We start from the raw sequence: 57,671 nt of genomic DNA on the forward strand, positions 1-57,671 counted from the left end.
CGGAGCGGTAGTTCAGTTGGTTAGAATACCGGCCTGTCACGCCGGGGGTCGCGGGTTCGAGTCCCGTCCGCTCCGCCACTAACGCTGTGAAAATTTCTTATTTTACAGCGCTTATCTACCCCATCATTATATCCTTGATATTCTTCTGTTTTGTGATTTTCTCTCGCTGCGATTGATGTTGGTATTCCCGTGTCTATCAGGATACCATTTGCTTCATCGCTTATCAGAGGTACACGCAGACGTGGATGCAGTAATCAGATGCCAGGGGATCAGTAAATCCTACCAGGAAGAAAGTACAACGACGCCCGTATTACAGGACGTATCGTTTTCAGTAAATGCCGGTGAACAAATCGCTATACTGGGGAGTTCCGGTTCGGGTAAAAGTACCTTGCTGCATATCCTGGGTGGGCTGGACTCTGCCGACACCGGTGAAGTACACATCAATGGTCAGCCAATTTTATCGCTGTCAGCCAAAGCCCTCGCGTCCCTGCGCAACCAGGATATTGGTTTTATCTATCAGTTTCACCATCTGCTACCGGAATTCACGGCTTTAGAAAACGTGGCTATGCCTTTGCTGATCAATGGCACCTCGCCGTCGGAGGCCAATCGCCGGGCGGCCGAAAAGCTTGATCAGGTGGGCTTATCTCACCGCTTAACTCACAAGCCAGCGGCGCTGTCCGGTGGAGAACGTCAGCGGGTAGCGATTGCCCGTGCGCTGGTTAATAATCCCAGTATTGTGCTGGCAGATGAGCCTACCGGTAATTTGGATCACCGCACAGGTGAGCAGGTGTATGCGTTACTGAAATCACTCAGCGAACAGCAGGGCACATGCTTTGTGGTCGTCACCCATGACCGCTCACTGGCTGCCCAGATGGATCGCACCCTCACCATTCGGGATGGGCGTTTGGCAGAAACTCAGGTGAAGGAAACTGCATTATGATGCTGGCCTGGCAACTGGCTCAACGCTTCCGTCAGGCCAAACAGAAAAACCGCTTTATTTCGTTTATCTCGTTTTCCTCAACTGTTGGGATTGGTCTGGGTTGCTTTGTGTTGATCACCTTATTGAGCGTGATGAATGGTTTTGAGCGCGAGCTTACCCAACGTATTTTATCCGTGATCCCCCATGGGGAAATTTATGCCACTGAAACTACGGGCATTCGCCACTGGCAGGCACAGCAACACCGGTTGCTGCAGGACCCGCGGGTGAAGACCGTGGAGCCTTACACCAAAATTACCGGTATGCTGCAATTCAAGGGCGATCTCAAGGCCGTAGAACTTACCGGCTTACAAATTGAAGACGCTACCGCACCCGGCTGGCGTGCCCATGTACAGGATAACCACTGGCAAACGTTTGTATCACACCCCGATGCGGTGTTGCTTGGTAAGGGGATTGCTAAGCGGTTGCAAATTAACCCGGGGGACCGGGTGCAGGTGTTGATCCCCACGATGACCGACGACATGTCGTTCAAAGCACCCCGGTCTGTGACGCTCATTGTAGCGGGTACGCTCAATATTGGCGGTGAGATGGATAACTACCTGGGAATGATGCACCTTAACAAAGCGTCTGCGGCAATGAACGTGGACTCTGGCGCCCAGGGCCTGCGCTTTACTCTGGCCGACCCGTTCTCTGCATACCAGACCATGCGTGATATTGGCTATACCTTCCCTCAGGCCGCGTTTATGTCGGACTGGACACGTACCCAGGGGCATCTGTACAACGATATTCAGCTGGTGCGCGTAGTGGTTTATATCGCGCTGACCCTGGTGATAGCCGTGGCCTGCTTTAATATTGTATCTACGCTGGTGATGGCAGTAAGAGAAAAACGGGCTGCCATCGCTATCCTGAAAACTATGGGGGCTCCGGACGGGCTCATTCGTGCAGCATTTGTATTGCAGGGCATGATAAACGGGGTGACGGGAATTGTGATTGGTACCCTGGCAGCGCTGGTAGTTGCGCCAAACCTGTCGGCCATTGTCGCCGCAGTGGAGGGTGCGCTAGGGATAAGCGTGTTATCCGGTGATATTTACTTTATTGATTTTCTGCCTACCGAACTGCATGGCAGTGACGTGATTATCACCGTGGCGGTGGCCTTTGTGCTGTGTATTCTTGCTACCTTGTATCCGGCTCATAAAGCGGTACAGAGTAAACCGGCCAGCGCATTGAATGGCTGACCGGTAAACGCTATCAACTATTGCGGTCGAAGTGTTGCAGGTCGACGTCTTCTTCCTTCTCGCCGGCCGCAGGATCATTATAAACTGACTCGTCCAGCTCGTTCTCACTCTTGGCCACCACACACGAGACCATACAGTCACCGGTAATATTCACCGCTGTGCGTGTCATATCCAGTAACCGGTCAACACCAATAATCAAGGCAATACCTTCTACTGGCAGGTTCACCTGCTGCAATACCATGGCCAGCATAATTAAGCCCACACCGGGGACGCCCGCTGTACCCACCGATGCCAGGGTCGCAGTCAGTACCACCATCAGGTAATCGGCCATACTCAGGTCTACCGCATACACCTGCGCGATAAATACCGTCGCGACACCCTGCATAATAGCTGTACCATCCATATTAATGGTGGCGCCCAACGGCAGTGTAAACGAAGACACTGAATTACCCACGCCAAGCTTGTTGCGGGCGGTTTCCATGGTCACCGGCAGCGTGGCACTGCTGCTCGAGGTACTGAATGCAAACAGGGCAGCTTCCCGCATTTTCATAAATAAAATCATCGGGTTCAGACCGGTCAACAGTTTCAATAACACGGAGTAGGTGACCAGACCGTGGATCACCAGCACTGCCAGCACTAAGCCGAAATATTTCGCCAGACTGAAGATCGTATCCACGCCAATAGTGGCAAACAGCTTTGCCATCAACACGAACACGCCGTATGGCGCCAGGTTCATAATGATGGTAACCAGCTTCATGATGACGGTATTAATATCTTCAAAGAAGGCACTGATGCGTTTACCCGCTTCTCCCGTCATCGCCATCGCGATACCGAACAGAACCGCAAATACGATGATTTGCAGCATATTTCCTTCGGCCATCGAGTTAATCGGGTTGGTGGGGAACATGTTTACGAACACCTCAGACAGACTGGGCGGTGTGTTCGCTACGTATTCATTTTCAGTACTTAAGTTGAGGTTTTCGCCGGGTGAAACCAGCAAACCCAGACTAATCGCCAGTGACACTGCGATGCCGGTAGTGACAATATATAAGCCTACCGATTTGGCGCCTAAACGCCCGAGTTTACTGGGCTCGGTTAGGCTGCTGGTACCACAGATCAATGAAACGAAAACCAGTGGCACGACCAGCATTTTTAAGCTGGCAATGAATATCTGGCCGAGAGTGGAAAATATACCTTCTACCAGAATGCCATACGTTGAGAAGGAGAAACCAAATATCGAAAAGGTGAAATCTCCGCTATCATCAAACAGCAATTGAAGCAGTGCGCCGATAATGATTCCGGCGACCATGCCGATAAATATTCTGGTGGTAAGGCTATATTTGTGTGCATTTTGAGACATGTATGTTCCCTGAGCATATTTTATTATTCTGAATTGCCCGTGTAGTTTGCCAGATTCTTGCTTATTTTAAACGTGTAAACGACCCAATTGTCATTAAAAGAGGTCCAGGAAGACAACCATGCGAGCATTATTGAAGTCGCTGACGCTACTCAGCACACTATTTGTACTTATTGCCTGCGGAGGAGGTGGTTCGGTTTCCAGGGATGGTAATGATGGTGATGACGGCGACGGCGGTGGTACTCCCCCTGAACCGACTATCAGCATCAGCCTGTCATTGGCTGACAGTGATGGCAACGCTGACAGTGACCTGACCATCGACAACCCACTGACACTCACTGCTACCGTAACCAACTCTGACGGCGACGCAGTCGGTGATACCTTAGTGACGTTCTCACTGAGTAATGACAGCCTGGCCTCGTTTTCAAATGACACCGGTACCGCCCGTACCAACGCCAGCGGTGTGGCAACCATCGGCATGACCGTGGGCGCCCTGGCCGGTGACGGCGCGGTCACGGCTACTATTCCGTCTGGTGAAGAGGGCAGCACCACCTTCTCATCCAGTGGCAGTGGTGGCGGCAGTGTTCAGCCGGCAACACTACAACTCTTCGCCAGCGCTGTGCAGCTGGCTTCCAGTGGTTCTGATGACGTCGAACTGATTGCACTGGTGAAAAATGAACAAAGTGTGCTTATGGAAGGCGTGGAAGTAAGCTTTTCGGTAAGCAACCAGGCGGACGTTGAGCTGCAGCTGACCCAGCCTACCACCACCGCTGATGGTACGGCGAGGGCACGCTTAACGACGTTAAACAATGCCACAAACCGGGTTGTAACGGTTACCGCGCAAACCGGTACGTTTGTCGAGACGGTCGACATCGAAATTTTCGGTACGGATGTGACCATTAATGGCACTACCGAAGGTGGGACGGCTTCAGTGATCCTCAACGACTCTGTCGATTTGACCTTACGCGTACAGGACTCCGATGGCGTGGCTGTACCGAATCAGTCCATTCAGTTAGCGGTAGACAACGGTTTATTAGACGATATATCAACAGAAGCAGATGAAGCATCGGCCACACTTACTGTAACCACTTCTGCAAATGGCCAGGCGAGCGTGAAGTATACCGGGACTGTCTCAGGTACCGATACGCTTACTGCAGCAGCGTTGGGTGACGCGTACGGTGATGCCGATGGTGATGGTTTCAAGATTTTTGTACAGGAAGATGAATTCTTCTTTTCTTCCATACCGGCAGGTGATACCCCGCTGAACACACAGGAAACGCTGACCGTTAGTTGGCGTAAAGACGGTAGTCCATTTGCAGACGGTGATGTGACATTCAGTGCGTCTCGCGGCACCATAGTCGATGGGCAGGCGACGGGAACGACCAATGCCGATGGTGAGGCCAGTTTCACGATCAGTTCAACGAATGCCGGGAAGTCGTCAATTACGGCGACGGGCATTGACGATGAAGGCAATGAGGTCAGCGCTCGCGTAGACATTGAGTTTGTGGCGACTGTACCCCATGTGATGCAGGCGGATGCCACGCCGGATCTGATAGGTCCAGACGGCCAGACCAGCACCATCACTGCTATTGTGCGGGACGTCGACGGTAACCTGGTAAAAAATACTGTAGTAAACTTTAACGTGGACGACACCAGTACCGGCACTATTTCACCGTCGCAGTCGACCACCGACAGCAACGGCGTGGCTTCAACAGTATTTACTTCGGGCTCGGTTACCAGCGAAGATGCAGTTGTAGTGACTGCGGCTGTCAGTGGTATGAGTGAAGTCAGTGACACAGTGACGCTCACGGTGGGCAACCGTGCATTTGATGTTTCAATAGGTACCGGTAACGTGGTATTGAGCCCTGACAACGCCACCTACCTGAAAGAGTTTGCGGTATTTGTGACCGATTCGGTCGGTCAACCGGTTGAGGGGGTGTCACTGACAGCCTCTACCACGCCTACCAAATTTGCTAACAATGGCATGTACCGAAAAGGTTTCTGGATTTGGAACGGCACAGTCTGGGTAATCACCAATAATGACGTGGACCCCGTCCGCACCGGCCTGACTGCAGAGTGTACCAACGAGGATATTAATGCCGACGGTATCTTAAATGCGGGGGAAGATAATAACAACGATGGTTTCCTGACCCCTGGTATCGTAGGTGCACTGTCGTTTGCCGGCGGTAACGTCACCGATGAGAATGGTCAGGCTACTTTGGAATTGCGATATCCAAAAGCTTACGCGCCTTGGTATGATACTGAAATTACTGTATTTGCGCAGTCCACGGGTAGTGAAGCCAGCGCGTCGACGATATTTACATTGAGTGCGGCTGCGTCTGATCTGGATGATGAGGCTGAGCAGCCACCGCCGAGCCCGTTTGGCGTTAGTGATTCTTGTAACGATATTTTTTAATACGTTTAGCCCGGCTCGCCGGGCTTTTTTGCGCCCCTCTGTGGAGCTAAGTAAGCAATCAGGCGCGATAAAGACGTAGTCGACTGTGAAGGTGATAACGCTCTTTCAATGAACCAAAAAAAACCGGCAATGCCGGTTTTTTTGTTTCACTGAAGGGGGCAACGGTCAGTCGCGCTGGAACGGGTAGACTGATCCCAGTTTCAGGATTTGGGTCAGCTCATCCAATGCCGTACGCGATTCTGTTACCAACAGCGGGTCACGCAGATCGTTTTCAGTAAGCTCATCCCGGTAATTGTTGTCTATCCACTTATTCAGGCGGTCAAACTGTGCATCAGAAATCAGTGTATTCGGGTTCACTGCATCCAGTTCCTGCTCTGTTAGGGCGACACGCAGTCGCAGACAGGCCGGGCCGCCCCCGTTCCGCATGCTCTGCTTAACGTCAAAGTAATTAACTGACTTAATGGGTGTGCCCTTGTCTGCCAGAGCGTCCAGGTAGCTGCTAACCGCTTTATTTTCCTGACACTCAGTCGGAGCAATAATTGTCATGTCACCGGAAGGCAAGGTGATTATCTGGGTATTGAACAGATAGGTCTTCACCGCATCCAGCACGGATACTTCGGAGGTTTTCACTTCAATGAAGTGCAGCGGATGATCGCCGAACTTGTTGCGAATTTCAGCCAGTTTCGCCTCAGTTTCAGCAAATGCCTGCTCGTGATAGAACAACACATTCTGGTTGCCAACCGCAATGACGTCATTGTGGAACACACCCTGGTCAATGACATCGGGATTCTGTTGAATATATACCACCTGCTCATCACTCAGTCCGTGCAAGCGGGCAATGGCCTGGCTGGCTTCCAGTGTCTGACGGGCAGGGTATTTGCGGGGTGCGGGCTTACTGCTGTCAAAGGCATGTCGGCCATAAACAAACAACTCAAGGCCGGCATGCCCGTAATCGGTACACAGGCGGGTGTGGTTAGCCGCGCCTTCGTCACCAAAGTGCTCGTTATCAGGCAGATGCTTATGATGTGCGAAGTATTTGTCGTTATCAAAGGTAGCTTTCAGGATGCGCCCTGTCACCGCTGGTTCCAGCGACCTGTGAAACTTGTTGGTCAGGTTAGCCGGAGTAAAGTGAACACGCCCATCCGCGGTGTCTGCACTGGGTGAAACAGTGGCCGCATTGGCAGTCCACATACTGGAGGCCGAACAGCAGGCCAGCATCACCTGACGAGCCTGTTTAGCCGCAGCTTCCAGCACAGCGCCATCAGAACCGGTAAAGCCTAAGCGACGAAGCGTGGCGAGGTCAGGGCGCTCCTGAGGGGCCAGAACGCCTTGTTGCATACCCATGTCTGACAGTGCCTTCATTTTTGCCAGGCCCTGCTTAGCGGCTTGCTTAGGACTACTGACCGCATTGGCGTTGCTGAGTGAGGCAACATTGCCAAACGAAAGTCCTGCGTAATTGTGGGTAGGGCCCACGAGACCGTCAAAATTCACTTCGTATTGCTTCATACTTTCCCTCTGTGCTGTTACCGGTAGCATGTGCTACCTTTTCTTGCAGGTACTCAGGAATGAAAAAACAGACTCTATAAGTCCTTGTTTCCTGAGCTAGCCTGATTGAGAATAGCGTCGAATGAGCGGCATTATACGGGTTTTCCATTGCTTGCCAATCAAGGTGGTTAAATTATAGGCAGAATTCCCGGCGCTGGTGGAGGCAAGACAGAATAACTATTAAGAAGATCTTGTTTTCCATTCACTTTGTAGATATATGTTAAAAAAGCACGGGCGCTCAAAGGCCACATCAAAGCGTTCGTATCTCACACAAAACGATGCAGTAAATCGTTTTAAATCAATAGGTTTAGTTCAATTATATGGCAAAATCACTGGTCATAGTCGAGTCGCCAGCCAAAGCGAAAACGATAAATAAATATCTCGGCAAAGATTTTATCGTAAAAAGTTCGGTAGGCCATGTCCGCGATCTCCCGACCAAAGCACTGGGTAAAGTCGAGCCCAAGAAAAGTGCAAAAGAATTGAAAACGCTGAGCGAAGAAGAGAAGTCAGCGTACCTGCGGCGTCATGAATACAACAAACTGGTAGACCGGATGGGCGTAGATCCGGAGCAAAACTGGAAAGCCCATTATCAGGTGCTGCAAGGCAAAGAAAAAGTTGTTAATGAATTGAAAAAGCTGGCCAAAGACGCTGACACTATTTATCTCGCAACGGATTTGGACCGCGAAGGGGAGGCAATAGCCTGGCACCTGCAGGAGCTCTTGGGCGGCAAAGAAAAAACCTATCAGCGGGTAGTGTTTAACGAAATTACCAAAAATGCGATTCAGGAAGCGTTTTCCCATCCCGGCGAAGTGAATACCCACCGGGTGAATGCGCAACAGGCGCGCCGGTTCCTTGACCGGGTAGTGGGCTTCATGGTGTCGCCGCTGTTATGGAAAAAGATTGCCCGAGGCTTGTCAGCCGGACGGGTTCAGTCGGTGGCAGTGCGTCTGGTGGTTGAGCGTGAGCGTGAAATCAAAGCGTTCGTACCGGAAGAGTTCTGGGACGTCCATGCCGATCTGACAACCGAACAGAAAAATGCCTTACGCATGATGGTAAATAAGCATCAGGGCAAAGCATTTAAACCCAAAAATAAAGCCGAAACCGACACTGCGCTGAGCGAGCTGAAAGGCGCCAGTTATCAGGTGGAAAGCCGGGAATCAAAGCCTACCCAGAGCCGACCTTCGGCACCTTTCATCACCTCTACACTGCAGCAGGCAGCGAGCACGCGGCTTGGCTTTGGTGTAAAGAAAACCATGATGATGGCGCAGCGTCTGTATGAAGCAGGGCATATTACCTATATGCGTACTGACTCAACCAACCTGAGTCAGGAAGCGCTTGATAGCTGCCGGGAATATATTGAAGATAATTTCGGCAACGCCTACCTGCCTGCATCGCCCCTTCGCTATGGCAGCAAAGAGGGCGCACAGGAAGCGCACGAAGCTATCAGACCGTCAAACGTGGCGATTAAGGCAGACTCCCTTAAGGAAATGGAACGCGACGCGCAGCGCTTATACGAGCTGATTTGGCGTCAGTTCGTGGCGTGTCAGATGACCCCGGCTAAATACGATGCCACTACCATTAAAGTGGCCGCTGGAAATTATGAACTGACTGCCAAGGGCCGGGTGCTGAAGTTTGATGGCTGGACTCGTGTGCAGCCTCAGCTGCGCAAGAAAGGCGACGAAGAGCTGACTCTGCCGGATGTTAAGCAGGGTGATGTGCTTAATTTGAAAGCGCTGGATCCCAAACAGCATTTCACCAAGCCGGTGGCCCGCTACAATGAAGCTTCACTGGTAAAAGAGCTGGAAAAGCGCGGCATTGGCCGCCCGTCTACTTACGCCAGTATTATTTCCACTATTCAGGATCGCGGCTATGTGCGACTGGATAATAAACGCTTCTATGCTGAAAAAATGGGTGAAATTGTAAACGACAGGTTGATGGAAAACTTCGACGACCTGATGAGCTACGATTTTACCGCCAACATGGAACAGCACCTCGATGACATTGCCGAAGGCAATAAAGACTGGAAACAGGTGCTGAACGACTTCTACAGTGATTTTTATAATAAATTACTGACTGCAGAAAAAGATACCGAAGAAGGTGGCATGCGCGCTAACGTTGCGGTGCCGGCTGGTATCACCTGTGAAAAGTGTGGTCGTGAGATGAACATCAGAACCGCTTCAACCGGCGTGTTCCTAGGCTGTTCAGGTTATAACCTGCCGCCGAAAGAGCGTTGCACCAACACCATGAATCTGACCCCTGGCGATGAAGTGGTGAAAGTGGATAACGACGAAGAACTGGAAACCGAAGTATTACGGGCCAAAAAGCGTTGTCAGATTTGTAGCACGGCGATGGACAGCTATCTGGTGGATGAAACCCGCAAGTTGCATGTCTGCGGCAACACGCCAACCTGTCCGGGCACTCTGGTGGAAACCGGTACCTTTAAAATTAAAGGCTACGACGGTCCTGTGATTGAATGCGACAAGTGCGGCAGTGACATGGAGCTGAAAAACGGGCGTTTTGGTAAGTACTTCGGGTGCTCCAATGACGAGTGTAAAAACACCCGTAAGTTGCTTCGTAACGGCGAACCCGCGCCACCAAAAGAAGACCCGGTAGATTTACCTGAGCTACCTTGTGAGAAAACCGACGCCCATTTTGTACTCCGGGATGGTGCCTCCGGTATTTTCCTTGCGGCCCACAACTTCCCTAAGTCGCGGGAGACTCGTGCGCCGAAAGTGGAAGAACTTGCGCGCTTCAGGGATAGAATTTCGCCGAAATTCTATTATCTTGCTGATGCGCCGCAGCAGGACCCAGACGGCAACCCGACCATAGTGCGGTTCAGTCGTAAGACCAAGCAACAGTACGTGATGTCAGAAAATGAAAATGGCAAAGCGAGTGGCTGGTCTGCCTGGTACCAGAATGGCAAATGGGTAGCGCAGAGTGCGAAAAAAACTGCACCGAAGAAATCAACGGCAAAGAAAAAAGGGTGATTGAGAGTGGCATCGCTACAGGATCAATTGCTTAAAGCCGGGCTGGCAGACAAATCGTCTGCCAAAAAGGCCCGTGCTGATAAGCGCAAGAAACAGAAACTGAAAAATAAAAATAAAGCCGAAGTGGTGGATGAGGCCACCCTGGCTGCGCAACAGGCTGCGGAAGAGAAAAAGGCCAGAGACCGGGCACTTAATGAAGCGAAGCAACAAGAGCTTGAAAAGCGTTCTGTGGCCGCGCAGGTTAAGCAACTGATTAGCATCAACCGTCAGTCAAAAGGGCGGGGGGACACGGTGCTTAACTTTACTCACGATAATGTCGTCAAGCGTATGTATGTCACCGACGCAGTACACAAGCTGGTAACGCAGGGCCGTCTGACGGTGGTCAGCTTTGAAGGCGGCTACGAATTGGTGCCGACGCCTGTGGCAGAAAAAATTGCTCAGCGCGACGCAGACTCAGTGATTTACCGGGCCGATACGGCCAGTGAAGATCAGGCTGCATCAGAAGAAGATGACTGGTATGCCGACTATCAGATCCCGGATGACCTGACCTGGTAACACATTTTGAATGTTAGCGCCGTGAGCCTCTTGCGGCGCCCATTGTCCGACAGAGATAAGCGAGTATGTCAGACCTACAGGATCCCAGAGTATTATTCGCCGCGGAACGTACGCTGCTGGCCTGGAACCGCACAAGTTTAGGCTTGATTGCGTTTGGCTTTGTAGTTGAACGTGCCGGACTACTGATGCAGGTCTTACAGCCAGAACAGGGCGCCTTAGTTACGCTGTCACCTGCTTTCATTCTGGGGCTGTTATTTATTCTCTTTGGTGGCGTGTGCGCCATGGTATCGGCATGGCAGTTTTCCCGTGTACTAAACACCCTTAATGATAACGAAATACCACCTGGCTACCGGCCACGGTGGGGCATGCTGGCCAACGTGATAGTTGCGATACTGGGCTTGTCGCTGGCTGCGGTATTGCTGCACCTCCATCAGTGACAGTGCTTCTCGGCAAATAATCTGAAGCCGCCCGTCGCTGAAGCGTCATTTCAACTGTGTGACTGCGTGGTTAAATAACGAAGAGCCTGGTGGGTATGGCGTTTTAAATCCCGGTTTATTTTCTTGTGTTGTGGACTCCAGCCGGCCAGAAACCGGTAAAAGTCAGCACAGGCCATTGAGTACGCTTGTTGCCATTCATCGTATAACGCCTGACGTTCTGCAGCCGGTATTTTGGGTGTCATTGCCGCGTCAAGATGGGTAAAGTACACCTCAAGACATGCGTCTGTATGTTCCAGTAAATCAGCTTCCGATAATGCGCTGCCCAGAAAATAGGCCACGTCCTGTGTGCCTACGCCACCGCCACAATACTGAAAATCAATCGCCGCGCAGTCGTCCATGCCGGGGGTAAAACAAAAGTTCGCTACTTTTGCATCGCCGTGTAACAGGGTTTGCCACTTACACTGGTGGAGAGCATCGGCGATCTCCCGAGCATACTGCTTGAGCGGCCCCTCAGCCATGGCATGCCATTCTGCCTCACGGGTGGCGAGATGCCAGTAAGTACCTCGCTTCCATAATTTTGCGGCGGAGGAACCCAGCCCGTGCGCATGGAATTCTGCTAGCCATTTCAGTACGGTGTGACATTGCGCGACGGAGAGTGTGCGTGGCACAGAGGTATAGCCACATGCAGCCAAATCCTCCATCACCAGCAGGAAGTGTTCGCCCCGGCGCTCATGGGCAACCAATGGAGGAGTGGCGCAGGCTGCGGGTAATGAGGGCTGTATGTCCGTGTAAAAGGCCGTTTCCACTGCAAACGAATGTAGCTTGCGCTGATGGCTATGGGCAGACTGCCAGCCTTTAGGATGCGCTGCCGTGGTGGCAGGCATAACCACTTTAGCCACCAACGGGCGACGGTTGACCGGCGAGTAAAACCGGACGCAGGTCCCGTAACCGCTCCACAGCGGCTGGATTTCGCTAATATGCTGAATATCCGGATCGTTTAAGGTTTCAGCAACCCAGGACAGCCAGTCGGGATTCATCTGCATTTTCCTCAAAAAAAAAGGCCGTATCAATTGATACGGCCCTGGTGTTTACGTGTTGGTATCAGCCAGCTTTAGTGGCTGGAGCCGAGGCTCGCGACGTGCTGTTAGACAGCGTAGCGAGGCGGCCAGATACTGCCAGCTCAGGACGTTTGTCGTCAGCAGAACCTACCACGGTAAGGTTGCCAAACGTTTCGTCGATTGCTTTAGGCAGTGCCATCGGATGAGAGACGCTGATCCGGCCCTGGCTACGCGCAGGTGTTATTGCGGCATCCGGAGTTTCAGTTTTCTCTTTCACCTGCATATCAGCCTGACCAGCTGGCTCGTCGGCTTGTGCCGCCGGTGCGGTCGCTTCAGGTTGTGCATCTGATTTTACCGGCGTAGCTACTGAATCTTTACCTGCAGGAGTCGCTTCCGCAGATTCAGTTTGCTTGGGTGTCTCGGCCTTGTCAGCCTGCACCTCTGGCTTAGCAGGTTGCTCTTCTGGCTTGGCAGGTTGCTCGCTGGCAGCTGTCGTTTGCTCGGAAGGCTGCTCTGCAGGCTTATCCTGAGTCGCCTTATCCGCTTCATTCAGATTGATTTCAACCTGCTCCGGAGCTGGTTCAGATTTGGCAGGTTGTGCCTCCTGAGCCGTTTCGGTTTGTGCGTTGTTGGCTTCAGGCATGTCGAATGGCAGTTGGTCCTGACGGCCTTCCTGCACTTCGGTCTGTTCAGCGTCTGGCTGTTTTGCGTGTTCGTAGTCTTCAGGCTTCACCTGCTCCTTACGACGACGCTGTCCAGCTGCACGCACATGGCGAGGCGAACGACGTGAACGGCCGCGGCTCTCACGCTTTTGCTCTTCGTTGTCATCAGCTACATTGGCATTGTTTTGTGCAGACACGGCTTCTGCGTCAGCGGCTTTCTGCGCGCTGTTGTTATCAGCTGGTGCAGATTTAGCATCTTGCTGATCACGTGACGCCTTGGATGCGGCCTGTTGAGGCTGTTCCGCATTTCCGTCAGCTTTCGGCGCTTCCTCGTTAGCGTGCTTCTGCGGTTTCGCTGCTTTGGACTGCTGTGATGATGGTTTGTCATCGGCCGGTTGCTGGTTAACCTGTGACGCTTCTGCATCTGCGCCTTTTTGTACTCTTACGCTGCGACGTCTGTCACGACGCTTGCGGCGTTCGGCCACTTCACGCTTCTTAGGTGCTTCCTGCTTGTCGGTAGCCTCCTGATTTTCAGGTTGCTCCGCTGGCTTGCTTTCCTGACGTGCAGGCTTCTGCTCATCACGATCCCGTGGTGTTTTGTTGCGAGGCTTACGGTTTCTGTTACCGCCACCACCGCGACGCTCGTCTTGCTCCTGACGTGCTTTTGGCTTGTCCTTGCTGTCCTCTTTCGCGGTCTCTTTCTTGGCCGCACCAGTGTCCTGGCGACGAGGCTTGCGTGATTTGCGACGGCGATCGTCACCGTTGCGGTTACGCTGCGAACGACTGCGTTGGTTGTCGTTTCCTTTTGACTGCTTGTTTTTCTCTTCTTCCTGCTTTTCTTCTTCACCCAGCAACGAGCCCAGCCATTTACCCAGGCGTGAAAACAGCGAGCTTTCTTCCGCTTTTTCTGGTTGTTTCGGTGCCACGGGGGCAGCCGGCGCCTGTGTTGGTGCCACCAAGCCTTTAAGGGCAGGTTCTTCACGCTTAACGACAGCTGCGGCGGGTTTATCCGCTTCAGTTTCTTCCGGTTGCATCAGCTCAACATCATAGCTGGCAGCGGACAGGACTTCTTCAGGGCGACGACGGTTGACCTGATAGTGTGGCGTTTCCAGATTCGCGTTTGGCAGCAATAACAGCTGAACATTATGACGCTGCTCGATGGACTGTACCGATTTCCGTTTTTCATTCAGCAGGTATGTAGCGACCGGTACTGGCAACTGTGCTTCAATCTGTCCGGTGTTGTCCTTGATGCTTTCTTCTTCAAGAATACGAAGAATAGACAACGCCAGTGATTCAGTGCCACGAATAGTGCCATGTCCTGAACAACGCGGACACACGTGGTGCGCTGACTCACCCAGCGACGGGCGAAGCCGTTGACGGGACATTTCAAGCAGGCCGAAGCGTGAGATGCGTCCCAGCTGAACCCGGGCACGGTCACTGCGTACCGCATCTTTCATACGGTTTTCAACTTCACGCTGATGGCGAACGGGGGTCATATCGATAAAATCGATAACTACCAAGCCGCCCAAATCCCGCAGGCGTAACTGACGAGCAATCTCGTCGGCCGCTTCCAGGTTGGTATTAAAGGCAGTTTCTTCAATATCACCGCCTTTGGTTGCACGGGCGGAGTTGATATCAATCGAAGTCAGCGCTTCGGTGGGGTCGATAACAATCGAGCCACCTGAGGGCAGTCTGACTTCCCGCTGAAACGCCGACTCAATCTGATTCTCAACCTGATAGTGACTGAACAAGGGCACATCGCCACGGTAGAGTTTTACCCGGCTGGCAAAGTCTGGGCGAACCAGTTCAATATGCTGTAGCGCCTGCTCATAAATACTGGTTTTATCAATCAGAATTTCACCAATGTCACGACGCAGGTAATCACGGATAGCACGCACAATGACGTTACTTTCCTGGTGGATCAGGAAGGGGGCAGGGCGCTCTTCCGCTACTTTGGATACGGCTTCCCAGTGAGTAAGCAGAACCCGTAAGTCCCACTCCAACTCTTCGTAAGATTTCCCGACACCGGCTGTACGGACAATAAGACCCATGCCGTCGGGCAAATCTAACTTACTGAGTGATTCTTTCAGTTCCGTACGCTCGTCGCCTTCAATGCGGCGCGAGATCCCGCCTGCACGTGGGTTATTTGGCATCAGTACCAGGTAACTCCCCGCTAATGACAGGAAGGTAGTAAGTGCAGCACCTTTCTGGCCACGTTCTTCTTTATCTATCTGAACGATGACTTCCTGGCCTTCTTTGATAACATCTTTGATGTTAGGGCGGCCTTCAAATTTGTAGCCTTTGGGGAAGTATGTGCGAGCAATTTCTTTGAGGGGGAGGAAGCCGTGGCGATCAGCGCCGTAGTCTACAAACGCCGCTTCAAGGCTGGGCTCTACGCGGGTTATTTTACCTTTATAAATATTGGCTTTTTTCTGTTCGTGCCCCGGGCTTTCTATATCCAGGTCGTATAGTCGTTGCCCGTCTACCAGGGCAACTCGCAACTCTTCTTGCTGAGTTGCATTTATTAACATTCTTTTCATTGTATCTAACTCTGTTTCCTACAGCCGTTTAGACACACAATTAAAGTGACATGTGCAAACCCTCACCGCGCAACCTCACGGCTGGACGGGGACTTTGTTGTAACGCCGTAATACCCTTTGCGCAGCCTGTTTGTGTCACAGGCACTTCTGTCGTAAGCGGGTGTCGGGAACGGCAAACCCTGTTTTTCAATGCTTTTTCGTGCCCCCTCGCAAATACGTTGCTGCAAGGGCGGCTGTCAATTCAATTCTGTTTTGCTAAACGGCGAACGTTTTGTTTTTGCTTACCGTGATGGCTGATCTAATAAAAGGCGATTTTTTTGTGCCTTTGTTTACTTTTCAATACCTCGCCATTCGGCGGGTCAGCATCACGTGCGTTTGTCTGACATAGTAGTTCAAACCGGTTCAGCCGCTTTTCATAAAACGGCTACAACTCTTGGATTATCGCATTACTTAGGTTAACGACGCAAGCTATTGCGGCAGTTGAAGCGCCGTTAATGACCTTTTGTTGAGGATTTATTCGGCGGTTGCCAGAATAAATGTGGCAACCGCTGATTTTTTTCAATTTCTGTGCTTTTCAGTAGGCCACTGGATAGCGCTACTGTTATACTCCGCGCCATGAAAGAACAAGCCCAGCAAAAAGTGCGCTTTGTGACCATTGATGGTGATATCGCCGGTCAGCGCATTGACAACTATTTACGCACCCAGCTGAAAGGTGTGCCCAAAAGCATGATCTACCGCATCTTACGTAAAGGTGAGGTGCGGGTTAATAAAGGCCGGGTCAAGCCCGACTACAAGCTTCAGGAAGATGACAGCGTACGTATTCCGCCGGTCAGGGTGTCGGAAGGGGCGCCTGCGCCGTCACCAAAACTCGACAAAATCGCGGTCTTGGAGTCGTGTATTTTGTTTGAAGATGACCGTTTGCTGGTTATCAACAAACCTTCGGGGATTGCAGTCCACGGTGGCAGTGGCCTTAACTTCGGCTTGATAGAAGGGCTGCGGGCCCTGCGCCCGGATGCCAAGTTTATGGAACTGGTACACCGTCTGGATCGCGATACCTCCGGGTGTATCCTGATTGCTAAAAAGCGCTCAGCGCTGCGTCATATGCATGAGCAATTACGCCATGGAAGGATGGATAAACGCTATCAGGCACTGGTAGAAGGGCAGTGGCCGGAGACGCGCTTTAAGGTAAAAGCGCCTTTGGAAAAGAACGTGTTGCAGTCTGGCGAACGGCTGGTCAATGTTAGTGAGGCTGGCAAGCCTTCCGAAACCCGTTACCGGATCCTGCGCCGGTTTGAGCACGCCACGCTGGTTGAGGCTTCACCCATCACCGGGCGGACTCACCAGATACGCGTACATTGTCAGCATGCTGGTCATGTGATCGCGGGGGACAGCAAGTACGGTCATGCCGACTTTGACCGGCAGCTGCAGCCTCTGGGACTTAACCGCCTGTTTTTGCATGCGGCGAGTATCAAGATTTTCCATCCTAAGACAGATGAAACCATGACGTTTACGGCGCCCCTTGATGCAAGCCTGAACCAGGTGCTGGAGGGATTATCATGAAAAATTACCAACTGGTTATTTTCGATTGGGATGGCACGGTGATGGACTCAGCGGCGAAAATTATACGTTGCATGCAAAATGCTGCCCGCCACTGTGAGGTGCCTGTACCTACCGATGACGAGGTGGCGCATATTATCGGGATCAGCCTGAAACCCGCCATCATGCAATTATTTAATACCCGTGACGAGGCTCTGGCTGACCGCATCGTGCAGGCCTATAAAACCGAATATTTGCAGCAGGATGTGGTGCCGTGTCCGTTATTTACCGGCGCTGAAAAGCTGTTTGACGCCCTGCGGGCCGCCAATAAAACGCTGGCTGTGGCAACAGGGAAAGCGCGTCGTGGTCTGAACCGGGCATGGAGTAACACCGGCACGGGGCATTACTTTGCCACCTCACGCTGTGCTGATGAGGCTAACTCCAAACCCTCACCGGATATGCTGGTGCAAATACTTGAAGAGTTGAACGTAAGCGCTGCTGACGCTGTAATGATTGGCGATACGGTGTATGACATGCAAATGGCGGAAGCTATCGGTATGGATCGTATTGGCGTGTCGTATGGTGTGCACGCGCAGGTCAATCTGGAAAAGCACAAACCGGAAGCTATTGTGCATTCATTGGCTGAACTTGGTGAGTTACTGCTGCCAGCCTCGGCGGGGCAGTAACCCCAGCCAAGAGGCGCCACGGTTTATTGCGCCGTGGCCATGGCCAGCAAGTCGGTATCAAACTGGCTGACAATATCCCGTAATAGCATGACAGGCAGTCCAATCAACGCATTGGGATCACGACTGTCGATGGCATCAAATAACAGCACGCCCCGTCCTTCGCATTTAAAGCTCCCGGCACAGTCGAACGGTTTTTCGGTTTCAACGTAACGGCGGATCTCGGTATCGGTTAGCGGCCGAAAATGTACACGGGTCACTTCGTGGTCGGTGATTTGCTGACGGGTGGTATGGCGACACACCGATACGGCAGAATAGAACACGACCTGTTTGCCGGCACAACGACGCAACTGGTCCACCGCGTTGTCCATGTTACCGGGCTTGCCCAGCAACTGATCGCCTTCTTCGTGTTCTATTACCGCCACCTGATCAGCCCCAATTACCAGATGATCGGGGTAAAGGGGGGCCACTTCCCGGGCTTTTTCCGCCGCGAGGCGCAATGCCAGTTCCAGCGCCGTTTCTTTGTCCAAAGGCGTTTCGTCTATATTCGGGGCGTGGGTGTCTGCATGAATTCCCAGATTAGCCAGTTGTGCCTGACGATAGCGAGATGAAGAAGCGAGAATGAGTGAATGCATAATTAGCGGCACATGTGTTGGACTGCAATGTTGTTCATGGTTAAACAGCTATGCCACAGAGTCAACCGCTACTGGCGGCTGGTGTGAACAGGCTTAAGATGACGGCTTTTTCGGCATACTATAAATTGTGGCTGCGGTGATTAAACCTTTGACAGGCAAAGGATGAGTCTATATTATGCGCGCCCTATGCAGAAAGTGAAATTACCTCATTCGCTCGACCCAGTCAAAAGCGCCATGAAGCGTTCCGATTACCGGGGTGTGATAGCGTCAAAAGACATGGCTCGATTCAGCGGTGCAGTTGTTGATTGCGATGAATGGGTGAACGCAGAAATACAGTTCGAAAAAGACGCGCAGGGTCTTACTGTCTTTCACGGTCATCTGGACACGCATGTTACACTTATCTGTCAACGGTGTAATGGTGAGCTCTCTCAACCGTTGCAAGTTGAATTTTGTTTCAGTCCTGTGCAGGGACAGAACGAGTTCGACAGCGACACATTACCCGAAGCTTACGATCCGGTAGAGGTCAACGACCAAGGAAATGTCAATCTTCTTGAATTACTTGAAGACGAACTGATTATTTCTCTGCCTATAGTGCCCCTTCATGCAGAGGAGGAGTGTGCGATAGCAAAGAAAGATATGCAGTTTGGCGAGATTGAACCGGAGCAAGAGCGACCAAACCCTTTCGCGGTTTTGAAAGAACTTAAGCGAGACCAGGAGTAAGTTATGGCAGTACAAAAAAATCGTAAAACGCGGTCTAAGCGCGGTATGCGTCGCTCTCACGATGCATTGACGGCTGAGACTTTGTCTGTCGATTCAACGTCAGGCGAGACACACCGTCGTCACCATGTGACTGCAGACGGTTACTATAAGGGCAACAAAGTTATCGAAGGCTAAGTGCTTCGGTGACATAAATTGTCCATGCTAACCATCGCGTTAGATATTATGGGGGGCGATCATGGTCCCCCAGTTATCCTCTCTGCTGCTCTTCAAGCAATTCAGAAACATCCCGATTGTCATTTCACACTGTGCGGCCACCGCGACGTCATTGAACCTGCTTTAGCAGATTTACGAGCCGACGCCCGTGAGCGGGTGACTGTGTCACACTGCGAGCAAGTTGTCGAAATGGGGGAAGCTCCCACCTCAGCACTTCGTACTAAAAAACAATCATCCATGCGCCGTATCCTGGAACTGGTGGAAACCGGCGAGGCTGATGCCTGCGTGAGTGCCGGGAATACCGGGGCCTTACTGACGCTGGCGTTTTATGTGCTGAAAACCTTACCCGGCGTTGACCGCCCGGCATTGGTTTCTGCTATGCCTACGGCCAGCCACCATAAAGTTTTCCTGCTTGATCTTGGGGCCAATGTAAACTGTACCGCCGAGATTTTGTTTCAGTATGGGGTAATGGGCTCTGTACTGGCTGAGCAAACAGCCGGTATCGAAAAACCCCGGGTGGCCCTGCTTAACGTAGGTGAAGAAGACATCAAGGGGAACGCTCAGGTTAAATATGCGAACCAGTTATTTCGTAATGCTACCGGTATCAACTACATTGGCTATGTAGAAGGTGACGATATATTCACCGATTATGCCGATGTGGTGGTGACAGATGGATTCACCGGAAACGTGGCGCTGAAGTCCAGCGAAGGTCTGGCCAAGCTGGTCATTAATGAAGTAAAGCGGCAATCCCGGCGTAACTTAATGACGCGAATGATGGCCCGCGTGGCCCTGCCGTTATTAAAAACTATCTATAATAGTGTGAACCCCGACCAGTATAATGGCGCCAGTCTGTTAGGATTGCGCGGCATTGTAGTTAAGAGTCACGGGAACGCCTCTGCAGATGCTTTCTATTACGCCATTCACCAGGCTATTCAGGAAGCCAGGATGCGCGTCCCGGAGAAAATAAAAAATAGAATAGAAACGGTATTGTTGGAGCAGATTTGAGCAAATATTCACGATTCATCGGAACCGGCAGTTATTACCCCAGCAATGTGCGTACAAACGCCGATCTGGAACTTATGGTCGATACCAGCGACGACTGGATTACCGACCGCACCGGGATCAAAGAGCGTCGCATTATTGGTGATGATGAAACCGCCGCGACCATGGGGGCAGAGGCCAGTAAGAAAGCCATCGAAATGGCAGGCATCGACCCCTCGACTATCGACATGATTGTCTGTGCCACGACCAGTGGGCGGTATGCATTGCCCAGCTCTGCCTGTGAAATACAACGTATTCTGAAGCTGGACGGTATTCCGGCGTTCGACGTCGCCGCTGCCTGTGCGGGTTATTGTTACGCGCTGAGTGTTGCCGACCAGTACATTAAATCGGGGATGGCTAAACGCATTCTCGTAGTGGGCACTGACTGCCTGAGCCGTCTTGTTGATCCGGAAGACCGGACTATGGTTATTCTGTTCGGTGACGGCGCAGGCGCCACAATCATCGAAGCAAGCGACGAGCCAGGTATTTTATCTACTCATATTCATGCTGCCGGCTCTTATGGCGACCTGCTGTACGTAGGTAACCCTAGCCGGGGTGACGAAACCTCGGTGCATGACAACTGGGGTGTCATGAAAGGAAACGAAGTTTTCAAAGTGGCAGTGACCAAGCTGTCAGAAGTGGTTGAACAAACACTGGCGGCAAATAATATGCAAAAGTCTGATTTGGACTGGCTGGTGCCACACCAGGCAAATTTCCGCATTATCAAAGCGACCGCGAAGAAGCTGGATATGTCACTGGACCAGGTGGTACTGACCCTGGAAAAATATGGCAATACTTCGGCAGCTACCGTTCCCACGGCGCTTGATACCGCTATACGCGATGGCCGCATACAGCGTGGTCAGCATTTATTATTAGAAGCATTCGGCGGCGGCTTCGCCTGGGCATCGGCCCTGGTGCGCTATTAATTTGTGCCGTAACGCCATCAGACAACAAGAAAAGGAACTAGTATGACTCGTACAGCCTGCGTGTTTCCCGGTCAGGGATCGCAGACCGTTGGTATGCTAAAAGAGCTTGCCGACGCATATCCTTCAGTAACCGAAACTTTCCAGGAAGCCTCTGATGTGTTGGGTTACGATTTATGGGCGCTGGTACAAAATGACAGCGACGGAAAACTGAATGAAACGCAGGTCACTCAGCCTGCATTATTGACCGCCAGTGTGGCGATTTGGCGCTTACTGCGCGAGCAGGGTGTTGAGGTTGATTATCTGGCCGGGCATAGTCTTGGCGAATACTCAGCGCTGGTTTGTGGCGGTACACTGGCATTTGCAGACGCTGTGAAACTGGTTGAGGCGCGCGGATCCTATATGCAGGAAGCCGTACCGGCAGGCGCCGGGGCCATGTTTGCGGTTATCGGTCTGGATGACGCAAAAATTGCAGACATCTGCCAGCAAACTGCCATCGCTACTGGCGATGTAGTGGCGCCTGTGAACTTCAACTCACCTGGCCAGGTGGTTATAGCCGGTGAGAAAAACGCAGCCCAGCAAGCCGCAGATGCGTGTAAAGAAGCCGGTGCGAAGCGTGCGTTACCTCTGCCTGTGAGTGTCCCCTCGCATTGCGAACTAATGCGTCCGGCAGCGGATAAGCTGGATGACGCGTTGCAGTCTGTTTCATTGTCAGCGCCAGCCATTAATGTGGTGAATAACGTTGATGTGAATATTGAAACAGATCCTCAGGCCATTAAAAGCGCGTTGGTGCGTCAGTTATACTGTCCGGTACAGTGGACGCGCACAGTGGAATATCTCGCGGCGGCTGGCGTAGAACGTGTTATTGAGGTAGGCCCGGGTAAAGTATTAACCGGTCTGGGCAAAAGAATTGATAAATCGCTGGAATATGTCGCGGTGAATACACCTGAATCACTCGCCGCAGTGACGGAATAGGGAGCAATAATGGAACAGTTAAAAGGTAAAGTTGCCCTGGTTACCGGCGCAAGCCGGGGAATTGGTAAAGCCATTGCTACACAACTGGCTGCGCAAGGTGCAACTGTTGTCGGAACCGCCACCAGTGACAAAGGCGCAGACGCTATCAGTGAGTATTTGTCTGCACATGGCGGCAAAGGTCTGGCCTTAAATGTTACCGACAAAGCCAGTGTAGATAGTGTCATCAAGCAAATTGCTGAAGACTTTGGTGGTATCGACATTTTAGTTAATAATGCCGGTATCACACGCGATAATCTGCTAATGCGCATGAAAGACGACGAATGGCAGGATATCATTGATACAAATTTGACGGCAATTTTCACACTGTCAAAAGCGGTTCTTCGGGGCATGATGAAGAAGCGTGCTGGTCGCATAGTAAATGTAGGCTCAGTGGTGGGCAGCGCCGGTAATGCCGGTCAGGCTAACTACGCAGCAGCGAAAGCAGGCGTTATTGGCTTCAGTAAGTCGATGGCACGGGAAGTGGCTTCCCGCGGCATAACAATTAATGTTGTGGCGCCTGGCTTTATCGATACAGACATGACCAAAGCACTGAACGATGACCAGCGAGCGGCCATTTTCAGTGACATCCCGGCTAATCGTTTAGGTCAGCCAGAAGAGATTGCTGCCACCGTTGCCTTTTTGGTCAGCGATGGCGCAGCGTACATCACCGGCGAAACGATTCACGTAAACGGCGGGATGTATATGAGTTAAATTCGCTTTTTATGCGAATTTAACCTACTTTAGGGTGGTATTTCACTGAAGTTGAATGTAAAAATACCACATAGCAGAATTTGGGTTGTCGCTGGTTCGACCAGAAAATTTGTTTTATCTGGCGCTTGCAAGCTTATACCTTGGCAAATAAACTAGCGGCACTTTTTATATCTAGTGACGTTAAGGGAAACCTAGAATTATGAGTAACATTGAAGAGCGCGTTAAGAAGATCATCGTTGAACAACTTGGCGTGAAAGAAGAAGAAGTAAAACCAGAAGCTTCATTCGTTGACGATTTAGGCGCTGACTCTCTGGATACAGTTGAGTTGGTAATGGCGTTGGAAGAAGAGTTCGATACCGAGATTCCTGACGAAGAAGCAGAGAAGATCACTACTGTTCAGTCAGCTGTCGACTACATCAACGCTAACAAAGACGCATAAGTCTGGCTTAGCAAAAACGGCTCTTCGGAGCCGTTTTCTGTATTAAACCTACCTTAAGTTCCATGCGAGGGCATTCTGTGACAAAACGTCGCGTAGTGGTTACTGGTCTGGGCATGTTATCACCATTAGGTCAGTCCGTTGATTCGACCTGGCAACGTCTGCTCGCAGGCGAAAGCGGTATCGGTGATATTACCCATTTTGATTGCAGTAACTATTCCACTCGTTTTGCCGGTCAGGTCAATGATTTCGACCCGCAAGATTACATAGAAAAGAAAGAAGCAAAGAAGATGGACCGGTTTATCCAGCTCGGCATTGCCGCGGGTAAACAGGCATTGGCTGATGCAAAACTGGAGATAACGGCAGACAACGCGCATCGCGTGGGTGTGGCGATTGGCTCTGGTATTGGTGGTCTCGAGCAAATCGAAATTAATCACCAGAAACTGCTCAACAGTGGCCCTAAACGTGTTTCTCCATTTTTTGTTCCGTCAACCATTACCAATATGATTTCTGGCTTTCTGTCGATCATGGAAGGGCTTAAAGGGCCTAACCTGAATATTGTGACAGCCTGTACTACGGGTGTGCACAACATCGGCGTCGCGGCCAGAACCATTGCCTATGGTGATGCTGACGCCATGTTAGCCGGTGGTGCTGAAGCCACTATTACCCCACTGGGAATTGCCGGCTTTGCGGCAGCCCGGGCGTTGTCTTCGCGTAATGACGATCCGCAGGCGGCAAGCCGTCCGTGGGACAAAGATCGCGATGGCTTTGTAATGGGTGAAGGCGCTGGCGTGGTCATGCTGGAAGATTACGAGTCTGCGAAAGCCCGCGGTGCCACCATTTATGGTGAACTGGTTGGTTTTGGCATGAGTGGCGATGCCTATCACATGACTTCGCCACCAGATACGGGTGAAGGTGCGGCAGCATCAATGCGCAATGCGATAATGGATGCGGGTATTGAGGCCAGTGAAATTGGCTATATCAATGCCCACGGCACCTCGACGCCGGCGGGTGATATTGCCGAAGTCGCGGCCATTAAGTCGGTCTTTGCTGAGCATGCATCTGCGGTAAAAGTCAGCTCAACTAAGTCGATGGTCGGGCATTTGCTCGGTGCTGCGGGCTCAGTAGAAGCAATCTTTACGGTACTTGCACTGCGTGACAAACTGGCGCCACCGACGATAAACCTGGACTCGCCAAGTGAAGGCTGTGACCTGGACTTTGTTCCGCACAAAGCGAAGGCATTTGAGGAATCACTGGCACTGTGTAACTCGTTTGGGTTCGGCGGAACCAACGGCTCGCTGATATTTAAGCGTCTGTAGGTACCGCACTGAAGGTAGTCAAAGCCATGCTTCATGAAGCATGGCTTTTTTGTGTCTGTTATTTACCTCTGCGCGCGTGACCGTACGCCTGCTGCGCTGAGGTGGACGTATCCGACTCAACACATCTGGTCAGCGCCTCACAGGCTGGTATACTGCCTGTCATTATGACTGTTGCGATAGCCGATTAAGGACGACACTATTACCGCCATATTTTCTGCAAATAACCGTGCTGCCAATTATGGCGATGGCGTATTCACTACCATGCAGGTTGAGAATGGCCGGATTGCGTTGTTTGCTTATCACTGTAAAAGGGTCATTGCAGACGCAGAGCGGCTGAAGATCCCGCTAGACCGAGATTTCCTGGCGCGTCAGATTGCCGAACAGGCAAACATGTTGCAGCAAGGTGTGCTTAAGCTGCTGGTATCTGCGGGTGAAGGTGGCAGAGGTTATAATCGACCACAGGATGTCAGACCCACACTACACTTCACGTCATCAGAACTGCCCGCGGTTTATGATCAGCAACGCCAGCAAGGCACGTCTGTAATCATCACTGAATTACAGCTTGGCCGGCAACCTGCGTTAGCGGGCATTAAACACCTTAATCGTCTGGAACAGGTGTTGGTTAAACAAGAAGTAAACGCCGCGGGTGCTGACGATGCCATTGTGTGTGACTGCCACGGCAACATTATTGAAGCCAGTGCGGCGAACCTCTTCTGGCTTCATAACGATAGCTGGTTTACTCCCGATCTGAGTGCATGCGGCGTGAGCGGAGTGATGCGCGCGTTTTTACTCGACTGGTTTCAGGCACAGGGTGTGTCAGTAGAGGTGGGAGATTATCAACCCGAGGTACTCGAAAATGCCCGCGCGATATTTACCTGCAATGCCTTAATGCCAATCTTACCAATACGAAGCCTGCGTGGTAATCACGCCACGCACCAATTCGATTTGGCTCCGGTGAAAGCCCTCTTTCATGCGATCCAGCCAGCATACAAGGAAGCCTATGCGTCTGTTAACTAGTGGTATTGTTATTATTGCTATTGCTATTGCTATTGCTATAGGTGCAGTAGGTGGCGGTCTCTACCTGGTTCGGCAACAGGTCGCGTCGCCGCTCCCCATTGAAGAGCCAGTGCTGTTCACAGTAAAACGCGGCCAAAGCGGTATGTCGGTTATTCGTGCGTTGCGTGCTGATCATAACCATGATGTTGCGCCTCTTGCGGTAAAAGTATGGCTGAAACTTATGGCACCAGAGGCCGGTCCAAAGGCCGGTACGTATCAGCTGCAACCCGGCATGTCCCTGGCCGAGGCGTATGCGCACTTAAGTAACGGGGAAGAATACCAGTTTGCGATAAGCCTGATTGAAGGGCATACATTACAGCAGTGGCTGGCCGTATTAGAAAACCATGAGTACGTTGATTTTGACGTGTCAGAGACTACCCGGGCAGCGTTGCTCGAAGCGTGGCCGCATGACGCGCTGGGCCAGGCTTCACGGCTGGAAGGCCTGTTATTGGCTGATACCTATTATTTCACCGCGACCACCCCGGCATCAGTTTTACTAAAACGGGCCCTGGATGCCATGGCGGCCTATCTGTCCAGCGCATGGGATGAGCGTGACCCGGCATTGCCCTTGTCCAGCGCGTACGAGGGACTGATCCTGGCCTCTATTATTGAAAAGGAAACCGGTGTGCCGGAAGAGCGTCCGCGTATAGCCGGTGTGTTTGTTAACCGGCTGGAACGAGGCATGCGACTGCAGACCGACCCCACGGTGATCTATGGGATTGGGGCTGAGTTTGATGGTAATATCACCCGCGCGCATCTGCGCCAGAAAACGCCTTATAACACCTACGTTATAAAAGGATTGCCGCCAACCCCCATTGCAATGTCGGGCAAAGCCGCCATTCAGGCTGCGTTGCATCCGATGACAACCGACGCGTTATATTTTGTTTCACGAGGGGACGGCACCCACCAGTTTTCCAGCACGCTGGAAGATCATAACAAAGCCGTATACCAGTATCAGATAAAGCAACAGGGTAAGAAGTAGCTCATGGCAGGAAAGTTCATTGTGGTCGAGGGGCTGGAAGGCGCGGGTAAAAGCTCGGTCATCTCGCTAATTGTAGAAACCCTGCAGGCACGCGGGTTATCGGTCACCCAAACTCGTGAGCCAGGCGGTACGCCAATGGCAGAAGCGATCCGGGAATGCGTAAAGCATGACTGGGACGAAGAAGTTGCCGAAGAAACCGAGCTCATGCTGATGTATGCGGCACGGGTGCAGTTACTGAAAAACCGGATCTTACCCGCGCTGGCCAGTGGCGAATGGGTAGTAGGGGACAGACATGATTTGTCTTCTCAGGCCTACCAGGGGGGCGGCCGCGGCCTGAATGCTGACACGCTGCGTGCCTTGGCCGATATTGCGCTGGATGGATTTACCCCGGATTTAACCTTGTACCTGGACGTTGAGCCGGCGACCGGTCTTGCCAGAGCAAGAGGACGGGGAGAGCTCGACAGAATAGAGCAGGCCGGACTGGTATTCTTCGAGCGTACCCGCGACCGGTATCTGGCGCTGGCTGCTGACGATCCCACTATCACCACCATCGATGCTATGCAGCCTATGGCGGCTGTCCATGCTCAGGTCAGACACTGCGTGGAGCAGTTTTTGCCATGATATTTCCCTGGTTTGAGCGCACGTTTGCCTCCCTCACGGGGCGTTTACTGGCACAACGGCTTCACCACGCGCTGCTGCTGGCAGGTCCGCCTGAAATCGGCAAGTTTCAGCTGGCCGACGCGCTGGCGCAGGTTATTCTGTGTCAGCAGCCGGCGTCAGTGGGGAGTTGTGGACATTGCCAGAGTTGTAAATTATTCGCCGCAGGCTCGCATCCGGATTTTCACATGCTGGAAAGTGATAAGCAGCTTGGCGTGGATAAAATTCGCGAGGGCATAGCCAGGTTAAGCGGTACCGCCCAGTTAAGCCGTAACAAGGTGCTGGTGATACCTGCTGCGCATACCATGACAGATTCCGCCGCCAATGCGCTGTTGAAAACCCTGGAAGAGCCCACAGATAATACGTTCCTGTTGCTTCTGACAGAAAAGCCTCAGCAGTTATTACCGACTATTCTGAGCCGTTGCGAAAAGTGCACGCTACCCGTGCCCGGCGAAGCAGAAAGTCTGAACTGGTTAAAGGCCGAAGGCGTAGAAGATGCATCCGGCGCTTTATTGCAGGCTTACGGAGGCTCACCACTGGCGGTTCGGCGGGCGCTGTCTGAAGAAGATACGGCACTCTCGTACCGGGGATTTCAGGACGGGATCCAGGCATTGCTGTCCGGCGCTGAAACCTCACTGGCTTTAGCCAGCCGCTGGCAGGACGCAGCACCACAGGTAGTAACCTGGTGTCAGCAACAGGCTCACAGGCGTTATATATCAACGCAGCAGGTGCAGGACTTCGAAATGTTTTCGTTGTGCCAGCACGCAGCCAAGCGGCTGCAACACCCAGGAATAAATAAGGTGGTGGTGCTTTGCCAGGTACTCGAGCTGCTTCAACGCCCGGCGCCAGACCCTCACCCGTAATCAATAAGGTAGTAATGTGTTTGTAGATTCTCATTGTCATTTAGATCGTCTTGAACAATCTCCCGACGAGCTCAGAAACACTCTGGCGTTTGCCAGACAACGCGGGGTACAACACTTCCTGTGTGTAGCAGTTTCGGTGGCTGACTATGACGCCATGGCAGAAGCGGTGGCTGACTTTGATGATGTATCGGTATCCTGTGGCGTGCACCCGTTACACCAGGAAGATGCGTGTGACTATGAAACCCTGTTAGATAAGGCCGCCCGTCCGGAAGTGGTGGCGGTAGGTGAGACCGGGCTGGACTATTTTTACAGCGCGGATACCCAACAGGTGCAACGACAATCCTTTGTGGATCATATCCGGGTTGCGAATGCGTTGAATAAGCCGTTAATCATTCATACCCGGGACGCCCGCGACGATACCCTGAATTTATTACGAGAGCATAAAGCTGAGCATACCGCCGGCGTCCTGCATTGCTTTACCGAGTCACTGGAAATGGCTGAAGCGGCCATGGAAATGGGGTTTTATATTTCCATTTCCGGTATTGTCACGTTCCGTTCGGCGGAAGAATTGCGCGAGGTGGTCAAAGCCGTTCCGCTTGAGCGATTGCTCATCGAAACGGACTCTCCCTGGCTGGCACCTGTGCCACACCGGGGTAAGCAAAATCAGCCAGGCTATGTGGTAGAAGTTGCTGAGTTTATTGCCGAGTTAAAAGGGATCACGGTTGAAGAGCTGGCCGCCGCGACTACTGAAAACTTTTATCGCTTGTTCTCACTGGCTGACAAAGCGGCGTAGGAGCACTTATGCCGTTATGGCGTCAACAGCTGACTAAGAGCCTGCACCAGACACGCAGCACGCCGGAAAGCCGTTATTTCCAGCTGGCTACCTGTGACAGCGAGGGCAGACCCCAGTGCCGTACGGTGGTATTTCGCGGCATTTCCGATCAGCATGAGTTACAGGTGATCTCCGATACCCGCTCAGGGAAGTGGGATGACCTTCAAGGAAACGGGTTTGCACAGGTATGCTGGTACTTTGCCAAAACCCGGGAACAGTACCGGTTGGATGTGACGGCTACGTGCTTAAAAGTGGCTGACAACCCGTCATTGCTTGCACAGTATTGGCAAAAATTGTCTGATGCGGGTAAGAAACAGTTTTTGTGGGGAACGCCCAACACCCCGCGGGATACAAATCAACCGCTGTTAGCAGAAAGCGATTTTGACGACGTACCCGAGCACTTCTGTTTATTAGCGCTCAAAGTGACTGCGGTGGATTATCTGAGCTTGCGGGGTAATCCTCAATATCGTGAACGGCATTACACCGATAGTGCAGGGGACTGGGTAGCAAAACCTGTCATCCCCTGACCGTTAGCGGTTAGTTTTTCAGCACTTCTGCCGGATCCTGACTGCCTTTAAACAGCTCCAGTATTCGGTTCTTGCTGTCATCAACATCCACAGCCAGCGCAATTACATTTGCCACGTCTTCCCGTGCAATTACCATATCGTCCCGGGAGTCAGGCCGATCGGCTGTGACTTTGCCGTTAGCATCTTCATCAAGCAGACTACCCGGACGCAATATGCAATACTGCAATCCAGAACGCTGCAGATGTTCGTCAGCCATATGTTTTGCCACCAGATAGGGCTTAATGTCACTGTCGACGGCATCGGGGTCATCGGCGCCAATACTGCTTACCATGACGAAATGCTTTACGCCTGCACCTACCGCAAATTCTGCGGCGTTGCGGGCGGCCCACAGGTCGATTAACAGGGTTTTGTCAGGACCGGTGCTGCCGCCTGAACCGGCTGCAAATACGACGGTGTCCATACCCTGAAACGCGCCGGAAAAATCCTCTTCGAGATCCTGCTCACAGATATCTAAATTCGGATGGTTCAGACCACCCAGTTTATTCGCATCGCGCACCAGTGCCCGGACCCGGTGGTCATTATCCAGTAGCTTCTGTACTGCCATTTTACCAATTTGACCACTGGCACCTATCACTAAAACAGATTTCATTATTACTCCTTCATCAACGTTGCATAGTTACCATTCATTCACTGTGGCGGATTGAAAAGATCATTCTGGCACGGCTTGATGCAGCTGAAACTACGCAGGTAAAAAAAAGCCGGGCAAACATGCCCGGCTTCATCATCGTAGTGAAGGGAGAACTACCAGCCGCACTGACGGCCCTGGTTTTGTTCATCCAGCCAGGTTTTTAACGGTGCAAAATAAGCCTGGATGGTGCTGGCGTCCATTTTGGGACTACCGGTCAGTGTTTCCAGCGCGTTTTGCCATGGTTCGCTCATGCCCATTTCGAGCATGTTGTTCAAGGCCGTACCTGCTTCTTCACTGCCATAAATCGAGCAGCGGTTAAGCGGGCCTTCATCACCGGCAATTTCACACAGTGCCTGGTGGAACTGGAACTGCAGAATATGAGCAAGGAAATAACGGGTATACGGCACGTTGGCAGGCACGTGGTATTTAGCACCCGGATCAAATGCATCGGCCGGCCGATCGACCGGTGCCATAACGCCCTGGTACTTGTTACGCAATTCCCACCACACGTCGTTGTAGTTCTCCGGTGTGACTTCACCCGCCAGCACTTTCCAGCGCCACTGATCCACCATCAGGCCGAAGGGGATAAATGCAATTTTATCCAGCGCAACCTGTAACAGCATACCAATATCATTAGAAGCGTCCGGAATGGTGTCTATCAACCCGATTTGTTTAAGGTATTTAGGGGTTATAGATAACGCAATGGTGTCGCCTATAGCTTCATGAAAACCGTCATTGGCGGAGCCACGATACAGCAGCGGCTGATCTTTGTATGCGCGCTGGTAATAGTTGTGGCCCAGCTCGTGGTGAATAACATTAAATTCTTCACCGGTTTTCTGAATGCACATCTTGATGCGCAGGTCGTCTTTGTCATCCAGGTTCCAGGCAGACGCGTGACACTGTACGTCGCGGCCTTCCGGTTTCTCGAACATGGATCGTTCCCAGAAGGTGTCAGGAAGCTCTTCAAACCCTAAGGATGAGAAGAAAGACTCGGCCTGTTTTACCATTTTTATCTCATCGTACCCCTGGCTTTTCAGAGCGCCAGTGACATCAGGCACTTTCATTTCCTGCTCTGGTTTTACCAGATCGTAGACGTTGCCCCAGGTTTGCGCCCACATATTGCCCAGCAGGTGCGCCGGGATGGGTTTGTCCTGCGGTACCTTGTCGGTACCATAGTGCTCGCCCAACTTAGCGCGAACATGGCAGTGCAGCGCTTCATAGAAGGGTTCTACCTGGCCCCATAATCTGTCCAGTTCCTGTGGAAACTCATCCGCTGGCATATCATACTTGCCGCGCCACAATTCACTGACGTTTGCAAAACCAAGCTCAGCAGCGCCTTCGTTAGCGAGGTTGACCTGTTCTTCGTACAGCGGCTTCATAGGCACAGAAACTTCACGCCAGCCTTCCCAGAATTCCAGCAGGGTGTCGTAGTCTCTGGAGGTGGCCATCTCGGCACTCATTTCAACCAAGCTGAAGCACGTTTTATCGTCACGGCAATATTCGCCCGAACCGTACATACCGCCAAGTTCTGAGCCAATTTTTGCTAATCGTTCGGCTTTCTCAGGATTTGAAGGTGGCGGCATAGTCAGGCCGTTGCGCAGCAAGTCCAGCTTGCGGCGGGTATCGGCATCCACTTCTACGTCGTTAAAACGAGCGGCTTCTTTTGCCAACGCAGCCACCTTGGTAGCAAATTGCTCGTTCATGTACGCGCTGACTGCCTGCGTATCCACATTGATATTGGTGGCATAGCTCCATTGTGCATGGGCTGCGGGCAGTTGAATTTTAGCGATTTCGTTCTGCGCCCGGGTTAAAAACGCTTTGGCGTCAGCAGCAGTAAGGTTTTGAGTGGAAGCGGTGCTTCCGGCGGTGCCGGTTTCAGCGGTAGCTGAAGTGTTGCAGCCTGTCAGGCTCAGACCAACGACCACCGCGGCCATTGTCATTTTAAGCTTAAACATAGCGGTTCCTTGGAGAGGGTAGTTATTGTTTTTACTGGCAGCCAGACAGCCAATGAGAGTACACAAGCATTAAAAATGACAGATGCATTCTGCTACACGGCCAAGCGTGCCAGGATAATTTCCAGCTTACTATACACCGATAGGGCAGGTTGTCACAAAGTCTGACGAATGAGCAGGTTAGCGGCGCCCCAATTGTTTGAGACAGCACTGTTTGAACTTTTTACCACTGCCGCATACGCAGGGCGTGTTTCTGCCAATAGTTGCGCGGCCAGTATCGTTATGCAGATTCCCTGACACATATACCCAACGGTCACCTTCCTTTGCAAAGTGTGAGGTTTCATGAAGTACGTAAGGCGTACCCTGCTCGGAATAGAACGCTTTAAATTGAACTTCGGCAGCAGTTGTACCGACAATTTGTAGCGCAAACCAGTTGCTGCCAGCAGCGCTTTCTCGCAAACTTTCTATGCTAAGGGTTTGTCGGGCCGCTGCGGCATAGGTTGCCAGTATGTAGGGGTAATTCTCTGTGCAGTAGGCGCTGTATCGTGAGCGCATTAATTGTTCAGGTGTGGCTGGAAGCGCCTGGTTTTCAAGATAGGGTTCACAACAGTTTGTATAGAGCATCCCTGAACAACAGTAACACAGCATTTTTTTTCACCCGATATTTGAACATATCCGGCGATCCTATCGCTTAATCTGACAATTTACCATGGACCGGTAAGTACATTAGAGCCATGCATGCCAGCCGGGTTGGGCGTAACTGTGACATTTACAATAGTGACAGAATACTGAGTGCATAACTGACGAATACGTTGGCTGTCTGCTTCCGGCAGTGACAGGTTTTCAACATATATGGTTCGACACTGCCCTCCCTGAATAAGCCGGGCAATCCATGCTGGCATGACTTCCTGGTCAGGCTTTTGGATACGAATGCCATGGGTGACCTCTTTTTTGAACGCAACGGAATTGGCCAGCAGATAGGACCAGCCTTTATCACCACTTCCTTCACCCGGGTAGCCTTCAAAAGGTAAAGGGAGCTGAATAACATTCTGTTCGTTACGAGTATGAGTTTGCATAGTCATGCGCATTCCTGTGTATGTTTATACAGTGTATGTATATACAGTAGTGCTGTATGGATTATCGCGCAAGGTTTTTTTTGAATTTTTTTCGTACAACCCACAGAAGTTTGTCTCTTCGCAGGTACAGCAGGCCAGCGGCAATCAGCCAGTAGAAAACCGGCTCTTCCCAGACAGTTTTTAAAGACCAGGTGTAATGCAGAAGGGCCAGTAATGCAGCTGCATAGACCCAGTTATGGAGCCTCTGCCAAGCGGGGCCCATACGCCGCTGAATTGGAGTGGTCGACGTAGCGGCAAGCAGACTGAGTATTAACAATGCGGCAAACCCTACAGTTATGTAAGGACGCTCTACGATTTCACTTGCTATCAACGTCCAGTCAAATTGCAGCTCAAATGCACAGAAACTAAAAAAGTGCACCATGGCATAAGTAAAGCTATACAGCCCCACCAACCGCCTGAAGCGCATCAGATCCGGAAACGGTAGCCATTTTGCCAGTGGTGAAATGCTCAGCGATATAAGTAACAGGTTAATCGCCCAGGTGCCGGTAGAGTGCAATAGAGCCTTAACCGGGTCAGCCCCGAGGTTATCAGTGGCTCCCCAGTAAAACAGGGCAACCAGATAACCCGTTGCCAGCAAATGTATACCCGCTTTGGTAAGGCGCCGGGGTGTAGCTGGCAAGCGCAGGGGGCGGGAGAGCAACCGATTCATTAATACCACTTCGTCAGGTTCATACCTTGGTAAAGTGGCGCGACTTCGCTATAGCCATTGAACATTTCCGTTTCAATACGGTTGCGTGTAAACAAGCCACCGGTAGTAATACGACGTTCGCTGGCCTGACTCCAGCGCGGATGGGCCACATCAGGGTTCACATTGGCATAAAACCCATACTCCTGAGGCGCCAGGCGATTCCACGTGGTGGGCGGACGTTTATCAGTCAGACGAATACGAACCAGTGACTTGATACTTTTGAAACCATATTTCCACGGAACGACCAGCCTGATTGGGGCGCCGTTTTGTGGCGGCAGGGTTTTGCCGTAAAGCCCCACTGCCATTAACGTGAGAGGGTGCATAGCTTCGTCTAGCCGTAACCCTTCCACGTACGGATAATCAATCCCGCCTCCCATGAAGCGGCTGGCCTGGCCTGGCATCTGTTTTGGGTCGTAGAGCGTTTCGAAAGCCACGTATTTGGCACTGGATAAGGGTTTGGCGGCTCTTAGCAATGCTGCAAGTTCAAACCCAACCCAGGGGATCACCATGGACCAGGCTTCCACGCATCTCAGCCGGTAAATGCGTTCCTCCAACGGAAAACGCTCAGTCAGGTCATCGGCATCCAGCTTAAGGGGATTTTCTACCAGGCCGTCCACCCTGAGTGTCCATGGGGACGTTTGTAACTGACCGGCATTTTCGGCCGGATCGGACTTGTCCGTACCAAACTCATAAAAATTATTGTAGCTGCTTACTTTAGCGAAAGGTGTGCGGGTTTCGCTGGTGCTGTACTTACCCGGCTCCTGAAATGATAGCGGACGTCTGGCCGCGGCTTTTTTGTCATCGTCTTCCCAGAACCAGTCGGCAGTCGCAGATTTGGCCAGCAAGGAAGAGGCGCCTACAAAGCCCATCGCTTTGACTATCTGGCGGCGCTCGCGGTAGATGCGCTCGTCGGTAACATCGTTGTCAGTGAGTTTTACAGAAGGTTTAAACACTTTTGGCATAGCAGCGCCCGCTGGGTAAAGTTAATATTGCTACGCCAGAAGACCCGACTCAGTGCAGAACCCTTTCAGAAGTTTCATGTTCGGGCGTTTGTTTATATGCAGGCCCGATACTATGATCCAGTCATCAGACAACTTGAGGCATATGTCAACTAAGAGTGAAGTTCCGCCCGTCACCACCGCGCAGGCGGTGGTCTGCTTCAGACAACCAGCATACGGTAGAGCTTCTTAAACCTGGCATCAGCTTTGTGCCAAGTAGCAGCCGTTAATACCAGATACATTAGGTATGACATAGCGTTAATATTTTTGATACTCATACGCTATGCTCTTAGATATGCGACGATGAATAGGTGCTAACTATCTTCTATGTTTTCTGGGCCGCTAATCTCTATATTGCCAGACTCCCGAGTTTATAAGCCAATTTTAAGATGTATCGGAGATAGCTTACAAAGCTATCTCCGTATTGGGAGATTAATCGTCATTCGTTTTATAGATATGCACATCTCGTTGCGGATAAGGAATGCTAATTCCTTCTTCATCAAAGGCTTTTTTTACCTTTTCCTGCATGTCCCAGTAGTAGGGCCACAAATCATCAGTGGCAACCCAGGGGCGAAACATCAGATTGACTGAGTTGTCGCCTAACCCACCCACACAGATCCGAGGTGCAGGGTCGGACAATGAGCGCTCATCCTCTTCAAACAGGCGCTGCAACACCTCTTTTGCTTTGTCGATATCGTCATCACAGCCTATACCAAACGTCATGTCGCAGCGGCGCTTATCGTATACACTGACGTTAATCAACGTGGCGTTAGACAGACTTCCGTTGGGGATGACAATACGCTTATTGTCGAAGGTGTTTACTACGGTATAAAGAATTTGTATCTCTTCCACGGCACCCAAGTGACCTTCTGCTTCAATGGTGTCACCTACTTTGAATGGTTTGAAAATCAGTATTAGCACACCGCCAGCAAAATTCGCCAGGCTGCCTTGTAACGCCAGACCGATGGCCAAACCCGCTGCACCAACTACGGCGATAAATGAGGTTGTTGCAATACCGATCATAGAGGCGACAGAAATAAACAACATCAATTTTAAAACGACACTAATAAGTCCGCATAGAAACTTATTTAAAGTGGGGTCCTTTCTTCCAAGCCGGTGGTCTAATAAACTCACAAAGCGATTCACCAACCATAGACCCACCACCAACGTAAGAATAGCCAATAACAATTTAGGGGTATAAGTCATCACCAGTGCTATGGCTTTTTCGGTCAATTCCGATAAATCGATATTAGTTCCGAAGAAATCTTCCATAAATACCTCTTTCATTAATTAATCTTACTGGTTACGTTGAAAAAAAATGTTGGATCGTATTGATTCTACCGGAGTGGAAGTGGACCGTTTACCCCACCAAATAACGTTTTTCACAGTTTGCAGCTGCATCTGCACGCGAGAAGTTGTCGTTGAATAAAATAACTCGCTCGAAGAAACGCGTCATTGCGGCGGAGGCCGCCACCTCCATCGTCTAACCGCAATATCAAAAATCACTCTTCTCGCGTGCACAATGGCAGTTTATGAGGTCCCGGCCTTCGCCGGGATGACGGTAGCTAATATTGACGCCGGGATGACGGTAGGTGTTACTGAGGCGGGGTTGGCGGGCTGTTTTTAGCTAGGAGAACGCGTCATTGCAGCGAAGGCCGCAACCTCCATCGTCTAACCGCAATATTAAAAATCACTCTTTTCGCGTGCAAAATGGCAGTTGATGAGGTCCCGGCCTTCGCCGGGATGACGAGAAGCATAATAACACGCAGTGGCCCAGTTTTAGTCCTCAGGGCCCTCTAGCGTGAAGACCAAATGCCTGCGCATATCTTTTAAGATGACCCCTTTTTTTAACATAGCGGCGCTTAAGCGCTTTTGCCACTTTAACAAGTCGGGCTTAGCGTTAGCTAAGGTTTGCTCATTTTCAAATTGGAAGCGCAGCAATAACGAGCCTGGAAACTGGTGGTACTCCACCTCAAACCAGCACAGCGTCATGCCAGGGATTTCTGCTTTGGCCTGCTCTTCAAGCATGTCGGCAACGCTGTAGACAATTGCCTGCTGCTTAATTTGTACAGCAGAGAGTTTCTTCATGGTGGGGTTCCAGTTTAAATACTAACTATAAAAGTGGTACTAGGGTAGTGGCTGCGCGTGCCACCATTACAGGTGCTGTTGTATGGCGATTTCTATGCATTCGCTGTCTTCATCCCCTTCCACTGTCAGCCAGAACTGACCATCCTGAATGGTGACTTGCATTTGCATCGAACGCTTCACTGCATTTGCGAGTGTTGTAGCGAGCGTCTCAGGTAAGGTGAACACCGATAAGTTTTTCCTGGTCTGTAGCTTGTGTTGCTCTTTTTTCCACCAGGCATCAAAGCTATTGTCTGCGTAGGCATAAATCATCATCTGCTGGCTTTGATTGCAGCCCTTTTTGATACGCTGTTCGGATGGCTGGCCTAGCTCAATCCACAGCTCTATTTCGTCACTGAAGCTTTTCTGCCACAGATCCGGTACGTCATCATCAGACAACCCTTTGGTGAACTGTAGCTGCTCATGGGCATTAGCGATAAAGGCGATAATCCGCAACATCATGCGCGCATCGTTTTCAGACGGGTGGCGGGCAATCGTTAAGTTGTGATCATTGTAATAATTGCGGTCCATATCGGTGATCGAAATATCCGCTTTAAATATGGTTGCTTTAAGAGCCATGGTAATCCTGTTTACTATGCCGAGACGAGATGTCCTGTGCCTGGCATGGGCGTTTTATAAGTAATGAAGGCCGTTGCCGATTATGTTCGCATAGTAGCAGTAATTAGCTCATCTCGTCTTCTGAGTTTAGGTTCGCAATGCCAGCTAACTCATCTGGATAGTTCAACTTTTTCCGTTTAGGTATAGAAGGAATTGTCAGGTGAATAACAGGTGGGCGTGGGGGTAGGGCCAGAATGGTTAGAGCAAACATCCGGGCCCAAATTTCACAATAATGCGTCGGTTTTTTTGTTTAATCACACTTCATCAGCGGCTGCGGATCACTGTAATCCCGCACTTTGAATTCAAGGGACGTGCGTTGTTCCATACTTTTATCAGTGCTGAACATGGCCACCACCGGGCAAGTTTGAGCTTCGTTACGCAAGGCTATACCGCCTTCATCGCTCTCGTCTTTTGCCAGCTTGATACCAGGTACTTCCGGCGACCGGTTGTCGCCCTGCATATAGGCCTGAGCGAGCTCAACGGCATCTTCCATACAAATAAGTTTGTTTTTAAAATCGGCAGGGTTGTCGAGCCGTAACTGAAGGTCGAGTAACTCAGACTGATCGCCATAAGGTCCGAACAGAAGGAAAGAGGAGGGCACCAGCTCGACTTGTTTGTACGACGCTTCCGGGTTTTCATTTAACCGGGAGAATAAGGTGGCCTGATCCGTTTGCCCGAGTTCAGATATTATGCGCCCAGAGCAAAAGTCGATGGCGGTACTGAAGCCTTCGTCCATTTTTTTGGTAAACAGTTGTTCACCTTTATCGACTAACTTTTTATCTGCCAGGGTGTCCGGCGACTGACCTACAAGGGTTGCAGCACCGGCCAACACAGTTCCCCACATGCCCTCTTTGTTTACATCCACATCGCCAGAAGCGTTAAAGTTGACCTGCGGTGGTTTCACCGGCTTGAACCAAAGCGCAAAGTTGTTAGCGTCAGGGGCATAATGAGATTTAATACGTCCGGTGAGGCCCACATCCACCTGAAAGCGGGCAAACTCACTGACACTGAAGTCTGCGCCCATGGTTTCTTTATCGCGGTTAAGCCAGCGCCAGCCTTTCACACCTAACTGTAGTGTCATGATGTCCTGATCGTCACCGTCGTAATTTACTTCACAGGAGTGGATCCACAGCGTGCCGCTATACACCTGTTTGCCCTGTGAATTTTCCCGCTGGATCCCTTTGAAACGGTTCTCTAAACGGTTACAAATTTTTGCGCCGGCAATATCCACCAGCGCCGCTGATAAGTTATTATCCTGGGCAGGGGTAGGCATACTGAACATACCCAGTGCGGCTATCCCTGTCATGATTAGAGTATTTTTCATTGAGTCACCCTTACTATTTGCCCACCAAAAGAATTTACGTAATAACACCAACTGTTTTTACGCCGAAGGTATATCGGTGTCTTAGCTTCGGTACGCAAAGAGTTGAGCGATAGATTGAAAATAAATAAAGAACTGGCGAAGAGTGCTCAGCAGTAATTCTCACGGTACCGGCCAACGGTGGTTACTAACTCTATTAAAAATACCGCCCACATCGAGTGATAGAAATTCGAAGAAATGCAGTAGCTATTAAATGGTTATATAAAAATCGTTAGAGATGGCGTTAACCAACCAAAATAGCTGTGTGAGGTTCAGTCCAGTAATTTCCTGACTGGTCCGTATTCAGCATTAAATGTAATGCTTACACCGGGACACCCTATGAAACGTGCACATAAGTCGCTTTTAAAGGTTTGTGTAATATTCGCAAGTATCGCGACACTGGCGATTGTATGTTGGAAATTTTTAATTACTGAAGAGCAATTAAGGGACGGGCTGAGCTATATCAACTCCTTCGGTCGCTGGTCAGTGGTGGTATATGCCATGCTCTACGTAACGCTGGTGAGCCTGTCTTTTCCCAGCTCATTGTTCAATATTACCGCTGGAGTTCTGTTTAGTTTTACCGAAGCGATAATTGTGGCGAGCGTGAGCGGTTTGGGGGCAGCAAGTATAACGTTTTTCATTTCGCGCTTTTTGTTACACGATTATGTATGTGACAAAGTGAAGCGGGTTAAAAATGGCAATGAAACCCTGAAGCTGGTGCAAACCGACAGTGCTAAAGTCATTTTGCTGCTCAGACTCAACCCCTTCATTCCTGCTGTAGTTAAAAACTACGGGCTTGGAGTGACTGACTTAAGATATATGAAGTACGCTGTGTTCACCCTTATCGGTCAGTTTCCGATAGCAGCGCTGTATGTTTACTTAGGATGGATGGGGGGACGGGCTATGCTGGATCAGGATAATGAGCTCAGCACCGTCCACTGGGTAGTTCTTGGACTGGGCCTGATCGTGAGTGCTTTCACTCTTGTTGCCTCCAGATACTTCTTCAATAAAAAACTGCAGGAGCAGGGGGAGTAATTTTGCCGGATAGTTAAGTCGCAACCGGACTCGTGCCGGCCACTGCGCATCGCTCGTGGCAATCCTCATAGCCTGACAGCAAAGGAGTGCCACGCCTCCCACTACATATGCAAGCTATCCTGAGATGTACCTTGTTTGGGGACAAACAACGTGCTGTAAAGGCGGGCAGCAAACTCGTCTGTCATCCCGGAAATATAGTCGGCAATAACCCGCATGCCATTACCACTGGCCTGAGCCGTTCGCCAGCGCGCCTGGGTGTTCTCTGGAAGCAGTCGCTCCGGATCAGAACTCAACGCCTCAAATAATTCCATTACCACCAGCTGGCCCTTATATTCAAGCATTTGCACATCGGGCCGACGAATAACCTTGTTATACACAAAGCGTTTAAATAACTCTAACGCTTCGGAAAATGCGGTAGGTAAGCGGGCATTATATGCCAACAAGGGGTGGCTAAATTGTTCAAGTGGTTCAATGTTAATAGCGGTGATAAAGGCATTGACCAGCGCCCCGATAGCATTTTTGCGTTCGTGGTGGTGCTCACTGAACAGGCGTTCCGGCAGATCCTGGCCAAGGGCTGCCAGCGCTGGCACCGGTAATGCCTGCAGAGGAGTGGCCACCTGCTCGCTGAAATCGTCACGGGTCACCATGCCCATAACAATACTGTCTTCGAGGTCGTGGATCCCGTAGGCAATATCATCTGCTAACTCCATGATGGAACAGTCAAACGACTTATAACGGGTTTTGCCCGCCTTGCCCAGGCCACTGTCGTAGCTCATGAATTGTTCCCGATCGTTCTCGGGTAGTGGCGCCAGCAGCCAGTCAAGCAGCGGCTCATCACAACGAAACAGCCCCTTTGGCGGGTGCCAGTCACTGGCTTTAACCTGTCGCAGTGAAGCGGGCCGCTTGGGATAGACCACACTTTCACTCAGTGCATCAATAAAGTTAGGGTACTTTACTAACCCGAGCACGCTGCGGCGGCTCAGGTTCATGCCATTCTCGGCAGTATACGGCTCCAGCTGGGTAATGATACGAAACGTCTGTCCGTTACCCTCAAAACCGCCATGTTGTTCCATCATATAATGCAGTGCTACTTCGCCACCATGGCCAAACGGTGGGTGGCCAATATCATGAGCCAGGCACAGAGTTTCAATGAGCGTGGCATCCATATGTAGCATGGCGGCAAGCTCAGGGTATTTGCCGGCCAGCTGGGCGGCGATGCCGGTGCCAATCTGTGCAGCTTCCAGCGAATGGGTTAGTCGGGTCCGGTAAAAGTCACTTAGCCCCACACCCAGCACCTGGGTTTTTGCCTGCAGCCGGCGGAACGCAGCAGAATGCAGTACCCTGGCTTTGTCGCGCTGATAAGGGGAGCGGTGATCACCATCCCGGCTTTGGGTGCGCGGTAAATGGCGTTCAAACCAGGCTGACTCCCAGTCACTTGCTATGGGTGTGTGTTTTGACACTGCTAACTCCTGTAATAACCGCTACTCGTGGTCGTCCTGGGTGATTTCATCAAGGCTGAGTGAAAAACTGGGCACGTACCGGGTAAGAAAATAATCTACCTCGTCCGAATGATAGGTTTTAAGCAAGGTATCCAGACGTTTTTTAGCCAGTTTGAATTCCTGATTGCCCGCAGACAATTCCTCCAGGGTTTTAAGGTAAGCACACAACACATCGGCAGCTTTAACAATAAACGCTTCCTCCTCACTGTGCCGGGCACCATCAATTAACGCCGCGTAATCATCCCGAAAAGCTTCCGGGGCCATTTCTATGAGCTTATTCTCAGCAATTTTCTCTATTTTTTTATATTCGTCTTTTATGGCCGGATTAAAATACTTCACCGGGGTAGGCAAATCACCGGTAAGCACCTCAGACACATCATGAAAAAGTGCGATGGTGGCAATCCGCTCAGCATTCAGAGTACCGCCAAAAAACTTGTTTTTAATCAAGGCCAGCGCATGTGCCACCATGGCAACCTGTAAACTGTGCTCCTGCACATTCTCGGTACGCACATTATGCATCAGCGGCCAGCGGTTGATGAGCTTCATGCGTGACAGGTGAGCGAAAAAATGACTTTTGTCAGACACCATCAGACTCCCTGACTGTATTGCGAGAAAAACCGGCCGATGCGGGTGAGTGCGGGCGATAACACATCACAGTGGGGCAAAAACACCAACCGGAAATACACGCCATCGTGCAGGTTAAACGCGCGGCCATGTACCAGCAGTATTTTTTCTTCCCGCAGTAAGTCCAGAATCATTTGCTCGTCATTCCTGATATTGAATTTTTTCTCGTCCACCCGGGCAAAACAGTACATGGCGCCATTCGGCTTCACGCACGAGATTCCATCAATACTATTAAGCATGTCGCTGGCGAGGTCCCGCTGCAATTTGAGGCGCCCGTTATCGCTAATGAGGTCATTAATGCTCTGATAACCCCCCAGCGCGGTCTGAATAGCACTCTGGCATGGCACATTGGCGCACATGCGCATGGAGGCGAGAATATTCAGTCCTTCAATATAATCACTGGCGATACGCTTATTGCCGCTGACTACCAGCCACCCGGCGCGAAAACCCGCCACACGGTAGTTTTTCGACAACCCGCCCAGCGTGACACAGAACACATCATCGGCCAGCGAGGCGATACACGTATGGCGTGCGCCGTCATATAAAATCTTGTCGTAAATTTCATCACTGAAGATCACCAGCTGATGTTCCCGGGCAAGGCTTACCACTTCCTGCAATAGCGCTTCGCTGTATACGGCGCCGGTAGGGTTGTTGGGGTTTATCAGTACAATTGCGCGGGTTTTGCTGGTGATCTTGCTTTTTATGTCATCAATGTCCGGAAACCAACCAGCCTGCTCATCGCACCGGTAGTGAACCGGCGAACCTGAAGACAGGCTGACTGCAGCAGTCCATAGCGGATAATCGGGGCTGGGGATCAGCACTTCGTCACCCTGGTTCAGCAGTGCCTGCATAGCCATCATGATCATTTCACTGACGCCATTGCCAATATAAACATCATTTACCCGAATATCTTTGATGTTCATTTGTTGGTAATACTGCATTACCGCTACACGGGCTGCGTAGATGCCTGCTGAGTCTGAGTACCCTTGCGAGGTGGGCAGGTTATGAATGACGTCTTTAAGAATGTCATCGGGAGCATCAAAACCAAACGGGGCCGGGTTACCAATGTTTAGTTTGAGAATGCGGTGGCCTTCGTCTTCCATTTTTCTTGCCTGAGCAGCAATGGGGCCGCGAATGTCGTAACAGACATTATCCAGTTTATGAGAGCGTGCTACGGTTTTCATGGTCTATCAGCTTGATTTACATAATTTCAGAGTATCGCAAAGGAGCGCCGCTGGCTAACCCTTATTTTACCTTGTGAACCCCTGATTTTGCTGCGTTCTGGTCAGTCGTATCCAGGCTGGCAACCGGTCTGACACAACTTTATACAGTTTAGCTGTGAGATGACATTGCGGTGCCCCGTTTTTGCAGCTTTACTTACTAAAAAGCGACCGAGGTGAATTATGCCGTTACCACTATTGTGGCTTGGCGCTGGCCTGGCCGCAGCTTATGCCACCAGTCAGTGGGTCCGTGAACAGCAGAAGGCAGACGGTCACATCCGTCATTTTCCCGGCGAACATGCCGAACAGGTGAAGCCTGTTGATGGTGCGCTGGTCTGTTGTGGGATATACGGTTTGTTCCAGCACACCGGGATATGGCTGGGTGGCAATATTATTGAATTGAAAGGCAATGGACTGGTCCGCGGGATATCGCCTGAGCGCTTCCTGCATAACCGGTCGGGAGAACGTATTTATATTGCCTGTCACAGCAATCACAGGCCGCTGGTAGACCCTAAGGCCGCCGCGCGCGCCCTGGCCCGGGTGTATAGCTATTCTGAGTACGATGTACTGAATAATAATTGCCATCGATTCGTGTACGAGATGATTACGGGTGAGGTGAAGCCGATCACCCGGTTCGGCGAGCTAAATGCAGCAGTGAGTAGGTATTTCTCCGCCTGTATTCACTGGCAGCCAATGACAGCTTGTGACAATTCCTCACGGCTCAACAGCGCCTCCATTTCATCGTAGTTGCGATATATGACTCAGGAGGCTGCCATCCCCATAGACATTTGTATAAAGCTTGCGTAAATTTCATGTTAACGGGTTGTTAATTGGTGCAACTCGGCCTATCGTAGGGATCAGCGTTTCCTGGTTTTTAGCACGTTGCTTTAAGGCGTTGGGAACGCGGATAAAAACACAAGGTAAGGGGATGCTATGTCACAGCATTTTAAAGAAACACCACAAAATGCCATCACGGAAAGTAAAATCGCCCGGGTTATACCCTGTAAAGAACTGGATGTGGGTGATCCCATAAAATGGTTAGCGCTCGGTCTTCGCGACATGCTCAAAACACCGGGCCTGACAGTCTTTTATGGGGTCATGTTCGCCATTATTCCATGGTGCATAACGCTGCTGGTGGCTATGACTGGCTGGCACCTGGTGATTATGCCTGCCATTGTCTGCTTTATGTTGATAGGCCCGTTTCTCGCAGCAGGATTATATGACATCAGCTGGGAGTTGGAAAAAGGCCACAAACCGTCACTACGCCACTCACTTCGTTCTATGCGCCGTAACGCAGTAAACGAGTGGGGCTTTGGCATCTTACTCATGATCCTGATGATATTCTGGTTACGGGTAGCCTCCCTGATTCATGCGCTGTACCCACCGTATCTTGACGAAACGCTGGAAAGCCTGATGCCGTTTCTGGTGATGGGCACCATTGTAGGGGCGCTGTTCACCATCGGTATGCTACTGATTACCGCGTTTACTCAGCCTATCCTGATGGAGAGAAAAGTTGATTTGGCGACTGCCATATTAACCAGCGTCAATGCAGTATGGGTGAACAAAGTGCCAATGTTGATCTGGGGCGGGATAATTTTCACTGCAGTGGTACTCGGTTTTATCACCGGCTTTATTGGCTTTGTGGTACTTATGCCGTTGCTAGGCTATGCCTCATGGCATGCGTATATCGACGCTATCGCCACGAAACGTGAGCGTAAATACGAGTAGTTTCTTGTAATTAACTTTCATAAAGTGCGGGTTTTTTACGCTAGGTGCGTAAAAAACCCGCAATATTTGTGAATTTCCATGTAACTAAATAACCAGGTGAGCTAAATGTAGACTTTAGGCTAAGACGCATTAGTTATTACGATTGGCTTGATAATTCATTTTCAGCATAAGTGTTTATAAATAGATAAGTAAAATCAAAGGCATACAGTTTTAAAGCTTTTGTAACATCTTGATTTACCAACCTTTTACCCACCCTCAACAATAAACCAACAGAAAATCCTCTGAGATTGATGCATAACTAAATGGCACTCAGGCAAATCGTCGGGTGCTAAACGACATCACGTTATGAGGATAATGTCATGAAAACTGTAAAATCGATAACTCTGGCTCTTGGCCTGGCTGCGGTATCTGCCAGTACGTTGGCTGCTGCACCAAACAAAGATGTACGCTTTGTAGGTGACACGCAATTCTCTGGCTTTTGTAAGGCTGTGGTTATGGACGATGTACGCGTACTACGTGCTAACCTGTCTCGCAATGTTGGTCGCATTGGTGCAAGCCAGCGTGAGGTGTTACGCCTGGTCACCGCCGACAACGGACTAACCTGTAATGGTGAAACCCTCATCGACTTCTCTATGCAACGCGGTGCGGGCGATGTGTACGAGTACCTGACGTCACGTAGTTAAGCGTGGGTTGTCTGTTAAAACGGGTGCGAGCAGTAGTGGAAAACCACCTTCGCACCCGTCATTCAGGTTATGGCTGGCGAATGATAATAGGGTCACACCCGTACCCAGCGCGCAACCCGGACCCGGCTTTCACTCAGCAACCGCTGACTGTGAAAACGGAGTCTGAGCAACAGCACATAGGCCAGCGGAACAAGAAACAAACTCGTCAGCGTTGAAAATACCAGGCCACCGGTTATGGCGATGGCCATAGGCGAGTAGGGCGGACCGTCACCACCAATTCGGGTACTTCCGAATGCCAGAGGAAGTAAACCCAGTACAGTGGTTGCCACCGTCATCAGAATAGGTCGGATCCTTGACTGACAACCTTCCGCTACCGCATCGTACAAGCTCAGGCCCTGGTCAATGAGCTGGTTTATTCTGTCTACCAGCACAATACCGTTATTCACCACGATACCCATTAATACCAGCATGCCTATCATGCCCATGATAGACATAGGTGTACCCGTCAGCATAAACGCCCAGAACACGCCCGTGTAAGAAAACAGCAATGAAGTAATCACGGCGGTGGGTAGCAGCAATGATTCGAACAGGGCGGCCATCACCACATAAATCATGCATACCGCCAATAACATATTCATTTGCATCACCGCATTGGCTTCGTCCTGGCGCTGAAAACTGCCATCCAGTGTCCACGAATACCCGGTAGGCAAATCAATGTACTGCATGGCAGTTTCAATGCGTTCTCTGGCTTGCTCTATGGTGGTTTTTTCATCGAGATTCGCACCCACCGTCAGTGCGGTTTGCCGGTAGCTACGATTAATTTGTGATAACTGTGGGACGATGGTCATATCGGCCAGCATGTTCAGGGTAACGCTTTGCCCCTGAATATGAGTGATATATATGTTTTTCAGTGACTCCAGCGAACGCTGGACGTCAGCCCCGTACATGAGCCGTACGCTGACTTCACCACTGTCGCCATAGCGAAAGGTACGCAGGTTGTTACCCCGTAAGGCCGTGGCTACCAGGCTGGCTACGTCACTGACGTTGAGGCCAAGACGATGGGCTTTTTCACGGTTGATACGAATTTGCAGTTCGTCACGCTGCGAGCCTGTGTCGGCCTTCACATCTTTCAGGCCTTCGATACTGGCCAGTACAGGCACTACCTGATCGGCCAGTTGCAACAAACGATCCGAGGATTCGCCCAATAACGTAAGCCGTACGCCGCCCCCGTTGCCTGAATCCCATTGAAAGGACGGACGCGCACGAACGAAAGCCGGCATATCTTCACGGATCCTCTCTTTTAACTCTTCCAGCGGCACCGGTAAATCGTCGTTCAGCGTGATCCCTGACACTGCAAAGCCCGCGGTAAAATAGCTGTACACCTGCTTAATGTGGAAACGCTCCTGATTGGCATAGAGATAAGCTTCCATTCTGTCGACCGTTTTTTCCACTTCATCCAGGGTGTAGTTTTGGGTGACATGATAGTTGAGCCAGATGCGCTCTACATTATTGTTGCCTTCGTCATCGTCACTTACCACACTAAGTGGGATAGCAGTACTGGCAAGAATAGCCAGCGCCACTAATGCCGTTTTACCCTGATTCGCCATGGTCCAGCGCAATACGTTTCCATACCCGGCTATATAGCGGGGTGTTTTTTGCTGGGCATGCCGGGGCAGGCGAATGCGCGAGGCGAGTAACGGAATAAGTGTTTGTGCGATAATTAACGACGCAAACAGGGAAATGCATATGGCAATGGCCACATGCTCCAGAAATACGGTCAGATCAATCTTCACTCCCACAATATTCGGCAGAAATACAATAGCGGTAGTGGTAGTTCCAGCGACCACCGCGAGGCTGACTTTGCCCACCCCTCGCTGGGTGGCCAGCGCGGCGTTAGCATCCTGACTGCGCTCCTGGAAGATACTTTCGGTGATAACCACCGCATTGTCTACCAACATGCCAATAGCCAGCATCAGACCCATCAACGACAGAATGTTCAGGCTGTAACCGAGCAAGTACATCAGGCCGAGCGTGATACAGATGGAAAAGGGCACCGATAACACCACAATGAGCGTGGTGGGTAACTGGCGAATGAACAAGAACAGTACCACCACGGACAACACTGCGCCCAGCAATCCGGCTGCGACCAGATCACCCAGTGACGAGGTGACACTTTTGGCCGTATCGTCCATCACAAACAAGCTGATACCGTTGAAAGCAGGGTCGGCTTTGGCGGCATTAATAACACGCATGACCCGCTCAGAAACCTCTACCAGGTTACTGCCAGACTCGCGGAATATATTGAATCCCACCGCAAAGGTACGATCCAGGTGCCGCCCTTCGGTACGCGCAGGCGTTTCATAACTGATTTCCGCAATATCAGACAAACGGACGCCGTCACGCACCCACAGATTTTTAACGTCCTGTATGTCCGTAAATTCACCCATGGGGTTAACCACAATTTTCTGATCCATAGACAGAATGTGGCCTGCTGTCATCGAGAAGTTTGCTGCCTGCAGGCGTTGACCAAGCTGTTCGGTGTCTATGCGCAGGGCGGCAATTTTTTGTGGTTGTAAACGAACGGTAATTTGTTTTTTAAGTACGCCGTAGAGCTCAACCCGCGACACACCGGCCACCCTTTCAAGCGGGCGTTTAAGGTTGCGCTCTAATAAGTCATAGGCGTTAGAAAGGTCCCGTTCACTGGAAACCCGTAGCTGAAAAATGGGCATATCATTAGTGTTAAACTTATACACCATGATCCGTTCAATATCGTCCGGTAGCAGATGACGAATGGCGTCAATTTTTTCGCGGGCTTCAATGCTCTTGGCCTTAACATTGTCATCCCAGCTAAACTCGACATAGATTTCAGCCCGGTTTTCAAAAGAGCGGGCATTCAGGCGTTTGATGCCTGACATAGTGGCAATGGCCTCTTCTACAGGCCGGGTTATCATCCGCTCGATTTCTGCCGGTGTGGCATCCGGGTAGGGGATGTTAACCACCATTTCGGGTATGTCGATGCCGGGAAACTTTTCCAGTGGCAGTAGGCGCCCCGCAACAATACCAAACAGCAGCATGGACAAAAAACACATAGACACAGTAACCGGGCGGGCCATCGCAAACCGTGCCAGCCCGGTCCCAGCGTGGGCGAACTTATCCATAGACTTTCTCCCCGCTGTCAGTGGACGCCGTGCTATACACCTTGGTGTCGAACAGGCTGTAGAGTACAGGCAGCAGCACCAGGGTAAGCAGCGTTGAGAACAGCAGCCCGAAAATGACTGTCACCGCCATAGGGGTACGTACTTCTGCGCCATCGCCGAAGCCGATGGCCATAGGTAATAGCCCCAGAATGGTGGTCAGTGTGGTCATCACAATAGGCCGCAGGCGACTTTTCGCCGCCGCCACAATCGCTTCGTGTTTAACCATGCCCTGGGCGCGAAGCTGATTGATACGGTCTACCAGCACAATGGCGTTATTGACAACTATCCCGGCCAGCATGATAAGGCCAATAAATACCACCACCGACAGATGAGTACCGGTTAGCCATAAACCATAAACCGAGCCGGCGCCGGCAAGCGGCACGGCAAACAAAATCAGCAGTGGGTGCAGCAACGACTCAAACTGCGAGGCCATGACCAGATAGACCATAAAAATGGCCAGTGCCAGGGCAAACTGCAGCGAACGGAAACTTTGTTGCATGTCTTCACTTTGACCGGCTACGGTGGCGCGCAAGCTCACCGGCAGGGTAATATCTACCAGAATTTGTTGCGCGTTGCTGACGCCCTGCGCCAGGTCACCGAAAGCAAGGTTGGCCTCAATCAGCGCTACACGTTGTTGTCCGACGCGGGTGATTTCACTGGGCCCGACGCTCATATAGACATCGGCCACCGCATTCAGCGGGATCGGGCGGTCACTGCCGGGATTCACAATGATAGCGCCCACATCAGTGACGTTATCCCGCTGACCTTCTTCGGTGCGCACCAGCACATCCACCTTGCGATCTTCCAGGCTATATTGGGTTGCTACCTGGCCGCCTATTTTGGCAGCGATGAGTTCCGACACCCCGGCGGCGTCCAGACCGAGCCGTGACAGCCGGGCATGGTTGAAGGCAATTTTCAGTTCCGGGTTACCTGAACGCAGGGTAGTGGTTACGTCGGTAAAACGCGGCTCTGCAGCAAGCGCTTCACTGATGGCCTGGCTATGGCGTTGTAACAGGTTAAGATCATAGCCCTGAAGTTCTATTTGAATGGGGGCATCAAAGCTAAACAGTTCAGGCTCGCCAAACTGGCTCTGCACACCCGCCTGACGTGCCAGAAACGTGCGCAATACCGTTCTGACCTGATCAATTTGGCGGTCGTCTGCCGTGGGTGCCATCACCACATTCAACTTACCCCATTGGTCGCCGCCCTGACTGGGTGCGGCGCTTACCAGGCTTCCGGTACCAGCCAGTGAATAGGTACGTGATACACCGGGCTGCTGCTGAGCAAGGGTTGCCAGTTTCGACAACAGTGCGTCGGTCTGAGAAATTTGGGTGCCTGCCGGCAACGACACTTCAACGTCAAATTCCCCTTGCGACATGGTCGGAATGAGCTCCATGCCCAGCCTGGGCAGTAAGCTCACTGACAGTCCCGCAAAGACCATTGCCACTGTCAGCACCAGTATGCGTGCCGATAAGGCGGCGCCTAACAGGCGGTCATACGCCCGCTCTATCAATGCATACAGTTTTGCAAATGCCCAGATGAAAGGTTTAAACAACCAGTGAAGGGCGGCAGCACACAGATGCCAGGCGCCGAGGATCAGGGTCATCAATGCGGCGGGCAGGTAGACGAACAGGACGCGGAGCAGCAGTTTAAGTGGCAAGGTTAGCCAGTAGACGGTTTTACCCCAGCGGGTTTGCGGGCCGGGCGCCGGAGGTGTGTCAAAGACATCATTATGCTGTGGTGTTTCACGTTTTTGACGGCTGGCCAGGGTAGGGATCAATGTCAGTGCCACCACCAGTGAGGCCAGTAAAGCAAACGACACGGTTAATGCCTGATCCCGAAATAACTGCCCGGCTATACCTTCTACAAAGACTAATGGCACAAATACGGCCATGGTGGTCAGTGTTGACGCCAGAATGGCACCAGACACTTCGCGCGTGCCACTGGTGGCCGCAGCTTCACGGTTTGTAACGTCGACCTGGCGACGACGATGGCGGTCAATGTTTTCCAGCACCACAATGCTGTTGTCTACCAGCAAACCCACGGCCAGCGCAATGCCACCCAGGCTCATGATATTCAGACTGATATCATTCCCGTACATCAGATTAAACGTCGCAATGACGGACACGGGGATAGACACCGATATAATCAGGGTTGGCCAGAAATCCCGCAAGAACAGGTATAACACCAACATGGCAAGCACGCCGCCAATCAGTGCGGCAGATTTAACGTCGTTAATTGCCTGTTCAATAAACTGGCTCTGATCATACACAAGCATGAGCTGGTACTGCGCCGGCATCGTATTTTGTAAAGTGTCGACAGCCGCCCTGACACGTTGCGCCACGTCGACGGCATTGGCATCGCCCTCTTTATAAATCGCAATTTCAGCGCCTTCCACACCATTAAAACGGGTGATTGCATTGCGCTCGCGGAACGTATTCGTCACGGTGGCAATGTCTTTGAGCTGAACATTCCGGTTATCAAATCGGCCTATATATAACTGCCTGATTTGATCAAGATTCTCAAACTGATTCAGTGTACGTACCAGAAACGCCTGGCTACCGTCTTCAATGCGACCACCGGCGGTGTTGACATTTTCCCGCTCCAGCCGGGCAATGACTGCTGACAACGAAATACCCAGCTGGCTGGCACGTTGCTGATTAATTAATACCTGAATCTCATTTTCCAGTCCGCCACCTATTTTGACAGAGGCGACCCCTTCAATAGATTCCAGGTTGCGTTTTACCTGCTGCTCAGCGTACTCCCGGAGGCGTTTCATCGCTTCTGCGCTGGTGGTCTGGGCTATGTCGTCACTGAATCCCAGCCCCAGCCGTAGAACAGGGTCAAGGCTGGGGTTAAAGCGCAGTAGTCTGGGTTTATCGATATCCAGCGGCAGCTGTAAAATATCCAGCTTTTCTCTTACCTCCAGGCTCGCAAAGTCCATGTCAGTGCCCCATGCAAACTCCAGCACTACATCAGACTGGCCGGCCCGGGAGGTAGACGTCACACTTCTTACCCCTTTTACTACACCAATTGCTTCTTCTATGGGCTTGGAAACCAGTTGTTCAATTTCCGCGGGCGCTGCACCCGTGTAATCGGTGCGAATGGTAAGGGTAGGGTAAGACAGTTCAGGTAATAAATTGACTGATAGACGGCCCAGCGACACCATACCAAATAACAGTATGGCGAAGGTAAACATAGCCACTGCCACCGGCCGCTTTACGGCAATATCCACAATACGCATGTTCAGAATTCCTTTTGTAAAGGCGATGTCGGGCGTTAGCCGTTCACTACATCAACGGGGGATGCATCTTTCAGGTTCTGGTGGCCGGTGATTACCACGCTTTCAGTCCCTGTGAGTCCTGTAACCACTTCAATCATGTCACCCTGTTCAAAGCCGGTGGTGACGGGGACTTTGTTGGCCACACCATCGCTTACCACAAACACACTTTGCTGATCATCAATGCTCACCAGCGCTTTACGCGGAAGTAAGGTGGCATTGGCTTTGGTGGCATATTGCAGCGATACTTCGCTGAACATTCCGGCCTTGAGGGCTTGCCCGGCATTGGGTACCCGCAGAGTGACTTTAAACGTGCCGGTACTGGCATCAATGACCGGGCTTATCCGCTCTACATAAGCCGGCATCTTGCTATTCCCAAGGGCTGCCACAATCAGTTGAGCAGGCTGGTCTTTGCGGATCTGCAGCAGCTGGCTTTCCGGGAGGTAAACAATGCCCTGCAGCTCACGCTGCTGAACAATGTGAAACATCCGTTCACGCTGAAATGACTCTGTCAGATTACCTACCTTGGCATTGCGCTCCGCGATAAACCCGCTGATGGGAGCGCGAATGGTGGCTTCTTTCAAATCAAGCTCGGCGAGACGCACCGAAGCAGCGGCAGACTGGAATTGTGCGGTGAGCTTTTCATAAGCGTCATCGCTGATAAGCTTTTTGCTGTAAACCTTATCCATCTTGGCCAGTTCCTGCTCGATTCCGCGTAAATCTGCACGGGCTTTGGCAAGACCCAGTTCGTAACGTTCTTTATCAAGCTGCGCAAGGACCTGGCCTTTTTCAACGTAGTCGCCTTCTTCGACCAGAATTTGTTCAATGATCCCCGAGGCCCTGGCTACCACAAACGCCTCTTCCTTGGCTTCCAGAATGGCCGTAGTTTGGTAAGTAGAGGCTATTTCACCTTTGCGGATTTGATGGGTTTCTACGGGGATGGCAATGAGGGGTTCTTCTGGCGTTTCAGCAACGTCGATAGCTTCAGCGTTTTCGCACCCGCTCAGTGAAATAGCCAGGCCGAGCACCGCGCTAATGATTAGTAACCGGGAGAGCTTAGTAGGGGTAGTAGTGTATTCCATGGTAAAAACCTGCTTGCTTATTGATCTGGTAATGCTGGTATACAGCACGAGCTGTGCCAGCCGCCAAAAATACAAATAGGTAAAAAATACAATGAGTTATATTTTATTGAACAGGCTGTTAATTAACCGTTAACGCAATTATTAGCGGTTCTGACCACTTGGTAGTGCATAAGCCTATGAGTTAAGCTCGACGAATTAAGATAGCCAACAATGCCCGAGAGGCGTTAGCGCAAGCTAAAAAGAATGTGGAGGTAGGGAAAAGTAGAATTATGTAAGTATTTGATGAATATAGCGACAGGAAGGTCACATGCACGACGTAACAGGGTGAGAGAGGAGGGCCGGTAAAGCCAGAGGAAATACCGGCTAAAGGCTATCAGGCCGGGGTTTTAATTTCGTAACTGGTAGAAATATTAACCTTGCCATCCAGCATCAGCATTACTGAGCAATATTTCTCAGCAGACAAGGCGACGGCACGTTGCACAGCTTTGTCAGTAAGACCTTCGCCGGTGACAATATAATGTGCCTTGATGTCAGTGAATACCCGGGGTGGCTCATCGGCCCGGGTGGCATCCAGTTCGCACTGGCAACCGGTGAGTTCAAACCGACCCTTTTTCAGAATTTCTACGACATCAACGCTCGAGCATGCCCCTGCAGCCACCAGAACCGATTCCATCGGTGAAATGGCGTTGCCATCGCCATCCATTACGGTGCTGTAACCTGAATCGGTATTGCCAGTGAAGCTAAGGCCGCCATCCCAGTTTACCGTTGCTTTCATGCTGTTTCCTCTTTATTTAACGACACTGCTTTTTTAAGCAATTAAACGGATTTTTTCTTTATCTATATGAATCAGGCGCTGTTTGAACAATGCGCCCAGGGCTTTCTTGTACGCCGCTTTACTCACGTTAAAATGTTTGTAGATAGCATCCGGCGGACTTTTGTCAGTCAGCGTGGACAGCCCGCCATGCGCGCGCAAGTCGTCAAGAATGGCCTGCTGCAGCGCATCTCTGCCGGCCTGATCCTGGCGCTGCATGCTGACATCAATTTTACCGTCTTCACGAATGTGTTTAACCACCCCAGGCAACGAATCACCGATATTGAGCGGGACAAGTGCCTCGCTATGAAAAATCAGCCCAAGGTATTTTTCATCCAGTAATACTTTGTAGCCCAGGTCGGTTTTTGCAAAAACCAGTGCATCTACGGTATCGCCAACTTTAAGATAGGGAGCTGTTTCTTTAAAAAACCGGTGCAGTCGGGTGGCGCCAAGTAAGCGCCCGGTGGCATCTTCAACAAACGCATAAACCACATAGTTCATGCCTTCACTAACCGGTGATTCCTGATAATTTGCCGGTACCAGCAAGTCATTTTCCAGGCCCCAGTCGAAGAATGCACCAAAATGGGTCGCGCCTACGGCGCGCAACACTTTTACTTCGCCTTGCTGTATTTTGGGCGTTTGAGGGGTAGCGATCAGTTGGCCGCTGTTATCCGTAAGCACAAATACGTCAAGCTGAGTGCCAGTGGTGGTTTCTGCGGGCGCCAGTTCACGAGATAAGGTGACGAGCTCGTCGTCATCATGGGTATCAGGGCTGGCTGCTAGCTGGAAGCCAAACGGGAATTCGGCCACTACATAGAGCCGATTAATTTTACCAAGGTTTATCATCAGGACATGAAATTTAGGAAAGAACGAGTAACATAGTAACGAAATCATGGACAGAGCTAAACCATTATGAAGTTAAATTGTGATTTAGGTGAGAGTTATGGTGCCTGGTCGATGCCGGTGGAAACCGAAATTATGGTGTACATCGATCAGGCGAATATTGCATGTGGTTTTCATGCTGGTGACCCTGTCACGCTCAAGCGTGCGATTGCGCTTGCCCTGGAGCATGATGTGGCTATTGGCGCCCATCCGTCTTACCCCGACCTACAGGGCTTTGGTCGTCGCAGTATGAGCATGAAGCCAGAAGAATTAAAAGCTTGCCTGCACTACCAGATTGCGGCGCTGGCCGGGCTGGCGAAGATGCAGGGCGGGGCGGTGAGCTACGTGAAGCCCCACGGCGCTCTGTACAATGATTTAATGCAGGACGTAAATTTACGTAAAACAGTGATGCAGGCGATTTACGAAGCGGGCGATGGAGAGCTCTCCCTTATGATCCAGGCGCATCCCGATCACGCTGCCCTGATGGCCCAGGCGAAGGACATTGGTATAAATCTAATATTTGAGGCCTTTGCTGATCGCCGCTACACCGATGAGGGTTATCTGGTTTCCCGCCATCGTGACGGCGCCGTACTCAGCGACGACGAAGCGTTAACCCAGGCCGAAAGATTTATGGATAAGCAGGAAGTGGTGACGGAGTCCGGTGCCATAATCCCGATTGCGGCAGACAGTCTGTGCGTACACGGTGATTCGCCCGGTGCGGTAGACATGGCGCGAAAAATTCGACTAGCACTGACCCACCGCAAGCTTGGCGCAAAATATTCGTATGGACACGAAAAATAATGCAGCCGTTTGACTCTATCAGAGCCATTCAGCCTGCAGGCATGAATGCCATTATTGTGTATTTTACTGGCGAGGATGTGGCTGCCGCGAATGCGTGGTGTCAGCGCTGGGCTCACACAGTAAGGGCTGCAAAGCCTGATTGGCTGACTTCTCTATTGCCCTCCTATGACTCGCTGGTGATTTCTTTTAAACCAGAATGCATAGACTTCCATGGTGTATATCAGTTTCTGCGCCATTGTCGCACCGTAAAAAACGATCCCAGCGGGGATCCGCAGCACCACAGGGTACAGGTGTGGTACGGAGCCGATGACGCTAACGATTTAAAGGAAATAAGCCGGCATACCGGCCTCACCACGGATGAAATTATTGCACTGCACACTGAGACCACATACCGGGTATTTGCGGTAGGGTTTGCACCGGGCTTTGCTTACCTTGGTGAGCTTGATCCCCGCCTGGCCTGCCCACGGCTGGACTCGCCACGCCAGCACGTGCCGGAAGGGGCGGTAGCCATAGCCGATAGGCAAACGGCCGTGTATCCGAGCGAATCGCCCGGGGGCTGGCATTTACTCGGCCTCACCAACGCCCCGTTATTTGATAGCGAATCAGCTAGTGCCCGTTTCGCGGTAGGTGACACAGTGCAGTTTGTAGGGATTTCTGAGCAGGAATATAACAACGGAGAGCAGCATGACAACTGATAAATGCTGTGCACTCATGGTGAAGTCACCGGGTATGCAGGCACTTATTATGGACGATGGGCGTGGCGCAGCCCAGCAACAGGGATTCAGTGAGTCCGGCCCAATGGATGATGATGCCTTTTTCTGGGCGAACTGGCTGTGTGAAAATCCGAGCAGCACACCACAGATAGAATGGGTGGGGGAAGCTGAATTTGAAGCCACTCAGACCATTAACGTTGCCGTTACCGGCCCCGGTGCTGAGGTCCAGGTAAACGGCAAATCTCATGCTATGTGGACCACACTCCGGCTTAAAGCCGGCGATAGGTTGTCTGTCACACCCGACAATATGGGAACCCGTCATTACCTGGCGGTGAGTGGACGATGGCAGGTTCCCAAAGTTGCCCGTAGCGCCAGTACGGTAATACGTGAACACTTAGGAGGGCTGTCACGCGATGGGAGCGCGCTGGTAACGGGTGATGCTATTCCGATTGACGTCCGGATAACCGAAGATATTCGGGAGCTACCTGAGGCAATGCGTCCGGCATATTCACCTGATACGCCTTTTGCCGTCATTCCTGGCTACCAGTACAACTGGTTTAGCCCGGTGAGTCAGCAATTGTTTTTTTCCTCTGTTTATAAAATTACTCCGCAAATTGACCGGATGGGCTACCGTTTATCCGGAACCGCGATACAATGTAGTGAGCACGCATTACG

52 protein-coding genes and 1 tRNA gene (1 of these 53 cut by a window edge) are annotated in these 57,671 nt (G+C 51.2%); 30 read left to right on the plus strand and 23 right to left on the minus strand.

Annotated features, from left to right (window positions below; genetic code table 11):
- Window position 1 precedes the first annotated feature (1 nt).
- The 3 genes from OCL06_RS04965 to OCL06_RS04975 all read left to right on the plus strand — a co-directional run bounded on the left by OCL06_RS04965 (window position 2) and on the right by OCL06_RS04975 (window position 2,172).
- Window positions 2–78, plus strand: a tRNA-Asp gene (locus OCL06_RS04965).
- 163 nt (window positions 79–241) lie between these two features.
- Window positions 242–940, plus strand: coding sequence for a lipoprotein-releasing ABC transporter ATP-binding protein LolD (lolD, locus tag OCL06_RS04970; protein WP_262993109.1), 699 nt, complete (start codon window positions 242–244; stop codon window positions 938–940).
- Complete coding sequence (locus OCL06_RS04975) at window positions 937–2,172, plus strand: lipoprotein-releasing ABC transporter permease subunit (protein WP_262992640.1); 1,236 nt, start codon at window positions 937–939, stop codon at window positions 2,170–2,172. The genes lolD and OCL06_RS04975 overlap by 4 nt, the downstream gene beginning before the upstream one ends.
- 13 nt (window positions 2,173–2,185) lie before the next feature.
- Here OCL06_RS04975 and OCL06_RS04980 read toward each other — a convergent pair whose 3' ends face one another.
- Complete coding sequence (locus tag OCL06_RS04980) at window positions 2,186–3,532, minus strand: dicarboxylate/amino acid:cation symporter (protein WP_262992641.1); 1,347 nt, start codon at window positions 3,530–3,532, stop codon at window positions 2,186–2,188.
- Between the two features lie 118 nt (window positions 3,533–3,650).
- On the opposite strand from OCL06_RS04980, the gene OCL06_RS04985 reads away from it, so the two are divergent.
- On the plus strand, window positions 3,651–5,945 hold the full coding sequence (locus tag OCL06_RS04985) for an Ig-like domain-containing protein (RefSeq protein ID WP_262992642.1): 2,295 nt from the start codon (window positions 3,651–3,653) through the stop codon (window positions 5,943–5,945).
- 165 nt (window positions 5,946–6,110) lie between these two features.
- On the opposite strand, the gene astB is transcribed toward OCL06_RS04985, so the two are convergent.
- Window positions 6,111–7,451 carry an N-succinylarginine dihydrolase gene (gene astB / locus OCL06_RS04990; protein WP_262992643.1) on the minus strand — a complete coding sequence of 447 codons (1,341 nt, stop codon included), beginning with the start codon at window positions 7,449–7,451 and terminating at the stop codon, window positions 6,111–6,113.
- Window positions 7,452–7,810: 359 nt separating this feature from the next.
- Between astB and topA the strand changes: the two genes are divergently transcribed.
- From topA to OCL06_RS05005, 3 genes are all read left to right on the plus strand, one after another.
- On the plus strand, window positions 7,811–10,477 hold the full coding sequence (gene topA / locus OCL06_RS04995) for a type I DNA topoisomerase (protein WP_262992644.1): 2,667 nt from the start codon (window positions 7,811–7,813) through the stop codon (window positions 10,475–10,477).
- Window positions 10,478–10,483: 6 nt separating this feature from the next.
- Window positions 10,484–11,032, plus strand: coding sequence for a DUF2058 domain-containing protein (locus tag OCL06_RS05000; RefSeq protein ID WP_262992645.1), 549 nt, complete (start codon window positions 10,484–10,486; stop codon window positions 11,030–11,032).
- 65 nt (window positions 11,033–11,097) lie between these two features.
- Window positions 11,098–11,469: a YidH family protein gene (locus tag OCL06_RS05005; RefSeq protein ID WP_262992646.1), complete on the plus strand. Its 372-nt coding sequence runs from the start codon at window positions 11,098–11,100 to the stop codon at window positions 11,467–11,469.
- A gap of 50 nt (window positions 11,470–11,519) precedes the next feature.
- Here OCL06_RS05005 and OCL06_RS05010 read toward each other — a convergent pair whose 3' ends face one another.
- Both OCL06_RS05010 and rne read right to left on the minus strand, forming a co-directional pair.
- Window positions 11,520–12,506 (minus strand): phosphotransferase, encoded by a 987-nt coding sequence (locus OCL06_RS05010; protein WP_262992647.1) that lies wholly within the window; start codon window positions 12,504–12,506, stop codon window positions 11,520–11,522.
- Between the two features lie 64 nt (window positions 12,507–12,570).
- Window positions 12,571–15,729: a ribonuclease E gene (gene rne, locus OCL06_RS05015; RefSeq protein WP_262992648.1), complete on the minus strand. Its 3,159-nt coding sequence runs from the start codon at window positions 15,727–15,729 to the stop codon at window positions 12,571–12,573.
- Window positions 15,730–16,344: 615 nt separating this feature from the next.
- Here rne and rluC point away from each other — a divergent pair.
- Both rluC and OCL06_RS05025 read left to right on the plus strand, forming a co-directional pair.
- The gene (gene rluC / locus OCL06_RS05020; protein ID WP_262992649.1) at window positions 16,345–17,289 is read left to right on the plus strand and encodes a 23S rRNA pseudouridine(955/2504/2580) synthase RluC; all 945 of its coding nucleotides are present in this window, start codon (window positions 16,345–16,347) and stop codon (window positions 17,287–17,289) included.
- Entirely contained in the window at window positions 17,286–17,951 is a 666-nt protein-coding gene (locus tag OCL06_RS05025) for an HAD family hydrolase (RefSeq protein WP_262992650.1), read from the plus strand. Before rluC ends, OCL06_RS05025 begins: the two co-directional genes overlap by 4 nt.
- A gap of 23 nt (window positions 17,952–17,974) precedes the next feature.
- On the opposite strand, the gene OCL06_RS05030 is transcribed toward OCL06_RS05025, so the two are convergent.
- Complete coding sequence (locus tag OCL06_RS05030) at window positions 17,975–18,583, minus strand: Maf family protein (RefSeq protein WP_262992651.1); 609 nt, start codon at window positions 18,581–18,583, stop codon at window positions 17,975–17,977.
- A gap of 186 nt (window positions 18,584–18,769) precedes the next feature.
- Here OCL06_RS05030 and yceD point away from each other — a divergent pair, with 186 nt between their 5' ends.
- The 14 genes from yceD to OCL06_RS05100 all read left to right on the plus strand — a co-directional run bounded on the left by yceD (window position 18,770) and on the right by OCL06_RS05100 (window position 29,877).
- Window positions 18,770–19,303: a 23S rRNA accumulation protein YceD gene (gene yceD, locus OCL06_RS05035; RefSeq protein ID WP_262992652.1), complete on the plus strand. Its 534-nt coding sequence runs from the start codon at window positions 18,770–18,772 to the stop codon at window positions 19,301–19,303.
- Between the two features lie 3 nt (window positions 19,304–19,306).
- Window positions 19,307–19,477 (plus strand): 50S ribosomal protein L32, encoded by a 171-nt coding sequence (gene rpmF, locus OCL06_RS05040; protein WP_262992653.1) that lies wholly within the window; start codon window positions 19,307–19,309, stop codon window positions 19,475–19,477.
- Between the two features lie 24 nt (window positions 19,478–19,501).
- Window positions 19,502–20,521: a phosphate acyltransferase PlsX gene (plsX, locus tag OCL06_RS05045; RefSeq protein WP_373318443.1), complete on the plus strand. Its 1,020-nt coding sequence runs from the start codon at window positions 19,502–19,504 to the stop codon at window positions 20,519–20,521.
- Complete coding sequence (locus OCL06_RS05050) at window positions 20,518–21,483, plus strand: beta-ketoacyl-ACP synthase III (protein WP_262992655.1); 966 nt, start codon at window positions 20,518–20,520, stop codon at window positions 21,481–21,483. Before plsX ends, OCL06_RS05050 begins: the two co-directional genes overlap by 4 nt.
- A 42-nt stretch (window positions 21,484–21,525) precedes the next feature.
- Complete coding sequence (fabD, locus tag OCL06_RS05055) at window positions 21,526–22,455, plus strand: ACP S-malonyltransferase (RefSeq protein ID WP_262992656.1); 930 nt, start codon at window positions 21,526–21,528, stop codon at window positions 22,453–22,455.
- A gap of 9 nt (window positions 22,456–22,464) precedes the next feature.
- A complete protein-coding gene (gene fabG / locus OCL06_RS05060; protein ID WP_262992657.1) occupies window positions 22,465–23,205 on the plus strand; it encodes a 3-oxoacyl-ACP reductase FabG in 741 nt (246 codons plus the stop codon).
- A 199-nt stretch (window positions 23,206–23,404) separates the two neighbouring features.
- A complete protein-coding gene (gene acpP, locus OCL06_RS05065) occupies window positions 23,405–23,644 on the plus strand; it encodes an acyl carrier protein (RefSeq protein WP_262992658.1) in 240 nt (79 codons plus the stop codon).
- Between the two features lie 77 nt (window positions 23,645–23,721).
- Window positions 23,722–24,960 carry a beta-ketoacyl-ACP synthase II gene (fabF, locus tag OCL06_RS05070; RefSeq protein ID WP_262992659.1) on the plus strand — a complete coding sequence of 413 codons (1,239 nt, stop codon included), beginning with the start codon at window positions 23,722–23,724 and terminating at the stop codon, window positions 24,958–24,960.
- A gap of 207 nt (window positions 24,961–25,167) precedes the next feature.
- Window positions 25,168–25,977 (plus strand): aminodeoxychorismate lyase, encoded by an 810-nt coding sequence (pabC, locus tag OCL06_RS05075; RefSeq protein WP_262993110.1) that lies wholly within the window; start codon window positions 25,168–25,170, stop codon window positions 25,975–25,977.
- Window positions 25,961–26,998 carry an endolytic transglycosylase MltG gene (mltG, locus tag OCL06_RS05080; RefSeq protein ID WP_262992660.1) on the plus strand — a complete coding sequence of 346 codons (1,038 nt, stop codon included), beginning with the start codon at window positions 25,961–25,963 and terminating at the stop codon, window positions 26,996–26,998. Before pabC ends, mltG begins: the two co-directional genes overlap by 17 nt.
- 3 nt (window positions 26,999–27,001) lie before the next feature.
- Complete coding sequence (tmk, locus tag OCL06_RS05085) at window positions 27,002–27,619, plus strand: dTMP kinase (protein WP_262992661.1); 618 nt, start codon at window positions 27,002–27,004, stop codon at window positions 27,617–27,619.
- Window positions 27,616–28,518 carry a DNA polymerase III subunit delta' gene (gene holB, locus OCL06_RS05090; protein ID WP_262992662.1) on the plus strand — a complete coding sequence of 301 codons (903 nt, stop codon included), beginning with the start codon at window positions 27,616–27,618 and terminating at the stop codon, window positions 28,516–28,518. The genes tmk and holB overlap by 4 nt, the downstream gene beginning before the upstream one ends.
- 16 nt (window positions 28,519–28,534) lie before the next feature.
- Entirely contained in the window at window positions 28,535–29,311 is a 777-nt protein-coding gene (locus tag OCL06_RS05095) for a TatD family hydrolase (protein WP_262992663.1), read from the plus strand.
- Between the two features lie 8 nt (window positions 29,312–29,319).
- Window positions 29,320–29,877, plus strand: a complete 558-nt coding sequence (locus OCL06_RS05100) for a pyridoxamine 5'-phosphate oxidase family protein (RefSeq protein ID WP_262992664.1) — start codon at window positions 29,320–29,322, stop codon at window positions 29,875–29,877.
- A gap of 10 nt (window positions 29,878–29,887) precedes the next feature.
- Here OCL06_RS05100 and OCL06_RS05105 read toward each other — a convergent pair whose 3' ends face one another.
- The 10 genes from OCL06_RS05105 to OCL06_RS05150 all read right to left on the minus strand — a co-directional run bounded on the left by OCL06_RS05105 (window position 29,888) and on the right by OCL06_RS05150 (window position 39,405).
- Window positions 29,888–30,526, minus strand: coding sequence for an SDR family oxidoreductase (locus tag OCL06_RS05105; RefSeq protein WP_262992665.1), 639 nt, complete (start codon window positions 30,524–30,526; stop codon window positions 29,888–29,890).
- A 152-nt stretch (window positions 30,527–30,678) separates the two neighbouring features.
- On the minus strand, window positions 30,679–32,520 hold the full coding sequence (locus OCL06_RS05110; protein WP_262992666.1) for a M2 family metallopeptidase: 1,842 nt from the start codon (window positions 32,518–32,520) through the stop codon (window positions 30,679–30,681).
- Between the two features lie 177 nt (window positions 32,521–32,697).
- Entirely contained in the window at window positions 32,698–33,165 is a 468-nt protein-coding gene (locus tag OCL06_RS05115) for a YchJ family protein (RefSeq protein ID WP_262992667.1), read from the minus strand.
- Window positions 33,166–33,221: 56 nt separating this feature from the next.
- Window positions 33,222–33,599: a deoxyguanosinetriphosphate triphosphohydrolase gene (locus tag OCL06_RS05120; RefSeq protein WP_262992668.1), complete on the minus strand. Its 378-nt coding sequence runs from the start codon at window positions 33,597–33,599 to the stop codon at window positions 33,222–33,224.
- A 55-nt stretch (window positions 33,600–33,654) separates the two neighbouring features.
- Window positions 33,655–34,302: a protein-methionine-sulfoxide reductase heme-binding subunit MsrQ gene (gene msrQ / locus OCL06_RS05125; protein WP_262992669.1), complete on the minus strand. Its 648-nt coding sequence runs from the start codon at window positions 34,300–34,302 to the stop codon at window positions 33,655–33,657.
- Window positions 34,302–35,303 carry a protein-methionine-sulfoxide reductase catalytic subunit MsrP gene (msrP, locus tag OCL06_RS05130; RefSeq protein WP_262992670.1) on the minus strand — a complete coding sequence of 334 codons (1,002 nt, stop codon included), beginning with the start codon at window positions 35,301–35,303 and terminating at the stop codon, window positions 34,302–34,304. The genes msrQ and msrP overlap by 1 nt, the downstream gene beginning before the upstream one ends.
- Before the next feature lie 468 nt (window positions 35,304–35,771).
- Window positions 35,772–36,611: a mechanosensitive ion channel family protein gene (locus tag OCL06_RS05135; protein ID WP_262993111.1), complete on the minus strand. Its 840-nt coding sequence runs from the start codon at window positions 36,609–36,611 to the stop codon at window positions 35,772–35,774.
- Between the two features lie 507 nt (window positions 36,612–37,118).
- Window positions 37,119–37,427 (minus strand): hypothetical protein, encoded by a 309-nt coding sequence (locus OCL06_RS05140; protein WP_262992671.1) that lies wholly within the window; start codon window positions 37,425–37,427, stop codon window positions 37,119–37,121.
- Window positions 37,428–37,493: 66 nt separating this feature from the next.
- Window positions 37,494–38,042, minus strand: a complete 549-nt coding sequence (locus OCL06_RS05145; RefSeq protein WP_262992672.1) for a YaeQ family protein — start codon at window positions 38,040–38,042, stop codon at window positions 37,494–37,496.
- 289 nt (window positions 38,043–38,331) lie between these two features.
- The gene (locus tag OCL06_RS05150) at window positions 38,332–39,405 is read right to left on the minus strand and encodes a hypothetical protein (RefSeq protein WP_262992673.1); all 1,074 of its coding nucleotides are present in this window, start codon (window positions 39,403–39,405) and stop codon (window positions 38,332–38,334) included.
- Between the two features lie 375 nt (window positions 39,406–39,780).
- Here OCL06_RS05150 and OCL06_RS05155 point away from each other — a divergent pair, with 375 nt between their 5' ends.
- Window positions 39,781–40,476, plus strand: a complete 696-nt coding sequence (locus OCL06_RS05155; protein ID WP_262992674.1) for a TVP38/TMEM64 family protein — start codon at window positions 39,781–39,783, stop codon at window positions 40,474–40,476.
- 101 nt (window positions 40,477–40,577) lie between these two features.
- Here the strand turns inward: OCL06_RS05155 and OCL06_RS05160 are convergent, their stop codons facing one another.
- The 3 genes from OCL06_RS05160 to OCL06_RS05170 are packed head-to-tail and all read right to left on the minus strand — an operon-like array spanning window position 40,578 to window position 43,783.
- A complete protein-coding gene (locus OCL06_RS05160; protein ID WP_373318444.1) occupies window positions 40,578–41,936 on the minus strand; it encodes an anti-phage deoxyguanosine triphosphatase in 1,359 nt (452 codons plus the stop codon).
- A 21-nt stretch (window positions 41,937–41,957) separates the two neighbouring features.
- Window positions 41,958–42,560 (minus strand): 5'-deoxynucleotidase, encoded by a 603-nt coding sequence (gene yfbR / locus OCL06_RS05165; protein WP_373318455.1) that lies wholly within the window; start codon window positions 42,558–42,560, stop codon window positions 41,958–41,960.
- A 2-nt stretch (window positions 42,561–42,562) separates the two neighbouring features.
- Window positions 42,563–43,783, minus strand: coding sequence for a pyridoxal phosphate-dependent aminotransferase (locus tag OCL06_RS05170; RefSeq protein WP_262992676.1), 1,221 nt, complete (start codon window positions 43,781–43,783; stop codon window positions 42,563–42,565).
- A gap of 219 nt (window positions 43,784–44,002) precedes the next feature.
- Between OCL06_RS05170 and OCL06_RS05175 the strand changes: the two genes are divergently transcribed.
- The 3 genes from OCL06_RS05175 to OCL06_RS05185 all read left to right on the plus strand — a co-directional run bounded on the left by OCL06_RS05175 (window position 44,003) and on the right by OCL06_RS05185 (window position 46,230).
- Window positions 44,003–44,566 carry a hypothetical protein gene (locus OCL06_RS05175; RefSeq protein WP_262992677.1) on the plus strand — a complete coding sequence of 188 codons (564 nt, stop codon included), beginning with the start codon at window positions 44,003–44,005 and terminating at the stop codon, window positions 44,564–44,566.
- 186 nt (window positions 44,567–44,752) lie between these two features.
- Window positions 44,753–45,547, plus strand: a complete 795-nt coding sequence (locus OCL06_RS05180; RefSeq protein WP_262992678.1) for a DUF2189 domain-containing protein — start codon at window positions 44,753–44,755, stop codon at window positions 45,545–45,547.
- 359 nt (window positions 45,548–45,906) lie between these two features.
- Window positions 45,907–46,230: a DUF3718 domain-containing protein gene (locus OCL06_RS05185; RefSeq protein ID WP_262992679.1), complete on the plus strand. Its 324-nt coding sequence runs from the start codon at window positions 45,907–45,909 to the stop codon at window positions 46,228–46,230.
- Between the two features lie 92 nt (window positions 46,231–46,322).
- Here OCL06_RS05185 and OCL06_RS05190 read toward each other — a convergent pair whose 3' ends face one another.
- The 5 genes from OCL06_RS05190 to OCL06_RS05210 form a co-directional block, all read right to left on the minus strand.
- Window positions 46,323–49,388, minus strand: coding sequence for an efflux RND transporter permease subunit (locus OCL06_RS05190; protein ID WP_262992680.1), 3,066 nt, complete (start codon window positions 49,386–49,388; stop codon window positions 46,323–46,325).
- Window positions 49,381–52,671, minus strand: coding sequence for an efflux RND transporter permease subunit (locus tag OCL06_RS05195; protein WP_262992681.1), 3,291 nt, complete (start codon window positions 52,669–52,671; stop codon window positions 49,381–49,383). Before OCL06_RS05195 ends, OCL06_RS05190 begins: the two co-directional genes overlap by 8 nt.
- 35 nt (window positions 52,672–52,706) lie before the next feature.
- Window positions 52,707–53,789, minus strand: a complete 1,083-nt coding sequence (locus OCL06_RS05200; RefSeq protein WP_262992682.1) for an efflux RND transporter periplasmic adaptor subunit — start codon at window positions 53,787–53,789, stop codon at window positions 52,707–52,709.
- A gap of 373 nt (window positions 53,790–54,162) precedes the next feature.
- A complete protein-coding gene (locus OCL06_RS05205) occupies window positions 54,163–54,564 on the minus strand; it encodes an OsmC family protein (protein ID WP_262992683.1) in 402 nt (133 codons plus the stop codon).
- Window positions 54,565–54,597: 33 nt separating this feature from the next.
- The gene (locus OCL06_RS05210) at window positions 54,598–55,494 is read right to left on the minus strand and encodes a CvfB family protein (RefSeq protein WP_262992684.1); all 897 of its coding nucleotides are present in this window, start codon (window positions 55,492–55,494) and stop codon (window positions 54,598–54,600) included.
- An 18-nt stretch (window positions 55,495–55,512) separates the two neighbouring features.
- Here OCL06_RS05210 and OCL06_RS05215 point away from each other — a divergent pair, with 18 nt between their 5' ends.
- The 3 genes in view from OCL06_RS05215 to OCL06_RS05225 are tightly spaced (each overlapping or abutting the next) and all read left to right on the plus strand, a layout consistent with a single transcriptional unit that may run on beyond the window.
- The gene (locus tag OCL06_RS05215) at window positions 55,513–56,283 is read left to right on the plus strand and encodes a 5-oxoprolinase subunit PxpA (RefSeq protein ID WP_262992685.1); all 771 of its coding nucleotides are present in this window, start codon (window positions 55,513–55,515) and stop codon (window positions 56,281–56,283) included.
- Entirely contained in the window at window positions 56,283–56,978 is a 696-nt protein-coding gene (locus tag OCL06_RS05220; protein WP_262992686.1) for a 5-oxoprolinase subunit B family protein, read from the plus strand. Before OCL06_RS05215 ends, OCL06_RS05220 begins: the two co-directional genes overlap by 1 nt.
- Window positions 56,968–57,671: the 5' portion of a 5-oxoprolinase subunit C family protein gene (locus tag OCL06_RS05225; RefSeq protein ID WP_262992687.1), read on the plus strand. It continues 253 nt past the right edge of the window; only the first 704 of its 957 coding nucleotides appear in the window; it begins with the start codon at window positions 56,968–56,970; its stop codon lies off the right edge, out of view. Before OCL06_RS05220 ends, OCL06_RS05225 begins: the two co-directional genes overlap by 11 nt.

It is taken from the genome of Alteromonas salexigens, from assembly GCF_025628895.1.
Classification (GTDB): domain Bacteria; phylum Pseudomonadota; class Gammaproteobacteria; order Enterobacterales; family Alteromonadaceae; genus Alteromonas; species Alteromonas salexigens.

Excerpts from the sequence above, each read along its gene's own strand:
- OCL06_RS04975 (WP_262992640.1), top strand. The coding sequence starts at position 937 with ATGATGCTGGCCTGGCAACTGGCTCAACGCTTCCGTCAGGCCAAACAG.
- OCL06_RS04980 (WP_262992641.1), bottom strand. The coding sequence starts at position 3,532 with ATGTCTCAAAATGCACACAAATATAGCCTTACCACCAGAATATTTATC.
- OCL06_RS04985 (WP_262992642.1), top strand. The coding sequence starts at position 3,651 with ATGCGAGCATTATTGAAGTCGCTGACGCTACTCAGCACACTATTTGTA.
- astB (WP_262992643.1), bottom strand. The coding sequence starts at position 7,451 with ATGAAGCAATACGAAGTGAATTTTGACGGTCTCGTGGGCCCTACCCAC.
- topA (WP_262992644.1), top strand. The coding sequence starts at position 7,811 with ATGGCAAAATCACTGGTCATAGTCGAGTCGCCAGCCAAAGCGAAAACG.
- OCL06_RS05005 (WP_262992646.1), top strand. The coding sequence starts at position 11,098 with ATGTCAGACCTACAGGATCCCAGAGTATTATTCGCCGCGGAACGTACG.
- OCL06_RS05010 (WP_262992647.1), bottom strand. The coding sequence starts at position 12,506 with ATGAATCCCGACTGGCTGTCCTGGGTTGCTGAAACCTTAAACGATCCG.
- rne (WP_262992648.1), bottom strand. The coding sequence starts at position 15,729 with ATGAAAAGAATGTTAATAAATGCAACTCAGCAAGAAGAGTTGCGAGTT.
- rluC (WP_262992649.1), top strand. The coding sequence starts at position 16,345 with ATGAAAGAACAAGCCCAGCAAAAAGTGCGCTTTGTGACCATTGATGGT.
- OCL06_RS05025 (WP_262992650.1), top strand. The coding sequence starts at position 17,286 with ATGAAAAATTACCAACTGGTTATTTTCGATTGGGATGGCACGGTGATG.
- OCL06_RS05030 (WP_262992651.1), bottom strand. The coding sequence starts at position 18,583 with ATGCATTCACTCATTCTCGCTTCTTCATCTCGCTATCGTCAGGCACAA.
- yceD (WP_262992652.1), top strand. The coding sequence starts at position 18,770 with ATGCAGAAAGTGAAATTACCTCATTCGCTCGACCCAGTCAAAAGCGCC.
- rpmF (WP_262992653.1), top strand. The coding sequence starts at position 19,307 with ATGGCAGTACAAAAAAATCGTAAAACGCGGTCTAAGCGCGGTATGCGT.
- plsX (WP_373318443.1), top strand. The coding sequence starts at position 19,502 with ATGCTAACCATCGCGTTAGATATTATGGGGGGCGATCATGGTCCCCCA.
- fabD (WP_262992656.1), top strand. The coding sequence starts at position 21,526 with ATGACTCGTACAGCCTGCGTGTTTCCCGGTCAGGGATCGCAGACCGTT.
- fabG (WP_262992657.1), top strand. The coding sequence starts at position 22,465 with ATGGAACAGTTAAAAGGTAAAGTTGCCCTGGTTACCGGCGCAAGCCGG.
- acpP (WP_262992658.1), top strand. The coding sequence starts at position 23,405 with ATGAGTAACATTGAAGAGCGCGTTAAGAAGATCATCGTTGAACAACTT.
- mltG (WP_262992660.1), top strand. The coding sequence starts at position 25,961 with ATGCGTCTGTTAACTAGTGGTATTGTTATTATTGCTATTGCTATTGCT.
- tmk (WP_262992661.1), top strand. The coding sequence starts at position 27,002 with ATGGCAGGAAAGTTCATTGTGGTCGAGGGGCTGGAAGGCGCGGGTAAA.
- holB (WP_262992662.1), top strand. The coding sequence starts at position 27,616 with ATGATATTTCCCTGGTTTGAGCGCACGTTTGCCTCCCTCACGGGGCGT.
- OCL06_RS05100 (WP_262992664.1), top strand. The coding sequence starts at position 29,320 with ATGCCGTTATGGCGTCAACAGCTGACTAAGAGCCTGCACCAGACACGC.
- OCL06_RS05105 (WP_262992665.1), bottom strand. The coding sequence starts at position 30,526 with ATGAAATCTGTTTTAGTGATAGGTGCCAGTGGTCAAATTGGTAAAATG.
- OCL06_RS05110 (WP_262992666.1), bottom strand. The coding sequence starts at position 32,520 with ATGTTTAAGCTTAAAATGACAATGGCCGCGGTGGTCGTTGGTCTGAGC.
- OCL06_RS05115 (WP_262992667.1), bottom strand. The coding sequence starts at position 33,165 with ATGCTGTGTTACTGTTGTTCAGGGATGCTCTATACAAACTGTTGTGAA.
- OCL06_RS05120 (WP_262992668.1), bottom strand. The coding sequence starts at position 33,599 with ATGACTATGCAAACTCATACTCGTAACGAACAGAATGTTATTCAGCTC.
- msrQ (WP_262992669.1), bottom strand. The coding sequence starts at position 34,302 with ATGAATCGGTTGCTCTCCCGCCCCCTGCGCTTGCCAGCTACACCCCGG.
- msrP (WP_262992670.1), bottom strand. The coding sequence starts at position 35,303 with ATGCCAAAAGTGTTTAAACCTTCTGTAAAACTCACTGACAACGATGTT.
- OCL06_RS05135 (WP_262993111.1), bottom strand. The coding sequence starts at position 36,611 with ATGGAAGATTTCTTCGGAACTAATATCGATTTATCGGAATTGACCGAA.
- OCL06_RS05140 (WP_262992671.1), bottom strand. The coding sequence starts at position 37,427 with ATGAAGAAACTCTCTGCTGTACAAATTAAGCAGCAGGCAATTGTCTAC.
- OCL06_RS05145 (WP_262992672.1), bottom strand. The coding sequence starts at position 38,042 with ATGGCTCTTAAAGCAACCATATTTAAAGCGGATATTTCGATCACCGAT.
- OCL06_RS05150 (WP_262992673.1), bottom strand. The coding sequence starts at position 39,405 with ATGAAAAATACTCTAATCATGACAGGGATAGCCGCACTGGGTATGTTC.
- OCL06_RS05155 (WP_262992674.1), top strand. The coding sequence starts at position 39,781 with ATGAAACGTGCACATAAGTCGCTTTTAAAGGTTTGTGTAATATTCGCA.
- OCL06_RS05170 (WP_262992676.1), bottom strand. The coding sequence starts at position 43,783 with ATGAAAACCGTAGCACGCTCTCATAAACTGGATAATGTCTGTTACGAC.
- OCL06_RS05175 (WP_262992677.1), top strand. The coding sequence starts at position 44,003 with ATGCCGTTACCACTATTGTGGCTTGGCGCTGGCCTGGCCGCAGCTTAT.
- OCL06_RS05180 (WP_262992678.1), top strand. The coding sequence starts at position 44,753 with ATGTCACAGCATTTTAAAGAAACACCACAAAATGCCATCACGGAAAGT.
- OCL06_RS05185 (WP_262992679.1), top strand. The coding sequence starts at position 45,907 with ATGAAAACTGTAAAATCGATAACTCTGGCTCTTGGCCTGGCTGCGGTA.
- OCL06_RS05190 (WP_262992680.1), bottom strand. The coding sequence starts at position 49,388 with ATGGATAAGTTCGCCCACGCTGGGACCGGGCTGGCACGGTTTGCGATG.
- OCL06_RS05195 (WP_262992681.1), bottom strand. The coding sequence starts at position 52,671 with ATGCGTATTGTGGATATTGCCGTAAAGCGGCCGGTGGCAGTGGCTATG.
- OCL06_RS05200 (WP_262992682.1), bottom strand. The coding sequence starts at position 53,789 with ATGGAATACACTACTACCCCTACTAAGCTCTCCCGGTTACTAATCATT.
- OCL06_RS05205 (WP_262992683.1), bottom strand. The coding sequence starts at position 54,564 with ATGAAAGCAACGGTAAACTGGGATGGCGGCCTTAGCTTCACTGGCAAT.
- OCL06_RS05210 (WP_262992684.1), bottom strand. The coding sequence starts at position 55,494 with ATGATTTCGTTACTATGTTACTCGTTCTTTCCTAAATTTCATGTCCTG.
- OCL06_RS05215 (WP_262992685.1), top strand. The coding sequence starts at position 55,513 with ATGAAGTTAAATTGTGATTTAGGTGAGAGTTATGGTGCCTGGTCGATG.
- OCL06_RS05220 (WP_262992686.1), top strand. The coding sequence starts at position 56,283 with ATGCAGCCGTTTGACTCTATCAGAGCCATTCAGCCTGCAGGCATGAAT.